The following is a 51252-nucleotide window of genomic DNA, read 5'->3' as shown; positions in this document are numbered from 1 at the left end:
CTTCGTCCCCGGCGTTAACCGGATCTTCCGTGAGGCAACTGTTCCAGCCTAAGTGGCTTCTCCCGCGGAGTCAAGTCCGCGTGATCACCCTAGACATCTTACTTGGTTGGCCAGGCGCTCCCCGTACTACCTCGTTTCCCGGTCCTTCCGCTCAGCGTTTCCGCTGGCTTCTCGGCTCCGGGTCGGTGTCCGTGTCGCTCTGACCTGGAATAAGTTACGCGGCGGATAACGCTACGTCAAATCCGCTGCTCACGCTCGCGTTTCCGCAGGTCAGAGCGTCACGATCGGGCCGCCGGACGGCTTGAATCACACGGATGTGACTCAAGCCACGGCGATCTTCATGCGCCTGCCCGCAGAACGCCGGCGAGGTTCTTCTTGCCGCGCCGCAGCACCAGCCAGCGTCCGTGCAGGTAGTCGCTGTCGGCGGGGGTCCATTCGAGGTCCGAGATCCGCTCGTTGTTCACCGAGGCGCCACCTTCGTTCACCGCGCGCCGGGCCGCGCCCCGGCTTTCGCTCAGTCCGGTGGCGACGAGCAGGTCCACGATCGTGCTCGGCTCCCCCGCCTGCAATTCGGCGACGGCGGCTTCGCGCAGCGCCGCACCGAGGGTCGGCTCGTCCAAGTCCCGGAGTTCGCCGCGGCCGAACAGCGCTTGGCTGGCCAGTTGCACAGCTCGGGTGTTCGCCTCGCCGTGCACCAGCGTGGTCATCTCGGCGGCCAGCCTGCGCTGCGCCTCCCGCGCGTGTGGACGTTCCGCCGTGGCCTGTTCCAGTTCGGCGAGTTCCTCGCGGGACAGGAAGGTGAACCAGCGCAGGTTCCGGATGACATCGGCGTCGGCCGTGTTCACGAAGTACTGGTACCAGGCGTACGGGCTGGTCATCTCCGGGTCCAGCCACAGGCTGCCGCCACCGGTCGACTTGCCGAACTTCTTGCCGTCGGCCGAAGTGACCAGCGGAACGGTGAGCGCATGTACCGAGGCGCCGTCCACCCGGCGGTTCAGTTCGACGCCCGCGATGATGTTGCCCCACTGGTCGGAGCCGCCGACCTGCAACGTGCAGTCGTAGTTGCGGCGCAGCTGCAGGTAGTCGTTGGCCTGCAGGAGCATGTAGCTGAACTCGGTGTAGGAGATGCCCTCACCGTCGAGGCGGCGCTTGATGGTGTCGCGCGCCAGCATGACGTTCACGGAGAAGTGTTTGCCGACATCCCGCAGGAAGTCGACCGCGGACAGCTGCCCGGTCCAGTCCATGTTGTTGACGACCACCGCACCGGTCGACGAATCGTCCAGGTCGACGAACCGTTCCAGTTGCGAACGGATCCGATCGGACCAGTCCCGCACGGTGTCGTTGGAGTTCATGGTGCGCTCACCGACATCGCGCGGGTCACCGATGAGGCCGGTGGCGCCGCCGGCCAGCACGATCGGGCGATTGCCCGCCCGTTGGAAGCGTTTCAGCGCCAGCAACGGGACAAGGTGCCCGGCGTGCAGGCTGGGCCCGGTCGGATCGAAGCCGGCATAGACGGTCAACCGGCCAGCGTCCAGGGAGGCGCGCAGCGCGTCCAGGTCGGTGGATTGCGCGATCAGTCCGCGCCAGGTCAGTTCGTCGATGATGTCGCCGCTCACGGTTGCCCATCTTTCCGCACGGGTTGTCGTGCCTCGAGTGGGCCTCAGTGTCTCGACATCGTCACCCGCAGGTCGAGCGAATTTCCGGGCTTCGACAGGGGCGCTGAAGGGCGTCCGGCAATCAGGACGCCGCGGCGCGCGGCGCGCGCGGACTGCGCCGATACACCGACACCGCGGCGGAACCCGGCAGCCAGAACCGCCACGGCAGGTCCGCCGCGACGCTGACACCGACGCGCGGTCCACTCGCGATGTCCTTCGCGGGCACCGCGTCGGCGAGCTCGAGCCGGATCGCCGAAGACGGCTCGAACAACGGAGTTCCGTAGTCGCTCAGCGTGATTCCCAAGGCACTACCGAGATTGCCCGGCCCCCTTGCCAAGTCGGCATCGGTGCGCGCGGCCGGACGGCGGGCGCGGGCCTCGTCCAAACCCGCGATCACCTCGCCCGACCTGATCAACGCCGCGCTGGCGGTGCCGTCCGGCCCGCTGGTCACGTTGACGCACATGTGCATGCCGTAGCTGAGGTAGACGTACAGCACCCCCGCCGGGCCGAACATCACCGCGTTGCGTTTGGTGCGCCCGCGCCCGGAATGCGACGCCGGATCGTGCCACGGCCCGGCTGGATCACCGCCGTACGCCTCGACCTCGACGATCCGCACACCGACCGGCCCGGACCACAGTGTCGAGCCCAACAGACGACGGGCGGCGGTGGGCGGTTCGACGGCTAGCTCATCGGCACACACACCCGCCATTGTCCAAGACGCCCACTCGGGCAGATTCACCAGCCACTCGTCCACGCCCTTGTGCCCCGAGCAGGTGCCGCTGCGGTGCTGGCTGAAGTTGTAAGTGCCGTCATGCGCCGCGGTATCGGTCGTGTGATCTACACGTAGGAGCTGTGCTGTCCCGAGCGCAGGGTGATCAGGTCGTCCGCGATCACCGCCAGATAACCGACGGCGACCAGCGCCGCCAGCTGTGCCCAGGCCACCCACACCACGCCGATCGGGATGGTCGCGGTGACCGCCGCCGCGGCGATCAGGCGCATCCAGGGCCGTGGCAGCCGCAACGCCGACCGGAAGAAGAACTGGGCGAGGAAATACAGCGCGACGCCACCGGACAGTGCGGCAGCGGTGGCCACGCCGACGGATTCGTTCCCGTGCCCGATGCTCATCTGGATACCGGCCGCGGTGAGGATCACGCCGATGAGCAGTGGATACAGCGCATAGCCGTAAGCGACCAGTGCCGGGCGGGAACGTTCCCGTTCGGGCACCGCGGCCAGCGCGTGTTCGCCGCGTTCGTCGTCGAAACCGAAGAACGCCCACCACAGGACGTAGGCGAGACACAGCGCGAGCGAGACCGTGACGATCAGCTGCGGCGTGATCTTCTCCCCGGCCAGTCCGGCGCCGATCGCCACGATGGACTCGCCGATCGCCACGATGATGACGAGCCCGTGCCGCTCGCAGAAGTGCGCCGCGCGGACCACGAAGTCACCGGTGTCGATCAGTTAGGGACTGACGATCTGCACGGCGAACGCGAGACCCCAGCAGAGGTACTGCGCCCAGCCGTGGACGAACCCGCCCGCCAGCACCAGGGCCGCGGCGGCCGCATTGAACGGCCCGATGTGCTTGATGGCGAGGGCAGCCGACGCTCCGCCCCCGGACGCGAACAGCGCGGTGTGCACGGCGGTCACCAGAACGTAGCCGACGCCGAACGCGATCCCGGTGCCGTGGAACGCGTCCGGGATGGCCAGCGAGAGCACGAAAAACGAGAACATGCCGATCAGCAGCCAGGTGCGCCGCGCCGAACTGTTCGGCGCCACCTCGTTGGTGAGCCAGACATATCCGCTGTACATCCACCAGATCAACCCGAAGACCAGGGCTACCTGGCCCAGCGCCGACCAGCCTGGGTGATGGGTGAAGACGTGCGTCAACTGCGTGATCGTGAAGACGAAGACGAGATCGAAGAACAGCTCCAGGGTCGAAGCCCGCACCTGTCCCCCGTCCGCGGACAGCTCTGTGCTGTGGTTGGTCACGGCAGGAGCCTAGAACGTCGGCCGCCCGCACTCCGTCATCCCAGTGAGTCGGGGTCCAGGTAGAGACCTTTCAATTTGGTCGGGTTCACCTGGAAACGCAGGTTCTGGATCCGGCCGTCGACGATGTCGTAGGTGAACGCACCCCCCGGATTTCCGTCCAGGCAGGTCAGCGCGCCGAGCTCACCGTTGACGTAGGCGGATTCCAGCTCGATGCCCGCGGAGACCGGTTTCGCCAGGACGCCGAGAATCCAGCGGGCCACGTGATCCGGGCCGTGCAACGGACGGCGCGCCGCCGTCACGATGCCGCCGCCGTCGGACCACAGGGTCACGTCCGGCGCGAGCAGATCCATCAGCGCGTTGAGGTCGCCACCGGCGCAGGCGGCCATGAATTGGGCGGTGATGTGGTCACGTTCGGCTTTGTCGGTATCGACGCGCGGCCGCCGCGATTGCACGTGCCCGCGGGCGCGATGCGCGATCTGGCGGATGGTCGCCTCGGGACGGTCCAGGGTGTCCGCGATTTCGGCGTGTGTGTAACCGAACACCTCCCGCAGCACGAACACGGCGCGTTCCACCGGTGTCAGGGTCTCCAGGATCACGAGCATCGCGGTGGAGACGGTGTCGGCCAATTCGGTCTCCTCGGCGGCATTCGGTGCGGTGAGCAGTGGTTCGGGCAGCCAGGGGCCCACGTAGTTCTCGCGGGTGGCCCGGGCGGAAGTGAGCCGGTTGAGCGACAGATTGGTGACGGTGCGCACCAGATAGGCCTTCGGGTGTCGCACCGTCGCCTGATCCGTCTCGTGCCATTTGAGCCAGGTGTCCTGCAGGACGTCTTCGGCATCCGTGACGGTGCCCAGCATCCGGTACGCGGTGGCGAACAGCAGCCGCCGGTGTTCCAGGAAGGGGTCTTGCTGAGGCACTACGTCGATCATGCGGTCATGCTCCCAAACGCGCCTGACACATCTGGAACGTGCGTCACGCGGCAGGTGCGTCGGCGCGGCGGCCGGCCCGCAACTTGACCGGCACGTTCATCCGGCGGCTGAACCGGACGATCGGGACCGGGCTGGCGCTGACCGACTCCTTGTAGGCCACCGCGGCCCGGCCGGTCAGGTAGAACCGGCCCGGTGTGTCGTCCGACTTGGTGAACTGGATGATCGCGTCCCGGCGGCCCAGGCTGACCGGCTGATGGAAGTAGCCGAACCGGAACGGCTTCGGCGCTTTCCCGCGCAGCTGGCGCGCGATGGCGTCGGCGGTGTACGCCGCCGTCGGTATGCCGCTCTGGCAGGTGCCGTGGATCTGCCCCCAGGGCATCCGGATCGCGGCCGCGTCACCCACCGCGTGGATGTTCGGATGCGAGACCGAGCGCAGAGTCTCGTCGACCACGATCAACCCGCGCTCGTCGGTCGCGATGCCCGCCGCAGCCGCCAGCGGCGCGACCCGCACGCCGGTGGTCCACAGCGTGAGATCCGCGGGAAGCACAGTGCCACCGGCCAATTCGACCGCGTCCGGCAGCACCTTGGTGACCGCCCGGCCGATCTCGCGGACAACGCCGAGGCGATCGAACGCGCGGTTCAGGTAGGCACGCGCCTTGTCACCCATCATGGCGCCGGGCTCACCGCTGCTGATCAGCGTGACCCGCAATCCCGGGTGGTTCTCGGCGATTTCGGCCGCCGCCTCGATGCCGGTCAGACCACCACCGCAGACCGCGACGGTACCGCCTTGCGCCGCAACCACATTCAAACGATCGGCGAAACGATGGGCCACCCGGGGATCGTTGAGCGTCCACGCGTGGTCAGCTGCGCCGGGCACGATATCGGTGTCGGTGCTGCTGCCCAGCGCGTAGATCAGTTCGTCGTAGGGCAGCGTCCGGGTGCCGTCGACCAGGACGTGACCCGAGGCCGGGTCGAGGGAAGTGGCCCAGCCCTGGACGAATTCGACGCCGGTGCCGGCCAGGATGTCGGCGATGCGATGGTCGGCCAGCTCCTGACCCGCGGCGATCTGATGCATCCGAAGCCGCTCGGTGAAGCGTGCCGACGGGTTCACCAGCGTGATCCGCACGTCCTGCTTGCGGGTGCGCCGAGCCAATCGCGCGGCCGCCACCATTCCGGTGTAGCCGCCGCCGAGGATGACGATGCGGTGTGCGGTGTCCATGGGGTTCTCCGATGCTCGGTTGCTTGATGACGACCATGGGACAAACGACCCCGCAGTAACGTGACATCTCAGTTCTGTGACCTAGGGCACATCACATATCTGCAGTTCAGGCGCTCTTTCAGGCGTACATCACCGAGAAACAACACCTGGGACCAGGGCCGTCTCGGAATGTGCGGCAGCCCGCCCGGACCCGAACGAGCGCAGCCGCTGCAACACGCCGAGCAGCAGCACCGGGGTCTTGCCGGGACAGACGCGCCGCGCTAAATTCATCACACAGTGAATTCAACGCTTGATGAATTGAGGCGGCCATGTCGCAAACCCTCTCCTCCGCGGCCGTAGAGGTCCGGAACCTCGCCGTGCGGCGCGGCGGACGCCAAGTCCTGCACGATGTCTCGCTGACCATTCCGCGCGGCTCGATCACCGGGCTGCTCGGGCCGTCGGGGTGCGGGAAGACCACGTTGATGCGCAGCATCGTCGGTACCCAGATCGTCGAATCCGGCAAGATCTCGGCGCTCGGCCTGGCCGCCGGATCGGCGGCGCTACGGCACCGCATCGGCTACGTCACGCAGGCGCCCAGCATCTACTCCGATATCAGCGTCCACGAGAACGTCGCCTACTTCGCGGCGCTGTACGGGCGCGGGCGGGCGGCCGTAGACGCGGCGATCCAGGCGGTCGGCCTCGGCGAACACGCCAAGCAGCGCGGCGACGAACTCTCCGGCGGGCAGAAGACCCGCGCGTCACTGGCCTGTGCCCTAGTTGCCCAGCCGGAATTGCTCGTGCTGGACGAGCCGACAGTCGGGCTGGACCCGGTGCTGCGCGTCGATCTGTGGAAACAGTTCAAGGAGCTGGCCGCGGCCGGCACCACGCTGGTCGTGTCCAGCCACGTGATGGACGAGGCCGAACACTGCGACCGGCTGCTGCTCATGCGCGAAGGTCGCTTACTGGCCCAGCTGAGCCCGGACGAACTGCGCGCCGAAACCGGCGAACAGAACCTCGAACGCGCCTTCCTCGCACTGATCACGCTGGGACGGGCGGCATGAGCACCGAACATCCCCGCGCCGGCACTGCCACTTCGACCCGAGGCCGCATCATGACCCGCAGCACCGAGTCCGCGACACGACGGACTCCCACCCTCCGCCCCTATCTCGCAACCACCACCCGCATCCTGCGCCAGCTACGCAACGACCATCGCACCGTGGCCATGATCGTGGTGGTGCCCGCGTTGCTGATGACGCTGCTCTACTTCATCTACAAGGACACCCCGCCGAGCCCGTTCAATCCGGTGTCGCTGTTCGACCGGGTCGGCATCAGCATGCTCGGCATCCTGCCGTTCATCGTGATGTTCCTGATCACGGCCATCGCCATGCAGCGCGAACGCACCTCGGGCACGTTGGAGCGGCTGCTCACCACGCCGCTGGCCAAGCTCGACCTGCTCGGCGGCTACGGCACCGCGTTCTCGTTGGCCGCCGCGGCCCAGGCGGGGGTGGCCTGTCTGGTGTCGTTCGGGCTGCTCGGGCTCGACTCCGCGGGCAACCCCGGCTGGGTGGTGCTGATCGCAGTGGTCGACGCCGTGTGCGGTGTCGCGCTCGGCCTGCTGGCAAGTGCATTCGCGCGCACCGAATTTCAAGCTGTGCAGTTCATGCCGGTGGTGGTCGCGCCGCAGATCTTCCTGTGCGGCTTGCTCGTTCCGCGTGGGGAGCTGCCCGGCTGGCTGGAGGCGATCAGTAACGTGTTGCCGATGAGCTATGCGGTCGATGCGCTGCAAGAGGTTTCGACACATCCGAACGCGACCGGCACGATGTGGCGTGATCTCGCGGTGGTCGCCGGATTCTCGGTGGTCGCGTTGTGCCTCGGCGCCGCGACACTTCGGCGGCGCACTCAGTGAACGGTTCCCGAGGTCGCCCCGCGCGTTCCGGACGTCGGCCAGGACAGTCCGGAGCGCGCGAGGCGATCCTGGACGCGGCCCGCGCCCGGTTCGCGGAGGCGGGTTTCGACAAGACCTCGATCCGTGCCGTCGCGTCGGACGCGGGCGTAGATCCGGCCCTGGTGCACCACTACTTCGGCACCAAACAGGAACTGTTCGGCGCCGTCGTGCAACTGCCGGTGAATCCCGAACACACGCTGGGTGCCGTCGACGCGGCCCCGATCGATCGGCTCGGCGAAACCATCCTGCGTGCGGTGCTCGCCGTTTGGGATTCGCCGGCCGGCGCCGGTGTCGTCGCGATGGTGCGCAGCATCATCGCGGGCGGCGACACCTCGCTGGCACGTTCCTTCATCCTCGAGGTCGTCCTGGAACGGGTCCGCCTGCGCATCGCCACACCGGACGACGACGGACGCCTACGGGTCGCATTGGTAGGTTCCCAAATGATCGGCATCCTGATGGCCCGCAAGATAGTCGGCATCGAACCCATGGCCTCCGCCCCCGCCGAAGACCTGATCACCGCCATCGCCCCAACCCTCCAGCGCTACCTGACCGGCGAAGTGACTACACCGTCCAAGTGACCGGCAGTTCATGGACGCCGTAGATGTTCATGTCGGTGCGCAGTTTGACGTCGGCAGCGGGGACTGCCAGTTCCAGGGTCGGGAAGCGGCGGAGGAGTCGCTCGAAACCGGCGCGCATCTCGATGCGGGCCAACTGCTGGCCGAGGCACTGGTGGACGCCGTGGCCGAAGGACAGATGGCCGCGGGCGGTGCGGTGCAGGTCGAGATCGTCGGGGCGGTCGAAGCGCAGCGGGTCGCGGTTGGCGGCCAGCAGTGAAACGACCACCGTCGATCCCGCGCGGATGGTTTCACCGCCGAGCTCGATGTCCTCGGTGGCGTAGCGATAGAAGATGTCGGCGACGGACAGATAGCGCATGAGTTCCTCGACGGCATCGGGCACCAGATCGAGGTTCGCGCGCAGTTCGGCCAGCTGCTCGGGATGTTCCAGGAGCGCGAAAGTGCCGAGGGCCAGCATGTTCGCGGTGGTCTCGTGCCCCGCGAGCAGCAGCAGGAACGCGATACCGGTCAGCTCCTCGATGGTCAGATCCTCTTGCCGGGCCAAGTCGGACAGGATGTCTTCGCCGGGGGCGGCCCGCTTCTGCGTGACCAGGCCGGTCAGGTAACCCAGCATCGCGCCGAACGCGGCCATCTTCTCGTCGAGCGTCTGTTCCTTGACCAGGAACTTGGCGGAATTGACCTGGAACGTCTCTCGATCTTCGTAGGGCACGCCGAGCAGTTCGCAGATCACCAGCGAAGGCACCGGCAGTGCGAACGCCTTGACCAGGTCGACCGGCGGCGTGAGCCGCGCCATCTCGTCCAACTGCCGCTCGGTGATCTCGATGATGTGTTCCTCGAGCATCTTCATCCGCCGGACGGTGAAGGCGCCGATCAGCTTGCGGCGCAACCGCGTGTGCTCCGGCGGGTCCATCGCGATGAACAAGCCCGGCATCGGTGGGGACGGCTCGGTCGCGGCGGGCATACCGGGGGTCTCGTACGGGACGTGCACGATGCCGATGTCCTGACGAGAGCTGAACCGGGTGTCTGCCATGAGCTGCCGGACGGCGTCATAGCCGGTGACGAGCCAGCCTTCGTGGCCGTCCGGGAAGATCAGGGGGCTGACCGGGCGAGCAGCGCGGAGCTGGGTGATCTCCCGGGGCGGGTCGAAGGGGCCTGCGTTGCGCTGCATGGGGAGGCCGTGTGGGACTGGAACGGTGGTATTCATCAGGTTTCCTTTTCGTTTGGTTCAGTCGGCGACGAGGGCGATCGCGCCCGAGGGGCACATTTCGACCGCTTCCCGGACGGCTTGCTCTTGATCGGGCGTCGGAGTGCGGCGCAGCGGTAACACCCGCCCGTCCGCGTCGGCTTGGTCGAACATTTCCGGGGCCGTCAGCACGCACATGCCCGCGCCGATGCAGCGTTCCCGGTCCACCCTGAGTTCCATCAGTGACCCCGCTCGCCGGTGACCTGCACTGCGGGGAAAATCAGGTCCCCGTATGCCTTTCGCGGCCCGGGAACTGCAATCGCTGAACTGTTCACGAGTAGAACTGTGGCCGGGCTCGCTGACACCGGCCTGATACCGGCCTGACACGGTTCGGCCCGCCGTATCCGCCATAGTCAGGCGTGCCAAGGCCGACCGGCCGCCCTGGAACCGTGCACGGCAGAATGGTCCGGTGCAGATCGGGATGCTTGGACCTTTGGAAATCCGATCAGACGACGGCGGATTGATCGAGGTACCAGGTGCTCGGTTGCGGGCGTTGCTGGTCGCGCTCGCGCTCGAACCCGGTCGCGTGGTGCCGAAAGCGACCTTGGTCGACTGGATTTGGGGTGAACAACCGCCCGCCGACGCCGCCAACTCGCTGCAGGCGCTCGTCTCCCGGCTGCGCCGAGTGCTGCCGGACGGGTCGCTCGACGGGCAGCCGGGTGGATACCGACTGACGGTACAGCCGCACGCTGTCGACGCCGTGCGCTTCGAACAGCTCCTCGATCAGGCTCGAGGCGGTGCCGACGCGGACCGGGCCGCCATGCTGCGCGAGGCCCTCGAGCTGTGGCGCGGAGCGCTGTTGCAGAACGTCGAGATCCAGGACAGCGAAGCGTTCGAGGCGATGATCACCCGGCTCGAAGGGCTGCGTCTTGCCGCCATGGAGGATCGCTACGAGACTGAGATCCGGCTCGGCCGAGGCCAGGATCTGGTGGCCGAACTGACCGATGTCGTGGCGCGAAACCCGGTACGGGAAAGGCTCGTCGGCGCATTGATGCGGGCGCTGGCGGCCGCGGGTCGCAGCAGCGAGGCGCTGGTCGTTTTCCAGCGGGCCCGCGACGCACTCGCCGACACGTTGGGTGTGGATCCCGCGCCCGAACTGTCGGACCTGCACGTCGCGCTGCTGCGGGGCGAAGTCGGCGCGCAGAAGGACGACCGGCACACCAACCTGCGCGCCGAATTGACCGGCTTCGTCGGCAAATACGCCGATGTCGCCGTTGTGCGTGAGCTCATCGCGCAACATCGGCTCACCACGTTGACCGGGCCCGGCGGCTCGGGCAAGACCCGGCTGGCGGTGGAGACCGCGCGAACATTGCTCGAGGACCTGCCCGACGGCGCCTGGCTGGTGGAGCTGGCGCCCCTCGGCGGCGGCGCCGACGTGGCCCAGTCGGCGCTCGCCGCGCTCGGGCTCCGCGACGCGCTGCTCGGCGGCCCGCCGGACGCCGAACCCATGGACCGGCTCATCGCGGCCATCCGCGAGCGCGAAACGCTACTGATCCTGGACAACTGCGAGCATGTGATCGAGTCCGCGGCGGCGTTCGCGCACCGCGTACTAGGCGAATGCCGCAAGCTGCGGATTCTCGCGACGAGCCGCGAACCGCTCGGTATCACAGGCGAGGCGCTGTGGCAGGTGCTGCCGCTCGCCCTGCCGACCGACGGTGCCGGGGCCGACGAAATCGAGGCTTCCCCCGCCGTTCAACTGCTGCGGGACCGGGCCGGTGCCGTGCGCAAGGACCTCCCGGACGACACCGAGGCGTTGGCGACCATGGCCCGCGTCTGCCGCGCGCTCGACGGGATACCGCTGGCCATCGAATTGGCGGCGGCCCGGTTGCGCACCATGTCCCTCGATCAGCTGGCCAATCGGCTCGACGATCGGTTCCGGCTGCTGACCGGCGGCAGCCGGACCGCGCTGCCGCAGCACCGGACCTTGCGATCGGTGGTCGACTGGAGCTGGGAATTGCTCAGCGACGCCGAACGGGTGCTGTTGCGCAGGCTCGCGGTATTCGCCGGCGGCGCGAGTTTGGCTGCGGCCGAACAGGTTTGCGTCGGCGGGGCGGTCGAGCAGTGGGAGGTGCTCGAACTGCTGACCACACTGACCGAAAAGTCGCTGTTGCTCATGGCGAGCGACAATGAGCCGCGCTACCGCATGCTCGAGACGATCAAGCAATACGCCGGGGACCGTCTCGTCGAAGCGGGAGAAGCGGATTCGACGCGGCGTGCGCATCTCACGTACTTCACCGAACTCGCCGCCACCGCCGAACCACGCCTGCGTCGCGCCGACCAACTGGACTGGCTCGCGACGCTCGAGACCGAGCACGACAACATCACCATCGCGATGCGTGGCGCGCTCGCCGCCGGCGATACGCCCGGCGCGATGCGGCTCGCGGCCGCCGCCGGCTGGTACTGGTGGCTCGGCGGGCACAAAGCCGAGGGTCTGGAGTTGGTGACCGCGGCCGCCGAACTGGCCGGCGACGTAGACGACTCGACCCGGGCAACTGTGTACGGGCTGGCGGTGCATTTCCTGAGTTCCGGACGCAATGACGAACGCCAAGTGGCGGAATGGATCCGCAAGTCGTATCAGTTCAGCCGCAACGCCCGACCCGACCATCCGACATTGGCGTTCGCCACCGCCCTGGAACGCATCCTGCGCGGACCCGACGAATACCTGCCCGCCTTCGAGGCATTGCTCGCCGACGACGACCCTTGGGTGCGCGCCCTGGCCCGGCTGCAAATGGGCAAGATGCGCATCGTGCTCGGCCACGATGGTTCGGACGCACTGCTCGAACAGGCGCTCACCGAATTCCGCGCGCTCGGCGAGCGCTGGGGAATCTCGTTCGCGCTGACCGAGCTGGCCGGCCGGCTCGCCATGCGCGGCGAATTCGCCGAAGCGTGTGAGCTTTTCGAGGAGGCGATCGCGGTGATCGTCGAAGTCGGCGCGATCGAAGACGTGGTCCGCATCCGCGCGCGCCAAGCCCAGCTGTACTGGCTGCTGGGCGACTCGGCGGCGAGCTCGATGGCCCTTCGCGAAGCCGAACGCTACGCCGACCGGGCCGCCTGGCCGAACGCGGTTGCCGAACTCGCGTTGGCGAAAGCGGAACTCACTCGCTGGCAAGGCGACGGTGAGCAGGCGTACCGCCAAATCGATATCGCGACACGCGCACTGGGCAACGATGCGCAGCAGTGGCACGTCCGCGCGGTGATCCACAACCTGCGCGGCTACCTCGCGGACGACCTCGACACCGCCCGAACCGAGCATGCCGCCGCCTTCCGCGCAGCAGCCGGATCGGGCTACGCACCGCTCGTCGCCCAAATACTGGTCGGTGTAGCGGATCTCGCGCTGCGCCTCGAACACGACGAGCTGGCCGCGCAGCTACTCGCCGTCCGCACCAGCGTGTGCGGACTCGCCGATCGCTCCCTGCCCGACGCGGGGCGAATCGAGGAGACCGTCCGGGTTCGCCTCGGTGCAGCGCGATTTGCGGAGGCGACAAATGAAGGGGCGCAGGCGAACTACGAGGAACTGGTCAACGCCGCGCTCGCCGAGTGAGCACTGGAGGTTTCCGGCGAGGATCTGGTCGCCGCACTCGCCGCGTGAGGACTGAGGGTTTCCCGGCGCGGAACTGGTCGCCACCGCACCCGCCGCGTGAGGACTGAAGATTTCCCGGCGCGGAACTGGTCGCCACCGCACCCGCCGGGTGAGCACTGGAGGTTTCCCGGCGCCGCATACGTGCGTCCTGGCCAGGCAGTGGGGCGCAGGCGCGCGTGCGCACCCGGTCGAATCCTCCTGAACAGCTGATCACCAGGTAATAGTGGCGGGCCCAACTCGGGCGATACCGCCACCATTACCTGGTGATCACGCGCCCACCTGTGGGCGCAGGCACACTTCGGACGGCGAAGGAGAACTCCGCGCACACTAGGCGGCGACGGCGTGCCGAACGATCACGTTGCCGAAGGTATTCCGCGCATACACCTGCACGGTGTCCTCGTCCGTCGCGGGCCCGTGCACCGCCCCCAGGTGGTTCTGCACAGTGCCCGACTTGGCGTCCACTTCCAGCCGCGCCGCACTACCCGGCCGGATACCGACCTCCAACTCCCCCATCGACGTCTCCAGCCGCAGCACACCCCGTACCGCATCACCGACGCGGACATCACCTTTGGCGACCTTCGCGGTCACCGTATCCCCCGGCCGCTCGACCGTGATATCGCCCGCCGCGACTTCCAGATCGGACTGCCGCAGCTCCCCGACCACCAGCAACCGGCCAACTGCCGCACTGGCTTTCAGCACCGAACCATTGGGCACCTCGACACGCACCACGATCGACGGATTCCCGCCGAACGCCGTGTACGTCCGCCACTGCTTCGGCGTCCGCACCGTCAAAACCCCGTCGACGAAAGCAACTTTGGTCTGCTCGGCCGCCAACACGTCTCCCTTCTTCGTCGCATCCGCAGGCCGAACCTCGACCACCGAGTCCACCCGACCCGAGGCGATCACCGTCACATCCCCACTGAGCACCTCAACAGTGAGCGCAACCGGCTTCGGCGTAGTGAAAGTAGGCATTGCAGTACTCCTCCATCTGTGATTCCAGCGCCGGGGCCTGTCCCCGTCCTCGCTGACATGAACCACCATCCCCACCCCACCTGACACCACCCTGACGCCGACCTGACACGTCCCCTGAGACGAAACCAGCCGACCCCATTGGCTTGTGTACTACATTGGAGTACATTATGCCCGTGACGTTCGAGGACGTGGACTGGTCGAAGCGAGGAGAGTACATCGCCAAACACGGCACTACGCCGGAGCAGGCAGCAGAAGCACTATGCGATCCTGCACGCCTGGTAATCGACCCCCGATCCTGCCAGCAAGTCTGGCGAGTCGGTTCGAATCATCGGCTGGTCGCAGTCCGCGAATCGGGTTCTCACAGTGATAGTTCTCGAGCACGACGGCATCGAGTACGGAGTGAATTGCTGGCCCGCCAACGACCGGGATCAGAGTCTGTATCACAGCATGGAGGATGAGCAGCGACCATGAATATCGACGAGCTGTTGCAGGCGGAGTCGGAAGCGATCGAGTCGAACCCCGATGCGCCGATCACCCCGAAAACCAAGGTGACAAGAGGGCACGATCGGGTCAAGAAGCTCCAGATCCGGTTGAACGAAGACGAATACGAGCGCATCGAGCAGTTGGCGGAGTCGCAAGGCATTCCCGCGTCGACGCTGGCACGATCCCTGCTGCTTGCAGCCATCGGAGCCGAGACGCCGTCAGCCACTGACCTCTCGACCGGCGACGGTATCGATGACGTCGTCGCCCGCATCGCTCGAATGTCGAAAGACATCGCTTTCGTTCAGGCGCGAGTGTTGACAGGCCTAGCCCAACTCAACGAAGACGATCGGCGCAAGCTCACGAAAAGCCAATCAGCACAATCACATCGGAAGCACTCCGCGTAGGAATGGACCTCCGATCAGTCGGCGGCGGAGGTGCACTCCCTACAGAAGGTGCTGGCTACGCTGCTGCCGAACCATCGAGGGCGGCTCGGGTGACCACAGCGGGCAAGGGTTCGCTCAGTACCGAATCGCTTGCGAGTTGTTGATCGGAGCCAACCGGTACCCTCCTTCGTGCGATCGCACGTAGCCGGCGGTCGGGTCCGGGAAATGCGTTCCCAGGAGCAAGGTTTCGGTGTCGGCCAGTTCGCTGAGCAGAGCGCGCCGCGTGGTCTCGGCTCGGCCGGGATCGATGTCGACGCAGCTGGAGATTTCGGGATGGGACAGCTGGACGGGGTGGTGCATGCAATCGCCGGTGATTACGGCTTCAGCTGAGCCGCTGCGCAATTCGACGGCGAGGTGCCCTGGCGTGTGTCCCGGCGTCGGGATGAGCCGAAGCCCCGGCGTGATCGCGAAACCACCCGTCGGCACGTCGACGAGGTCGAGTAACCCGGCGTCCTCGACCGGATGGACCGAGTCACGGAACATCTGGCTGCGCGCTTCATCCATGTCGTAGCCTGCCCAGAACTCACGTTCGGCTCGCGCCGTGACATAACGCGCATTGGGGAAGGTGGGCACCCAATCCCCCTGTCTGGCAACGGTGTTCCAGCCGACATGATCGGCATGCAAGTGGGTCAGCAGCACCAGATCCACCGCTTCCGGTGCGAACCCGATGTCTGCGAGGCGGGCCAGGTAATCGGTGTTCAGGTCGTGCCAGGCGGGATTCGCCCGGGTCTTTCCGTTGCCGATCCCGGTGTCGATCAGCACGCGCAGTCCGTCGACGAGCACCGCGAAACTGTGGCTGGCGAAACGCAGGACGCCCTGGTCGTCCGCGAAAGCCGGTTGCAGCCAAGGCTGCCCGGCGATCAGGTCCGGTGTGGCCGATGGCAGCAGCCACGCACCCGTTTCCGCCGCCAGGACGAGCTCGTCCACCCGATGGATCGTGAGGTCGCCCACCTGCCAAGCGGTCGACACGCCGGCGGTCCCTGTCGTCTGCATACCATCCTCCACAAAAGCAAAGTGTTTGCTTTAACGAACCGTATGCCCTAACGTCCATTAACGCAAACACTTAGCTTTTGTAGCTGCGACCCACTGGAAGGTGACCGATGACCGCCGAGCTCACCAGAGCCACCGAAGCCGCCGAATGGTCGGCGCGAGTGGGCTTTTCGTTGCCGGACGACCGCCGTGCGGAGGTATCGGCGACGCTCGACCACATCCTGTCCGTGGTCGGACTGTTGCGGGAGCTGGATTTCACGGACACCGCCCCGGCGACCGTCTTCCTCGCAGGTGGCCGCGATGCAACCGTATGAGCTGACGCTCGCCGACGCGTCCGCTGCGATGCACGCCGGCCGGCTCTCACCAGTCGAACTCGTGGATTCGATGCTGGACCGCATCGAACACGTCGAGCCCCTGCTGGGTGCGTACGTGACGGTGACAGCCGACCGAGCGCGGGCGGCGGCACGGCAGGCCGAGCGGGAAATCGCGCAGCGACGGACGCGCGGCGCATTGCACGGCATCCCGGTCGCGCTGAAAGACCTGATCGACGTCGCCGGGCTACCGACCACGGCGAGTTCGCGTGTCCGGACAGGCCACCGAGCCGAGGCCGACAGTGCCGTCACGGCCCGCTTGGCCGAAGCGGGCACCGCGTTGCTCGGCAAAACCCATACGCACGAGTTCGCATACGGCCTGACCACGCCCCAGACACGCAATGCATGGAACCCCGAGCGGGTAGCGGGCGGCTCGAGCGGCGGTTCCGCGGTCGCGGTCGCGGCGGGCGCGACGAGCTTCGCTCTCGGCACGGACACCGGCGGCTCCATCCGGGTGCCCGCCGCCCTCAACGGCGTGGTCGGACTGAAGCCGACCTACGGCCTGGTCTCCCGGCACGGCGTCACCGCGCTGTCCTGGTCCCTGGATCACGTCGGCCCGATCACCCGCACCGTCGCTGACGCGGCGCTCGCCCTCACAGCCCTCGCGGGACCAGACCCGCGCGACGCGGCCAGCCTGTCCCACACCGCTGACTATCGACTCGACGCCGGTATCGAACTGCGAGGTCTGCGCATCGGCGTGCCCGTGAACTACTACTTCGACCGCACCGAGACCGCCGTCGAGACCGCCGTTCGGACCGCCATCGACCACCTGTCCGGCCTGGGAGCCGAACTCGTCGAGATCGAGATCCCGATGGCCCGCTACATCAAAGCGATTCAATGGGGACTGATGGTGCCGGAAGCCAGTGCCGTGCACGAACATTCGTTGCGGAGCGCCCCCGACCTCTATGGACCGGATGTCCGGAACCTATTGGAGGCAGGCATGTTTGTCCCGGCGGCCGACTACCTGCGCGCTCAGCGCGCCCGAACCCTCCTGCGCGAAGCCGTCATCCGCCTCTTCGACGACGTCGACTTGATCGCCGCGCCGGCCGTCCCCGCAACCGCCGCCCGCGCCGGACAGGACGAATTCCATTGGCCCGATGGCACAGTCGAGACCGTCGCCGACGCCTACGTGCGACTCTCGGCACCGGCCAACATCACCGGAATCCCAGCCATGACCATCCCGGTCGGACACGACCCGGCCGGTCTGCCCATCGGCATGCAGCTCATGACCCGTCCCCTCGGTGAGCCGGTACTGCTGCGAGCCGGGCACGCCTACGAGCGCACCACCCCCGTTCGTCAACCGGCGCCGATGCTGTGAACGCACCCCTTTAAGGTGGAGCAGTGAGCCGCAGACCGATAGTTCGACCCGGCGGGCGCAGCGCCAGGGTCCAGCAGTCGGTCCACACCGCCGTCCGTGAACTCGACGCGGAGGTGGGCCGGGCCGCTCTCACCGTGCCGCGGATCGCCGCCCGCGCCGGCGTCACCCCCTCCACCATCTACCGCCGCTGGGGCGACCTGCAGGAACTGCTCTCCGACGTCGCCGTAGAACGCCTGCGCCCCGACAGCCCACCCGAAGACCACGGCGACCTCCGAGCCGACCTGCGCGCCTGGACCGAACAATTCATCGAAGAAATGGACTCCCCACCCGGCCGCGCCTACCTCCGCGACGCCCTCCTCGCCGACCCCGAAGGCGCCAACGCCGGCCAATGCTCCCAATTCGCCGCCGACCAAATCGCCACCATCCTCGACCGAGCCACCAGCCGCGGCGAATCCCCGCCCGCCCTAGAACCCGTGCTCGACCAACTGGTCGCCCCTATCATGTACCGAATCCTCCTGCGCCCCAGTGCCATCGATGTGGAGTACGCGCGCGAGCTGGTACGCAGGGTTGTCGACCAGTGCTGAGTGGCCTGGTCTAAACGTTCTCGGCCACAACGATTCCGGGCAGCTCGGTAAGGTCGCGGATCCGCCAATCGGACAGCCTCGCAACCTCAGGCTTGTCTCGATGGATCCATCCCCACGGGGCACGCTGGATATAGGCGGTGCGCATGCCCGCCGCCTTCGCGGGCGCGACGTCGTTATCGATCCGGTCTCCGACGTAGACGATCTCCTCGCCAGTACACGGCGCGACCTCGACCACTTTGGCGAAGAACTCCGGCGAGGGCTTCGCCACGCCCCAATCATCCGAAGTCGCAATGAAATCGGCAGGCAGGTCAAGGCTGCGCAGGATGCGCCCCGATCGAACGGTCTGGTTGCCGACAACCCCAACCCACACACCCAATTCGCGCAGTTTCGACAAGGCCGGACGCACGTCCGGATACAGGTCCTCCTCGCCGTAGGTCTCCGGCCTGCCCGCCTGAGCACGCGCTTCGCGCTCGCGGGCAAGATCGAAACCCGGCTGAAAAACCCCGAATACGTCGCGGTAATCGCGGCCCAGAGCGATCGTCGCGCCCAACACCGCCGCGAACGTATGTCGCGGCACACCAAGCCAATCCGCCCAAGTCCCGTACTCGCGGGTCTCGTCGACGAGAGTTTCACCGACATCGAACACGACCGCCCCGATCATGGGATCACGATACCGGGGCATTCCACGGACTCGTGTACGGCCGGCGTGGCCTTACAGCGCCGCAGCGGCGGCGATCATCAACTCGCGTGAACGATCCGGTGACTCCGCCTGAACCGAGAGGCGGTCCATGACCCCGCGGTAGAGGCGAACATCCTCCTTACGATCCAAATACAGCGCGGTGGTCAGCTGCTCCAAGTAGATGATGTCCGGCAAATCCTGTTCGGCGAAGCGCAGCATGGTGAACGAACTCCCCGCGGCCGCGCTGCCACCGGAGCGGTAGGACAGCACCTGGATCGTCACGTTGGGCTTGGTCGACATATGCACGAGATGCTCGATCTGTTCCCGCTGAACCGCCGCACCGCCGACCGGACGATGCAGCACCGCCTCATCGAGAACCGCCCACAAGACCGGGCCACCGGGGGCATTCAGGATTCGTTGCCGGTCACTACGCAACTCCACGCGCCGCGCAGCCTCGTCGGTCTTCTCACCCATCCCGACAACGGCGGCAGCGTAGTTCGCGGTCTGCAACAAACCTGGAACCAGTTGGCCCTCATAGGTTCTGATCAGCCGTGCCGCGCCCTCGAGACCGACGTAGGTCTCGAACCATTGCGGCAACAGGTCGTTGTACCGATGCCACCAACCCGGCTCATTCGCTTTGCGCGCCAGGTCGACGAACATCGCCCGCTGCTCGGAATCCGCCACTCCGTACAGATCCAGCAGATCCACGATGTCACGTTCTTTGAACCCGGTGCGCCCCAGCTCGAGCCGGCTGATCTTGGCATACGAGCCGCGAATGTGGTCACCCGCCTCTTGCGGTGTGATGCCACGATATTCACGCAGTTTGCGGAGCTGGCCACCGACCGCGATCCGCAGCGCCGTCGGGCCGCGCTCTGCGACTCCAGGATCGACAACGATCTGGGCAGGTTCTGCGGTCACGAGTTCTCCGATGTTGGAAGTCCACCAGCAGCAGCGCCGCCGCACCCGCACCCTCACACGAGTCGCACTGCGCCAGCGCAAATGATATCGCTTGGGTAACGCAACATCCAACGACCCGACCGAAGGCAGCGGAAGTTGGCCCACCCGCAGGGCACTTCATCGGTCATACGCTCGTCTGCCGGGCAGTGCCGATGCGTGCGCCTCATGATTCGAGCTACCGCCCGCAGGACCAGATCGCACCTGCTACATCAGTGTCATCGGCCTTCATGTGTCCATCACAGCAAACCACCGCCATGTGTCCACCGACGCCGCTCGGATTTCATCGCGGCCGGCCACCACATCCGCCAGCTCGCAACTCGGGCACGCCACTACCGACTGCGCGCAGGACCCCGCCACGGCCGTCGGCACCGCCGATACTGCGGGCCAGAATCCAGCGACGGTGTCCGGACCTCGCTCGCCCTCGCCCACGTCGAAACGCAACCGGTCACTTGCGACTGAGCCACGCCGCTATTCGTTGCCGGTTGATGGAGACGCAGAACGGGTGGTCAGTGGGCGGTCAGACCACCCTCAGGTTTCCACCGACTACTGACACCCGGGTGCACGGAGCGCATACCGCATCACGGCCCTTGAGGCGTTCAGCGTGACGATGTCTCGGTGAACGAGGTCAGTGGCAGCTGGACCGCCCGCACCCGATGCTCGTCCGAGTCCGCGATCTCCTCCTGCCACAGGCGACCCGTCACTGCACTCCCCATACACCAGCAATGCATTCGCCATGACCGCCTCCACGGCTTCCACTCGACGAGCCAAGCCGTCACCATGATTTCCTTTGCAGCACAGGACAATCAAACAACCCAGCGGGTGCCGAGCCAGCCGGGTTGTCTCGCAGCTTTCCGACATCACCCCCGAACACAGAACCCGCACCGGAACCCACAAAACGAAACGATTCCGCAGGCGCAGGTAGCGCGTCCGAAGCCAGGCTCGGCGAGCAACCAGGACGCGCTGAGCGTGCGTCAACGCAATCAACTGGGTCACACCCGAGACGGTCGCGCGCTCACCGCCGAGCAATCCCCTTCGAGCCGTAACTCAGCCACTCGGTCACGGTGAGGACACGGAAGGACGGGTTCCAACTTGTGGGGGACTTACTGGAGACCTTCATGATCTGGAGACGAACTCGGCCCCTGACCATATACGCTGATGCGCTGGTCAGGGGCCTGACTTGAGCTACGCTCGAAACGCCCCATGCACCCAGCAGGTTTCACCCAAGGAACCCCGACGATCGACTCGATTTTGGCCGTTGCTGTTCGACCTGGTTGCCGGTGACGTTCGGCTCTGCACGCGCAGCGGGCCGGTGCGGTCAGATGGAGGCGGCGCCGAGTCCGTTGTCTGTGGTGTGTGATCGAGAGGTGTTGGAGTCGATGGCCGTCATGAAGTTCCTCGCTGAGGCCCCGCGGTACTTGTTCTTCACAGGCAAGGGCGGCGTCGGCAAGACCTCGATCGCCTGTGCGGCGGCGGTGAAGTTGGCGCGCGCGGGCAAGCGGGTGCTGCTGGTTTCCACCGATCCGGCATCGAACGTGGGCCAGGTATTCGGACTGGCGATCGGAAACACCGTCACCGCAATCCCGGGACTGGACGGCCTGTGGGCTCTCGAGATAGACCCCGAGCAGGCCGTGCAAGCATACCGGGAACGGATCATCGCGCCGCTGCGCGGCACCGTCCCCGACACCGATATCGCGGCGATGGCCGAACAATTGTCGGGTTCGTGCACCACCGAGATCGCCTCGTTCAACGAGTTCACCATGCTGCTCACCGACGACACCGGCGGCTACGACCACATCCTGTTCGACACCGCACCCACCGGGCACACCATCCGCCTACTGCAACTGCCCGGGAACTGGAGCCAGTTCCTCACTGGCGGTGGGGATGCCACCTGTCTGGGGCCACTGTCGGGGCTGGACAAGCACAAGGCCGTCTACGCCGCAGCGGTCACCACGCTCGCCGACCCGGACCGTACCCGAGTCATCCTGGTCGCCCGGCCCGCCCGCTCGGCGCTGGCCGAAATCGCCCGCACCCGAACAGAACTCGCTGCCATCGGCATGAACAACCAGTACGTCGTCGTCAACGGCGTCCTGCCCGATACCGTCCGAACCACCGACCCGCTCGCCGCTGCCGTCCACCGCCGTGAACGCGCCGCGCTCGCAGCCATGCCCGACACCGTCGCGGTCCTCCCACGCGACCTGGTCGAACTCAAACCGGCCAACATCGTCGGCATCGACGCCCTCACCACCTTGTTCGACCCCACCCCGCCGTCACAAGCCACCACCACCGCATCGAACGCCCCCGTGCACGCAACGTTGGCGCAGCTGATCGACGACATCGAGGACGAGGGTCCGTGCCTGATCATGTGCATGGGCAAAGGCGGAGTCGGGAAGACGACCGTTGCCGCCGCGGTCGCGGTGGCCCTCGCACGCCGCGGTCACGATGTACACCTGTCGACCACCGACCCCGCCGCCAACCTCGCCGAGACGCTCGGCGGCAGCCTCGAGCACCTGCACCTGTCGCGCATCGACCCGGCCCAGGCGGTCGAGGACTATCGCGCCCGCGTGATGGCCACCAAGGGAGCCACCCTCGATGACGCCGGCCGCGCCGCGCTCGCCGAAGACCTGCTCTCCCCGTGCACCGACGAAGTCGCTGTCTTCCAAGCCTTCTCGCATGTGATCGCCGAATCCCGGCGGCGCTTCGTCGTCATCGACACCGCCCCGACCGGTCACACGCTGCTGCTGCTCGACGCCACCGGCTCCTACCACCGCGACATCGTGCGCCAACTCGCGCCAGGCATCCGTTTCACCACCCCGCTGATGCGACTGCAGAACCCCGCCGCGACCAAGGTCCTGCTGATCACCCTGCCCGAAACCACCCCGGTCCTCGAAGCCCTGGACCTGCAAACAGATCTCGAACGAGCCGGAATCCACCCGTGGGCCTGGATCATCAACAACAGCCTCACCGCCGCCGCACCCACCGACCCGCTGCTGCAACAACGCGCCAACGCCGAACTCGCCCCGATCAGCGATGTCACCCATCACACCCAGCGCTATGCCGTCATCCCCACCCTCGCCACCGAACCCGTCGGAATCCCCGCCCTCACCGCACTGACCGACTCGAGAGCAGCCCTCGGTGTTAGCGAAACTCATTGACCGTCAAATATTTTCGATGATGGCGGTAGTGCCGCCCCGGATACCGGTCGACGTCGGCGAGACCGAATTCCCGGTCGGGAGATCTCAGGCAAGCGAAGCTCGACCGCTTCCAAGACACACCATTGGACCGACAAAGCCGCACAACGATGTTCATCTGGTGAACGCCACTGCGTCGACTACGTAGCCAGCGACTTTCCCGCAAGGCGAGCGTTCGAGCTCCGCACACGTCAGGCGAGCGCGAGGAATAGCTTCTCCAACTCGTCCACCGTCATTGGATCCGCTCGGTCGGCAGATCCATCGATACACTCCCGCAATCCCGCGGCGACAATCTTGAAGCCGGCACGGTCCAGAGCTCGTGAGACGGCTGCGAGTTGTGTGACCACGTCCTTGCAGTCACGCCCTTGCTCGACCATGGCGATCACGCCTGCGAGCTGCCCGTGAGCGCGTCGCAACCGATTGAGCACCAGCGTGATGCTCTCTTCGTTGCCGATCATGGGAATCTCCTTACTTCCTTCTGCGGGTGAGCATACCCTAGGGGGTATGCTCACGTTAGATTCGGCCCAGGTTGGCTCAACGGCGGCCGAACAGCCTCCGGCGATCCGGCGGTGCCGTTACGCCGCATGAACAGCGTTGCGCGACAGGGACATTGCCCAGGACCTGTTCGACATGGTTGCCGCAGCCCTCATAGGTAGGTTTGCCACAGCGGCGGCAGGTGACTCGCTGACACATGGGTTTTCCTTTCTTCGATACTTCGGATTCAGTGGAGGAACAGAACTTTGGCGAGGACGAAGGCGGCCACCGCGAAGACGAGGTAGGCGAACCAGGTCCGCAGCCGATTCGTGTCGACCGTCGCGCCGAAACGACCCGCGGCCAGCGAGCCGATGATCGCGGCAGCGGTGAACGCGGCGGCCAGACGCCAGTCGAGACTGAGATTGCCGAGGTAGGCGAGCATCCCGGACGCGGAGTTCGCGACCACTATGACCAGCGACGTGCCGATCGCCGTGACCATGTCCAGACCGAGCATCAGCACCAGCGCCGGAATGATCAGGAACCCGCCGCCGACTCCGAACAGGCCGGTCAGGAAACCGACGCCGAGGCCGATCGGCACCGCGCGTGAGATACAGCGCCGCCAGTCGACGGTGTTCGCGTCGGTGCGGCATGCGACACCGGCGCCTTGCGATTTCGACAACATCCGCACCCCGGAAACGACCATCAGTACCGCGAAGCCACCGAGGGTGACCGCCGGCGGCAGCAGTCGATTGATCGCACTGCCGGCGAACGCGGCCGGGAGACCGGTGGCCGCGAACACCGCCGCGACCTGCCATTGCACCTGACCGTTTCGTATCCGGCCTATGCTGCCGAACAGTGCGGCGATGCCGACGACCAGCAGCGACATCGGCACCGCGTGCGCGAGCGGGATCCGTAACCCGTAGACCAATCCTGGAACCGCCAGGATCGAACCCCCGCCGCCGAGCAGACCGAGGAGAACACCGATGGCTGCGCCCAGCGCGAGTGTCGCCAGCATCGTCATGGTCTCCTCCTCCGGCCGCTTTCTCGCATCGGCCCGGCCGTGCACCGGGCGGGCGATCGCGGACGCCTCGTCACCGCAGCGTTCGCCGTTGCGCCCACTCGTTGAAGCCCCCACGTAGGTCGCTGACCCGCTCGAAACCCGCGGCCCGCAGCATCGACGCGGCGACACTCGAACGCCAGCCACCCGCGCAGTGCACCACGATCGGACGCTCGACCGGCAGTTCGCCCAGCCGAGACCGCAACTGCGCCAGGGGAATCGAGATCGCCTCCGGGATGACGCCGAATTCTCGTTCGGCGGGGTTGCGGATGTCGATCAGGGTGACGGCGTCGGCGGCGACGAGCCGGTCGAGCTCGGCGACGTCGGTGCGGGGTGCGGCCTGCACCAGGTCCGACAGCTCGGCGGGGAAGCCGCCGGTGGCGTCGACGGTGAAGTAGCCGATCACCGCGTCCGAGCCGATGCGCGAAAGCCGCAGGGCGGCAGCCTGTTCGTCGCCGGGATTGGCGATTAGGGCGACACGGTCGCCGATGTCGGCGACGATGCCGCCGGTCTCGGCGAAACGCCCCTCGAACCCGACATTGACCGAACCGCGCAGATGTGCGACGGCGAAGTCATCGGGTGAGCGGGCATCGATCACGCGAGTCGCCGAGGCGAGTTCGGCGCGCAATCGCGCCGCGGTCAACTCGGGGATACGCCGGTTCGGGTCCAGCACCGGATGCAGCGACTTGTTCAGTGCCGCATCGACATAGAAGTATTCCGGCGCCGCCGGCTGGTCGGTGGTGATCAGGGCGACGAACTCGTCCTCACTCATCGGCTGCACCGACGGGTTGGTGCGCCGCTGTTCACCGATGGTGGAGGTCAGCTCCGCCGACAGGTTCTTGCCGCACGACGACCCCGCGCCATGCGCGGGCAACACCGTCACCGCATCCGGCAAGGTGAGCAGGACCCGGTGGATCGAGTGATACATCGCGCGCGCCAACTCGACGCTGCTGCCGTCACCGAGGTTCACCAGGTCGGGCCGGCCGACATCGCCGATGAACAGCGAATCACCGGTCAGCACCGCCACCGGTTCGGCGTCGGCGCGCTCGCGCACCAGCAGGCTGATCGACTCCCAGGTGTGACCCGGCGTGGCCAGCACCTCGATGTCGACATCGCCCAGGCTCACTCGCTCACCGTGCGCGAGCCTGCGGATCGGGTAGTCGGTTTCGGCGTCGACGCCGAAACCGATCCACGCACCGGTCGCATCGACCAGTTCGAGGTGGCCGGAGACGAAATCGGCGTGGAAGTGGGTGTTGATGACGCCCTCGATGGTCAGCCCGAAACGCTCGACATCGGCGAGGTAGTCGGTGATGTCACGGCGCGGATCCACCACGACGGCGCGGCCGCTGCGCGGGTCGCCGATCAAGTACGAGGCGTGGGAAAGGCATTCGATGTAGTACTGCTCGAGAATCACTGCTTTGTCCTTCGATGGCAGGCCCTTTCACCTGCGATGCCTCCAGAGTGCCATATACCCCCTGGGGTATACAAATACCCTATGGGGTATAGAGAGTGATGCTCCCCACTGCCGCCGATCCGGTTCGATGGCGGCAGCAAAAGACCCCTGCAACCCCTCGGTCTTGCGGTCGAGCGCACCGGGCTCGAAGGCCGCCTTGCTGAGTTCACCGAATCCCTTGTACACGTTGGGGATCGCGTGACGCAGCTCGCGATGCAGAGGAGACAGCTCGCGCAGCATCTGGCAGGCACGCAGCAGCAGGTGAGGAGGCAGCCCCGCACCGAGCGCTGCGTAGGTGACCTGCCACTGAACGTACCGACACCGCCAGCCCGTGCAACCATCACAACGCAAAGTCGCCTTCGATCACTAGCCTTCCAGCAAGAAGATGCTGGTCGGTACGATTCCCATCCTTATCGTGCCCCGCTGAGGGCGCAGCGAACATGGGAACGCCAGCGGCACTGGGTGTGTGGTGCCGTTGGCGTTCTGCGTGATGGCGGTTTTGGCGGTGCGCTGCGCGGCGGCCAGTGTCAGGCCCGAGAATGATGCGGAGGTCGCCCGGTGCTGAAGCTTGTTGTAGCGGATTTCGAGTCGTAGGGCTTCGAACAAGGTCCGGGCGAGTTGTTCTGGCATCTGCTCGACACGCACGGAGCCGGTGGGCAGTGATTCGATCAGTTCCGAGTTGGGCACGAGTTGTTGTTCGTCTTCCAGCCCTTTGAGCCGTTCACGTAGCTGTGATTGCTGTTCACGCAGTTCGCGACGGCGGTCGTTGATGTCGCGGAGCATCTCCTGGTCGGGTTCATCGACGAGTTCCAGACTACCGACGAGTCGTTTGCCTTTGTGGTCGATGTCGGCGATGTCGCGGCGCACAGCGGCGATCTTTTCTTCATGGTCGCGGGCGGCGGCGATGCCGAGATTACGGCAGTCCTCATCCGCGAGGGCATCGACGAGCTGTTGGAACTCGTCGTCATCGATGGGCTCGAAGCGGGCAGCGAAATGTTGTTCTAAGCGGGTCAGATTAGTTGCGTAGTGCACAGGTCGGACAGCCCATGTTCTCCCAACTCTGGGGCGAAGGAGAGCAGTCCATCGCTGAGTGTCTTACGGCCCTTGACGTCACCTCGGATGTACGGTGGAATGCTATGCCAGCTATTGTCAGCGAGCTCGGTGCGATCCCGCCCGGGAAGAGGTCGCTCGCCAAAATCTGGCGTACGTCACAGTATGCGCGACTGACATGGCCTCTATGCACCGAATGGTGTCCCGCAGGCACGCGAGCTACCGCATAGTCGACTCCATGGCCCGAATGCCGACCCCGATCCTACGGCGGCAGCTCGTCGGCCGACTGCCTCGGAAGTTGGTTCCCGCGCAGACGGTGGACGTGTCAGCAATCTCTAGGCGCGGTCTCGCCGGAGTCTCGGAATCCTGTTACGGAGTAATGGCTCGCCCCCGCTCCACCGCACGGCCGCGGCAGCTTCCCAGAAGTACCATTCGTGGTAGGGCGATTCTTCTGGCGACTCTTAGCGGTATGCGTATTCCCGTAGCAGAGAGGTCACTGGCATTCCCTTGATGAAAAGGCGAGAACTGTCATGAATTTCATCTATACTCCGAGCTCTCGATCTGATCACGGCGAGCATAATTCTCGTTTAAGGCTGTGGTGTCCGATCCCATGCGAGAACAGCCCTTTCGCCGACCTGATCGAAGAGCGAACAACAGCGTGGATCTACCACCAAGGTCTAGGAAACGATGCGGAACACCGGGACCAACTGGCACAGCGGAGCTCGATCGGGCAGTGCGCCTCCAGATGGTACCCCGATTCCGAGGTAGACCTAGCTCAGATCGGTGCCGATTTTCTCGCATTGACATTTGCTCTGGATGACTTCATCGATCTGCCGCATAAAAGCGGAGACAACGTGAGCCGCATCGTCCGCCTAGCCAGGTTTACCCGCCCAGCTGAAGCACCCGAGTCGCCGCCTTTGGACGACTCACCGCTCGGAATGGCGTTAGCAGACATTTTTGGTCGGCTATCCCAATACGCAACGTCTGTTCAACTAGCCCGGTTCGGTGAAGCGTGCAGGAAGATGTTCGTCGGCCTGGTATGGCAGGATTCCCTGCTGGCCGATGATCTCAGTCACGACTTGAACGAATACGCAGCGATGCGGATGGCCACTGTATTTGGACCGTGCTACACCGCTCTAGCTGAAATCCTGCATGGCTATCAGCTCGATTGTGATGAGCTGACCACACCGACTGTCAGGGCGCTGTCGGAGATGAGCTGGTGGCTTACCGGTTGGCACAATGATATCTATGCCTGGGCGAAGGAGGCGGCTAGTGGTGCGCCAGACATCAACGCAGTCGCTGTCATAGCGAGCCACAACGGTGGATACGTAGAACACGCCATGGCCGAAACGGTAGCTCTAGCAAATCAGGTCATGGCATTGTTTCTGACGCTTCGCGCGCAGACGCAACGACAAGCCTCGGATCCATTGCGGCTGTACTTGCAAGACCTCGGTCGATATATCTCTGGATGTTTGGAATACTATAAAACAAGTTCACGCTATCGTGAAGGTATAGAAACCAGAGACGCCGCACTATTGGAAAATATCTGGCTAGACAACAGCGAAGTACAAGTCGATCCGGACGCTCCACCCTCCATTCCGACTATCGCGTGGTGGTGGAAGTTGTGCTCGCCCATGCATCTCGCCATCGACGCAACTCCGTCCAAGGGCAGGACATCTCGAAACGACGCGGAAGACTATTGAAATGATGATCCGCGCCTCCCTGTGTCGAACAGCCAGCGAGTGCTTGGATTCAGCTGTGATGGCCGTTCTCGATGCGCAGGAAGATTCGGGTGGCTGGGCTGCGCCCGGAATGCCTCGCATATTCGACAATGCCGTGGTTACTTTCGCGCTTTCAAATACACCGGCTGCAAGAAATGCATGCATGCGTGCGCGGTCATGGTTGAAGCACGCACACCCGCAATCACACGACAAGTTCAGTAAATCTTCCGAGCAGTGGCTCCAGCTACTGGCTCTGAATCCAACGTCAACTCCGCCACCGTTTCCTGAATTCTCGCACAGTGACTCTTTCCCCTATGAACGCCGCACCCACTTTCTACACGGATTGGCTGTCTCGGCTGGATCGGCTAATTCCGATGCTATGACCCTGCTCGAGGACTCCAGGAAGATGCTCGGAGTCGAACGTGGTCGATCCCTCAAGGAATGGCAGCGAGCCATGCTCCTGGCCACTGAGACCATCGCCCTATCAGCCCTGGGGCAGGCCATTCCCAACGAGGCGGTGCAGGCGATGCGGGCAGAACAGAAAAGTAATGGTTCGATCGCCGATCCGATGCCTATCGTAACCGCGCTATGCTTCATCGCGCTCGAGACCGTGGCTCCAGACCACAGCTCCACCCACCGAGCGCTGTCTGCCCTGCTGCGCGATCAGCAGGCAGATGGCACGTGGCGGTTCTCCGCCGCCTTCGATGTGTGGGACACCGCCGTGATGGTCCGCTGTCTTCGTGCTCACCCATTGTTCCGCCGGCACGCGCTTCCGGGCGCACTCTGCTTCCTGGAAGCTACGCAGCAATCCGACGGTGGCTGGGGCACGATCTCGGCACATCCCACGGGCTTGCCAACCGCCTCCGACGCTGACACCACCGGCTGCGTTCTGCTAGCCCTGAACGGCGCTCCCCACGGACAGCGAGTCTGGCCTGCCGCAGCGGGATTCGCCCGCGCCTGGCGTACCAGCGACGGGTTGTGGGCAACATGGAAGAGCGCCGACGACACACCGGCATATGACCCCACTGCACACATGGTCGCTGGAGTGCGAGTTCATGATTCAAACGCAGTGGATACGCTTCCGGCTGTCGCGTGGCTCGGCGCAGAGTACGAACGCCACGGCGAATGGGCGTCGACCTGGTATTCCTTCCCATCCTATGCAGTCCGAGAGGTTGCCCAGGCGATCGGCTGGCAATCCCCACACAGCCAGCGTGCGCTACATCGGCTCGTCGGCACCCAGCAAGCCGACGGTGGCTGGCCTACCAGCAAAGGTGCGGACTGTTCCAGCCCCGCCGCCACAGGGTTAGCACTGTCCGCGCTGGTCAACGGCGCACCCCGCCACCCGAACCTCGGTATTGCCATCGAGCGGGGCATCGCCTACCTCGTCGACACCCAGAACCCCGACGGGACCTGGACCGTGAAGGATCCTTTTATGCTCGGCCCCCGGCCCTATCGGAACGTTCAGCCAATGCAGTCTCACGCCTGGGCAGCCCTCGGACTTTGCGATGCGTTGCTCCTGAACGAAGGAGAAGGAACATGAATACCCCTACGAACGTAAAACTTCTCCGCCTTGTCGACGGCTCCAGATTCCCTCTGAACAACCGATCCCCGACGGGGATATCCGATCGGTTGAAGACAACTGCGATACCAGGCCGCCGGGCCATACAGGTCCAACCACCACCATCCCCGACTAGAGGGGCTCGTATCCGGAATGAGCGCGACAACAATGAGCACTGGCTGATTCGCGCCGATCTCGAGCGACATTTCGTCTATCCGTATCAGAAAATTGTTCTCCGCCGCCACACCGTGGGATACCGACGGGGACTACCCAAGCTGTTATCTGACGCATGAAAGAGGAGTCCTAGCATGTCATCAGCATCACCAGTGCCAATCGTGACAGCACCGCAAGGGCTACCAGGGCTGGGACATCTCGTCCCACTCCTGCGTGACCCACTCGATTTCTTATCATCACTCCCTCGCTATGGCGACTTGGTCCGTATAGGTATCGGGCCATTCACCGCAGTAGTGGTCTGTGATCCTGAATTATTACGTCATATGCTAAGGCATGATCGGATATTCGATAAAGGCGGACCATTCATTGAACGCACCAGGGAAGTAGTCGGCGATGGACTGGGCACTTGCCCGTACTCCCAGCACCGCCGCCTGCGGCGGCTGCTACAGCCAGCGTTCCATCCGACCCGGATCGCTGGGTATGCATCAGTGATGACCCCACGGATCGCACAGTTGGTCGAATCCTGGCAAGACGGGCAGACCGTTGACTTTATCCGACAGTTGCACGCGCTCACATCCGGGATAACAGCTGCAACTCTACTCACCGAGTCGGTACCGAAGCCGACCCTTGATCAGATGATCAAGGATGCGGATGTCATCTTCGACTGCATGGTTCGGCGCGCATTTATGCCGTCTCCACTATTGCGGTTGCCGATTGTTGGTAACCGCGCCTACCTGCATGCGATCACGAACCTACGAGGCACTCTGGCTCAGCTCATCGACGCGCGCCGCGACGCGGGCGTCGATAAGGGTGACCTACTGTCGGCGTTGATCACCTCCCGCGACGACAGGGGTGGCAAACTCAGCGATATTGAAATAATTGATCAAGTTATCACCTTTTTCCTTGGAGGCACCCAAACCACCGCTAACACAGTGGGGTGGGCGTTGTCCATGCTCAACCAACATCCTGACGTCGCTGAACGTTTCCATACCGAAGTCGACTCTATTCTGAAAGGACGGCCCGCCAGCTATGAGGACCTGCCCCGCCTGCCGGTTACCACCAGAATTGTTATAGAGACCTTGCGCCTGTGGCCAACGCTCTGGTTTCTCACACGCACCATTACTACAGACACCGAACTTGGCGAATACGTGCTCCCCGCGGGCACCAACATCTTTTACAGTGCCTATATAATTCACCACCGAGCCGACCTCTATCCTGATCCTGATCGTTTCGACCCGGACCGATGGGATCCGGCAATCACGAACACGCCTCCACATAGAGTATTCTTCTCCTTTGGCGATGGTGCCCGCAAATGCATCGCTGACACGTTCGCACTTACTATGGCGACAATGATTCTGGCCACCATTGGCGCACGCTGGCAAGTGCACCCGATCTCCGGCAATGACAACCGCCCTGCCCTGTCGTCGGTTCTGCGACCCCGGAAATTGTGTATGCGTGTTACCGCACGCACGCCATCTGCACGGAGGTCGGGACATTACGAGTTTGATTTCTACAGCTGACACGTACAATTCCTCCAGGAGAAATTGTGCCTACTGGTGATGATGGGCGTCCGGGCCGAAAGTCGCAAGGCTGCGAAATCGGCGCAGACCGGCGCGAAGACGGCGTTGAAGTACAACTTACCTGGCCGAGTATATCGGCGAGGCGCAGCTGGCGGTGAAAGCGTTCGACACTGACTACGGCGCAAAGTATCCCAAAGCCGTAGCGAAGATCACCGGTGGTCTCGACATGCTGCTCGAGTTCTACAACTGTCCTGCCGAGAACTGGATCCACCTGCGCAGCACAACTCGATCGAGTCGACCTTCGCCTCGGTGTGGCTGCGTACGAAGGCCATGAAGGGACCCAGCCTCCCGCGCCGCCGGAATCGCCATGGCCTGCAAGCAGATCGAAGCCGCCTAATCCCAATGCGGCGCAGTTGGGGCCTGCCAGCAGATCGGCGACCACGTCCGGCGATACCCGATGCGCAACCCGGGCCACCACCCGGCCCCGCCCCGCCCAGCATCCCGCCGCCAACACCAGCCGACGCTGCCGCTCATCCAGGTGCGGCAGCAACTCCGCGAACTTCACCGCCAATCGTCCTCGTTCACCACGAAATCGCCCATACCGCAACATCGCTCGGAAACAGACCGACGGTCCGTGTTGATTATCGACAGTCGCTAACTAACCGACATCGGAGCTAGTCGGCCACATGATGCGAAAGGCTCGACGCGATTCGACGACAGGAGACCTCGGCCGCCTCGCTCAACGAGTTGGAGTGGTACTGGTCCAAGAAGAAGGGTCGGGCTGTTCCCCTCGTCGCGGGGAGCCTCGGGCTGTGGCTGGTTTGAGCGGTAGGTGCCGTCCGTCCATAAAGCCAGAGTTAGCCCGATGGCACCGATGGAGACGATCCTTCACCGGCCCAGACCCGCCCTACTGCTGATAATCGGTTTGAATCACCAACCGTCCACCCGAAACCCGCAGGTCGTCCCCGTTCCATGTTCGAAACGCCCTGCCGAGGGCGCGCACCTGCGACGAGTGAGACACCTACAAGACGCGTCTTCACCTGAACAGCAGCAGTTCATTACCGGATTTGTCTGCATGCACTGATCTTCTGACCTGTGCGCGCTACCTGCGATCTCCCCGGAGTGTGATCGCCGCACGCGTGGTTAGCCAGAGGCACGGACTGCCAGTTCGCTTCGGCGACTTCGAGCAGCTATGCGCCGGATATCCAAACTGTGACCGCCTCCGAGGTGGATTTTCGGATGCTTTGCGGCCAGTACAGGGTGCCCAGACTGAAGAACCATCCCGTGCACGAGGTGCTTGACCCAACGAACGCACCGGAGGGGTCACGCTCGGAGCTCACCGTGCGCGCGTTCTCTATAGACGAATGGCTGCCTGCGATCAAGATGGCCGTCGACGCCACCACCTGCGACAACTGGCAGGCATTCGTCCACGCCTACGTCGTACCCCGCCTCGACGCCGGCGATCTGCACAAACTGACCGCACCGATGCTGGTCAAGTTCTACACTCAACTACTCACCGACGGACGCATCAAGCCCGACAACATTCGCATGCACGAGTACTGACTCGAGGCGACCGACCGCGGCCAGCAGCCCACACCCCCGCAAGATCGAGCAAGCATGCGGAGTGACCATCCACGCCGCCCGAGCCGCCGTGCGCCGCTTCAAATCCGGGCGGATCCCAAACCGAAACCAGCTGGGCTGGAACCGAAAGCCGTCCGCAACATCCACCTCGCCATCCACCCGCCCTCGTCGACGCCGTCGCCTGGAAGCACCTCGTCGACAACCCCGCCGACAACGCGAAACCACCCCGCGTCGCTCGAACACGACGTCCGGTGTGGACGCCCGAGCAGGCCACCCGGTTCATGGACAGCATCTGCTTCGACCGCTTCTACGCACCGGTCCGGCCGGAATGGACAACCGGGCTACGACGCGCGGAAATCTGCGGAATCCGCTGGCTCTCACTGGATCTCGACGACGGAGTCCTGTCGGTGCACCAGGGCCGGGTCGTCGTCGCCGGACGCACCCAGGACGCCGAGGCCAAATCCGAGAACTCAGTCCACCTGATCGCTCTCGACACCGAAACCGTGTACGAACTGCGCAGCTGGAAAGCCGTCCAGGATCCGAACGCGCGCTCTACGGTGACGACTTCCGCGACACCGAGCTGGTCTTCACCTACGAAGACTGCCGCCCCGTACACCCCGATTCAATCCGGGAACGATTCAAGCGCCTCGCAGCCCGCGCCGGGCTACCAGAAATCCGCCTCTACGATCTCCGGCACACCTACACCACCGCGTCACTGATGGCCGGGGTCAGCCCGAAGGTGGTCAGCCAGCGCGCCAGGCACGCCGACGTCGCCTTCACCATGAAGACCTACCAGCACGCCCTGCCCGGCGTGGACGAGGACGCCGCCGCCCGCGCCGCCAACTACATGCTGAGACGCCGCGAAACCCCTGCGACGGCACCGCACCCATGAAACTGAGTTTGGCTAATGATGCCGACGCATGAAATACGTCAGGCCCCTGACCATTTTACCTGGCCAGGGGCCCGACTTGTGCTCCCCCATCTGGACTCGAACCAGAAACCTGCCGATTAACAGTCGGCTGCTCTGCCAATTGAGCTATAGGGGACTACCCTGGCTCGCCTTGCTGGGCGGGCCGAGGAGAAACTTTAGCGTATGGGCGGGCGGGGGCCCAAATCGCGTCGCTACCTGCTGTGTTGTGGGGATTGGGTGGGGGTGAGGGTGGCGGTGGTGGCTCGGTGGTCGCCGGCGGTGGGTGGGAGGACGGCGGCGGCGCGGGTGGTGAAGCCGCGGGTGAGGATGTGGTCGGGGCGGGTGAGGGGGAAGGGGGACGGCCAGGTGAAGCCGAAGCCGCTGCGGGCGTCGTGCAGGGTGTCGGTGAGGGTGCTCAGGTGGGGGTCGGTGGAGGCGGTGTTGAGGTCGCCGAGGATCAGGAGGCGGTCGGCGGGGTCTTGGTGGACGAGGTCGCTGAGGGTGCGCAGGGTGCGGTTGCGGGAGTCGGTGTCGCCGAAGCGGACGCTGCCGAGGTGGACGGCGTAGACGGTGACTTCGCCTGTGGGCGTGTGCATTCTGGTGCGGAGGGCGCGGGCCCAGCCTTGGCCGAGGTCGAGGCGCTGGATGTCGGTGAGGGGGTAGCGGCTCCACAGGCCGACGGTGCCCACGGTGGCGGCGTAGGGGTGTGCGGGGTCCAAAGTTGTTGTGACCGCGGGCCGGTTGCGGTCGGTGAGTTCCTGGACCGCGACGACGGGTACGTCGGCCAGGGCGGGGGCCGGGCCGCCGGTGCCGAGATTCTGTGTGGCGACGCGGAATTCGCCGGTGTCGGTTTCGCTGCCGGGGCCGGCGACGAGCTGGGGTACGAAAAGCACGGCCCACGTGGCGATGGGCAGCGCAACGGCCAGCAGGCCTACCCGGGATCCGGTTGCGAGCGCAACGGCCGCCACGAGGAGCGTGGGGGCCAGCAGCCACGGCAGGAAACTCTGCACCGGCTGGGCGATGAGTTCGGGTAGCCAGCGGCGGGCGACGAGCAGCGCGCCCAGCGTCAGAGCAGACGAGGCGAGCGCGACGTCACGCGCGAGGTGCCCTTGCGAAGCGGTCTCATGCAGCATGCGGGCCACGGTGCCCGCGGCCGATGAGAGATTGATGAAATCCGCCGAATGCCACATCTACCGGTAACAAGCGGTAACAGTATGGCCACCATCAGGGGAGACTATGGGAACTACAGGGCTGAGCGCGGCACTGAGCGGGAACTCCTCAGCGACCCGCTGAGCAACGGAACGAGGAGGCCGACATGAGCGAATTCGCCTGCGGCGATTGCTGGCGCCGAGAGAACCTCACCTTCGCGCAACGACTGGACCCGGCGCACATCCGCCGCAGCAGCCGTTACTACCTGTGCGACGAGCATCGGGCCAAGCGAGAAGAGCTCGCCGCCTGACACTGGTTCGCCTCGAACCGGGTCATCGCCCGACGATGACCGATCGCGGATCCGCCGTGTGCCCGAATCCAGTCGCCGGTCGCTGTGCCGTGGACGGCCCAACGCCTATACGGCTCCACCACGAAACATGGTGTGGGTCTTTCCCATTCGGTGGCGCACCGGTGGAAGAACGGGGCGTCGGCGGTCTTGCCACGCTCCGGTCCGGCGATGGATATCAGCCAGGCGCCACCCAAGTGCGCCTATCCGGATCGACAGGTCTGTCGGGCGTCGGGCAGGATAGAGCGGCGAACAGGCAACTGGGAGGAGCACATCGAGATGCTGCGGTTGATCATCGGCGTGGCAGCCGGGTATGTACTCGGCAGCAAGGCCGGGCGAGCTCGCTACGAGCAGATCAGCGCGGCGACCCGGGCGCTGACCGAGAGCCCGGTGACCCGCAAGCTCGTGCTGGTGGGCAGGCAGCGCCTGTCGGACAAGCTGAGCACCCGCCCGAAGCTGGAACCGATGGAGCCGCTGGACGAACGCACCACGGTGCTCGTCCCGCAGGATCAGCTGCGCCGCTGACCGCGCGCCACCGGTGCGCTAGGCGCCGGTGGCGAAATCGTCGTGGTTGCCCATCGCCTGGGTGAGCAGGCTCTTGCGGTACTGCTCCAAGGCCACGAGGTCACCGAACAGGGCCATGTACGCGTCGGGCTGCTCGGTGGACGACACCCGCTGCAGCTTCGACTTCAGCTCGGCGATCTGCCGGCCGACCCACGCCTCCTGGGTGCGTGCCAGCACGCCGGCGACGAAGCGCGGGATCCCGGCCGCGTTCTTCACCGGTAACGGCTCGCTGGCCAGTTCGGAGAGCAGAGCGCGCATGGTGAGGTCGTCGGTGCGGTCCGCGACCGCGTTGAGCCATTCCGCGCCGCCGAGTCCGGCCGCGGTGCCGCCCGCCTCGGTGATCAACTGGCGGATCGCCGCGTAGGCGGGGTGGGTGAACGCGTCGGCTTCCAGCGCGTCGAACGACGCTCCGGCCATGGCGGGGTATTGCAGCGCTGCCGCCAGTACCTGACGTTGCGGCAGCAGGGTCGGATCGTTCGGCTTCGGCCGAGCCGCAGGATGTTCGGCGACCACCTCGGGCTGCGGGGCAGGCTGCCGGGCGCCATTGGCGGGGCGGGCGCCGCCCATGCGATTCCGTTTGGCTTCGTCGCCGACCCGGCGCACCACGGTCTGGATATCGTCCCAGCCGACCCAGCCGGCCAGCTTCGTCGCGTAGGCCTTGCGCAGTGCGTTGTCCTTGATCTGGGCGACCACCGGAATGGCCCGGCGCAGCGCCTCGACCTGCCCCTCGGCGGTGTCCAGATTGTGGTCGGCGAGCAGGCCGCGAACGACGAACTCGTACAACGGGGTTCGGCGGGCCACCAGGTCGCGCACCGCACCGTCGCCGGAGTGCTGGCGCAGCTCGCACGGGTCCTGGCCGTCGGGCGCGACCGCGATGTAGGTCTGGCCGGCCAGCTTCTGGTCGCCCGCAAAGGCTTTCAGCGCCGCAGCCTGGCCCGCCGCGTCACCGTCGAAGGTGTAGATGATCTCGCCGCGCCAGAAGTTGTCGTCGAGCAGCAGCCTGCGCAGCAGTGCGAGATGCTCGTCACCGAAGGCGGTGCCGCAGGACGCGACGGCGGTTTTCACCCCGGCCAGGTGCATGGCCATCACATCGGTGTAGCCCTCGACGACCACGGCCTGGTGTCCCTTGGCGATATCGCGCTTGGCCAGGTCGAGGCCGAACAGCACCTGAGACTTCTTGTACAGGATGGTTTCCGGGGTGTTGATGTATTTGCCCGGCATGGTGTCGTCGTCGAACAGCTTGCGCGCGCCGAATCCGATGACGTCGCCGCCGAGGTTGCGGATCGGCCAGAGCAGCCTGCGGTGGAATCGGTCGATCGGGCCGCGCTGGCCCTGCCGGGACAGCCCGGCCGCCTCCAGCTCCTTGAACTCGAAACCCTTGCGTAGCAGATGCTTTGTGAGCGTGTCCCAGCCCGCGGGGGCGTAACCGCAGCCGAACTGCTGCGCGGCGGCGGCATCGAAATTGCGATCGGTGAGGAACTTGCGCGCCGTCTCGGCCTCCGGCTCGCGCAGCTGCGCCATGTAGTACTCGTGCGCGGCGGCGTTGGCCGCGACCAGCCGGGAGCGGGTGCCGCGGTCGCGCTGCACCGAGGTGCCGCCGCCCTCGTAGTTGATCTGGTAGCCGATCCGATCGGCCAGCTGCTCGACCGCCTCGACGAAGCCGACGTGTTCCATCTTCTGCAGGAACGCGAAGACGTCGCCGCCCTCGCCGCAGCCGAAGCAGTGGAACAGGCCGTGGTTCGGCCGGACGTGGAACGACGGCGACTTCTCGTCGTGGAAGGGACACAACCCCTTCATGGAGTCCGCGCCGGCGCGTTTCAACGCGACGTACTCGCCCACGATGTCTTCGATCCGGACACGGTCACGTATCGCCGCGATATCGCGATCTGGAAGTCGTCCGGCCACGGCAGTGAGCGTACCCGGCGCGGCCCGCGTTCTTCACCTGTGGCTGTTCACACGCTCAGACGCCGAGCAGCGCGGCCACCCGTTCGAGCCTGCTCTCGGTGTAGGACGCGATCTGATCGACGATGACGCGCACCCGCGCGGTGTCGTCGGCCGCGGCGTGCCACCAGGGCAGCAGCAGTGGGTCGAGTCCGTTCGGCGCGGTCGCGAGCAGCCGGGTGGCGACCGCCTGGATCTGGTCGCGCTGCCCGGCCTGGCGCAGTTTGTGATCCCGATCGGACATGACGTAGTGCAGCGCGACGGTCTTGAGCACCGCGACTTCGGCAGCCGCGATGAGCGGCACCTCGAGATCCGCGCCGTACCGCAACAGCGGTCCGGTGCCCGCGATCTCGCGCGTCGCGGTGATCGCGGCGGTGGCGAACCGGCCGACGAGTTCGCTGGTGAGTCGTTTGAGCGCGACCGAACTGGCCAGGGTGCCGTCGTAGGCGGAAACCGCGGCGACGACCGGCAGCTCGGAGAGGCGTTGCGCCGCGGCGACGAGTTCTTCCGCGGACAGCGGGTAGTGCTTGTGCCTGCCCAGGCTGGCCAGCGCCTCCTGCTCCCACGGGTCGGCCAGCGCCCGCAGATCGATACGTCCCGCGATGACGCCGTCCTCGACGTCGTGCACCGAGTACGCGACATCGTCGGCCCAGTCCATGATCTGGCATTCCAGGCTGCGGCGACGTTCGGGCGCGCCCTTGCGAATCCAGGCGAGCCGTTCGGCGTCGATGTCGTAGGCGCCGAACTTGGTGCCGGGACCGGTTCTGCCCCAGGGATACTTGAGTGCCGCGTCGAGCGAGGCGCGGGTGAGATTCAGGCCCGCGCTGACTCCGGCGGGGTCGAGCACCTTGGGTTCGAGGCGGGTGAGGATCCGCAGGTTCTGCGCGTTGCCTTCGAAACCGCCGTGCGCGTCGGCGAAATGGTCGAGCGCCTTCTCGCCGTTGTGCCCGTACGGCGGGTGACCGATGTCGTGCGCCAAGCCGGCGAGGTCCACCAGATCGGGATCGCAGCCGAGGCCTTCGCCGATGCTGCGGCCGATCTGGGCCACCTCGAGCGAATGGGTGAGCCGGGTGCGCGGGGTGTCTCCGTCGCGGGGACCCATCACCTGCGTCTTGTCGGCGAGCCGGCGCAGCGCCGCCGAATGCAGCACCCGGGCCCGGTCGCGGGCGAATTCGGTGCGGTGCCCGACCTCGAATTCGCTGCCCGGCGCACCGAGGCCCGCGGTCTTCGGCCGCTCGACGACCAAGCGTTCGTAGTCCGGCTCACTGTAGTTCTGCACTACTCCACCTCGCTCACGCACGGCGCTTTCGGGCCCAAAGCCCTGCCGCGCCTTCGGTTCTCGCTCACTGTCCGGCCGTATATCGGAAGTCCGCCGCGAAATGGGTGAGCTGATACCAGAGCAGAGCGCCTGTCTCCCTGGCGATTCCGTGGGCCTGCGACTCGCGGGTGTAGACGGCGGGACCGGTCCGGGTCGGCGCGGTCCACGCGTCGAGCCCCTCGTCGCGGGCCATGGTGCGGGTGCGCAGCGAATGCCACGGATCGCTGACCAGCACGGCGGCCGACATATCGCGGGCCTGCATGGCGGTGGCGACCGCCTCGACGCTGCGCAGCGTGTCCGAGCCGGTTTCCACCGCGAGGATCCGGTCGCTCGGGATGCCGCGCGATTGCAGATAGTTCTTGCCGGACGCCGCCTCGGTATAGAGGTCACCCTCCTGTTTGCCGCCGACGGTGATCACCCGCGGCGCCACGCCGAGCCGGAACAGCTTGTAGGCCTGGTCGAGTCGCGCCTCGAACACCGAGGACGGCGTTCCGGAGTACTGCGCGGCGCCGAGCACCACGATCGCGTCGGCGGGGGTGTAGTCGTCGATCCGCGCGACCTGCCAGACCCGGAAGGCGGTCCCGCCGACCAGCACCAAACCCATCAGCACCGAGCCGACGACCAACCGGCGCGTCCAGCGCAGCAACCCGGCGGCGAAGCCGCGCGCGGGCGCCGTGGCCTGGGCAGGGTCGGGCGCCGCACCGGCTCGAGCGCGCATCGATGGCAAATCCACTCCCCAAGTCTGCCAGTAGGTGTCTCGCGCGCGGGTTGTTCGGCCCAGCGCGACGGGGGTGAGGCTACCGGCCCGCGCTACCAGCCGCGTTCGCGCCATTCACCGAGATGGGGACGCTCGGCGCCGAGCGTGGTGTCGTCGCCGTGGCCAGGATAGACGACGGTGTCGTCGGGGTAGCGGGCGAAGATCTTGGTCGTCACGTCCTGGTAGAGCGAGTCGAAGGCGGCCGGGTCGGTGGTGCGGCCGACGCCGCCGGGGAACAGCGAGTCGCCGGTGAACAGGTGCACCAGACCGTCGCCGTCGGTGCAGGCGAGGGCGACCGAGCCGGGCGTGTGGCCGCTGAGATGGATGACCTCGAACGAGAGGTTGCCGACACCGAGGTGCTCGCCGTCGGCGAGCAGCCGATCGGGACGCACCGGCAACGGATCGGCGTCGAGCGGGTGGGCCGCGGTCGGCGCGCCCGTCGCGGCGGCCGTCTCCTTCAGTGCGAACCAGTGGTCCGGATGCTGATGGGTGGTGACGATCAAAGCGATCTGACCGGGCGCCACATGATCGACGAGGGCTTCGATGCGCGCCGGCTCGTTCGCGGCGTCGATGAGCAGCGTGGCGCCGGTACCCGTGCATTGCACCAGGTAGCAGTTGTTGTCCATGCCGCCGACGGACATCTTGACTATGCGCGCGCCCGCGACATCGCGCTGCTGCGGATTCGAATCCGCCGAAACATGGCCGGTGTACGGGCGATCGATGGTGATCACGTTTCCGATGCTAGCCATCCGGCGCCGGCCGCGACCACTCGCGGCGGCACCCACCGCCCCGACCTGCCGCGCGCTAGATTCGTCGCATGTCGCTACCGAGTCGTGTCGTCCGCTGGACCGCCGCGGTGGCGGCCTGTCTCGCCGTCACCCTGACCGGTGCGCCGTTGGCGCACGCGGAACCGCCGGCCCGCCTGGACACCTACGTGGTCGATCCGGCGAAAGTCCTCGACCAGGGTCAGCTCGATCAGGTGCGCTCGGCGGTGAACCAGCTGTACGCAGACCACCAGGTGCGGTTGTGGGTGGTCTATGTGCGCGATTTCGACGGTCTCGGGTCGCAGCAGTGGGCCGATCAGACCGCGGCGAAATCGGATCTCGGCACGCGCGATCTGTTGCTCGCGATCGCGACCCGGGATCGCGCCTACCGGCTGGCGGGCAACGCGCCGAGCGGTGTCAGCGATGCCGAGCTGGACAGCCTGCTCAGCCGGGAGGTGGAGCCCGCGCTGCGCGACGGCCGTTGGGCGGACGCCGGCATCGCCACCGCGGACGGCCTGAACTCGGCGATGCGCGGCGGCACCGACATTCGGGTGCTGTTACTTCTGGGCGGCGTAGTGGTGCTCGTCATCGTGGGGCTGGTGCTGTACTCCCGCAAACGAACTCGCACACGAGCACGCGCCGAACTCGCGGCGGCCCGGCAGATCGATCCGGACAACACCACGGCACTGGCGGCCTTGCCGGTCGAGGCGTTGGACACGCGCTCGCGCGAGGCGCTCGTCGAGATCGACAACGCGATCCGGACCAGCGGTGAGGAGCTGGAGCTGGCCACCGGCGAGTTCGGCGCGACCGCCACCCTCCCCTTCACCACCGCGCTCGACCACGCGAAAACCGCTGCCGCCAAGGCCTTCTCGATCCGCCAACGACTGGACGACGATATTCCGGAGACCCCGGACGAGCAGCGCACGCTGCTGGTCGACCTGATCGGCACGGTGGGCCGCGCCGACCGTGAACTCGACGCCCAGGTGGCCGAATTCGACGCGATGCGCAACCTGCTGATCAACGCCGCCGACCGATTGGCCGGTCTCACCAGGGATCTGGTCGAGCTGAAGAGCCGGGTCCCCGCTGCCGAAGCGGAGATGTCCCGGCTCACCGCCGCACATCCGGCGAGCGTGCTGGCCCCGATCCACGACAACGTGACCATGGCGGGGGAACGAATCACGTTCGCGGAGCAGAACATCGACGCGGGCCGCAGTGCCCTCACCCAGCCCGTGGGCAAGCAGGGCGGCGCGGTGGCCGCGATCCGCGCGGCCGAAGCCGCGGTCGGGCAGGCCCGCACACTGCTCGACGCCGTCGAGAACGCCGCGACCGATATCCAGCAGGCCCGCGACGGACTGCCCGCCGTGCTGGACGAGCTGCGCCGCGATATCGCCTCCGCCACCGAGCTTTCCGAGTACGGCGGCCCGGAACTGGCCGCCGCGACCGCTGCGGCGCAAACGGCGCTGACCAAGGCCGCGGCGGCTGCGGAGGCCGACCCGTTGGACGCCTTCCATGATGCCGTGGCCGCCGACACCGACCTGGATCGTGCCATCGCCGCGGCCACCGACCGCAAACTCGCCGCCGAGGATCTGCGCCGGCGGCTCGACCGCGCACTCACCGACGCGGGCACCCGGGTGCGCGCGGCGGCCGACTACATCACCACCCGGCGCGGCGGAATCGACGCCGAGGCGCGCACCCGGTTGTCCGAGGCGCAGCGCAATCTCGCGGCGGCGCAGCAGCTGAGTCCCACCGATCCGGTACAGGCGCTGTCCAACGCCCAGGCCGCCGCCGAACTCGGCGGACGCGCGCTGCAGGCTGCGCAGGCCAGCGTGCGGGCCTGGGAGGCGAGTCGACCACCGTCGGGCACCGCGCAGGCGGGCGCGGTACTCGGCGGCATCCTGATCGACGGACTGCTGCGCGGCGCCGCGAGCGGCGGCCGCCGTTCCGGATCGGGCGGCTGGGGCGCTGGCTCCTACGGCGGCTCGTCCGGGTCGCGGCGCATCAGCCGCGGCGGCCGCTTCTGATCGAATGCCGGGCGCCGCTTGACCCTGACACCGTGTGAGGCCATAGACCGGGAGTCGTTATGTTCACCATCGGAGACTTCGCCAGACACGGACGGGTGTCGGTGCGCATGCTGCGCCACTACGATGCCATCGGACTGTTGCGCCCGGATCGGGTCGATGCGTCCAGCGGCTACCGCTACTACTCGGGCGGGCAGCTGGCCCGGCTGAATCGCGTTGTCGCACTCAAGGAGCTCGGCTTCACGCTGGACCAGGTCGGCCGCATCCTGGACGACAAGGTCACGGCCGCGGAACTGCGCGGCATGCTCACGCTGCGCCGCGGCGAGCTGGAGCAGCGCATCGCGAGCGACAACGCCCGGCTCGCCCAGGTCGAATCGAGGCTCCGCATCATCGAGAAGGAAGGCGCCATGCCCGTCCATGATGTGATCGTCAAACCCCTGCCCGCCGTTCGGGTGGCCGTACTGTCCGATACCGCAGGCGATTTCGAGCCCGGCTCGATCGGCCCGGTGATCGGGCCGCTGTTCGAGGACATCTGCCGCAGGCTGGAGGTTGCGGGCGTACCGACCGTCGGGTGCGGCATCGCGTATTACGAACAGCGCGAAGACGGTTCGGTGCTCGCGCACGCCGCCATGCCGGTCGATGTCGAACCCAGCGCGGCCTACGATTTCGAGATCGTCGACCTGCCGGCCGTCGCGAAGGCGGCCACGGTGGTGCACAAGGGCAGCATGAACGAGGTGCTGGAACCGTGGCAGGCGCTCGGTCGCTGGATCGACGAAAACGGTTATCGCACCACCGGTCCCAGCCGCGAGGTCACCCTCGTCTACACCGAGGACCAGAGCGGCTGGGTGACCGAACTCCAGGAGCCCATCGTCGCCAAGTGACCGCGCTCAGGGGGAACTGGTGGCGGCATCGCCCGAGAGCCGCCCGCCACCAGTTCCCCCTGATCTTGGTCAGGCCTGGACGGTGACCGTGTGGAAGCCCGACGGGCCCGTCGGGAAGGGCGCGCGATGCTTGCCTTCCTGGACGTCACCGGCACGGCTGATGGCGCGGGCCTGCACGACGTGTTCGCCCGGCGGGAGGTCTACGGTGGTGCGCCAGCGCCGCCACGCGGCCGGGGCGAGTTCGGTACCGAGCTCGGCGGGGAACCAATCACCTTGACCGATACGAACTTCCACACCTGATACGCCGTGCGGTGGCGCCCAGGCGACACCCGCGACGGTGGTGGTGCCGGCGGCCGTCCGGCCCGGCGCGGTGACGTCGATGCGGGCCTGCGGAGACACCCACAGCGGCCCGGCGGGCCAGCCCCGCTTCCACCAGTAGTCGACGTGGCTGTCGTCGGCGAGCTCCAGCTCCCCCAGCCATTTCGCGCCGGTGTACTGGCCGTACAGACCCGGTACGAAAACGCGGGCGGGGAAACCGTGGGCGGGCGTGAGCGGTTCACCGTTCATGCCGATCACCACGTAGCCCGGCCATTCGCCGGAACGCAGCGGCTCGACCGGCAGCGAGATCGTGTAGCCGTCAACGGCTTTGGTGACCAGCCTGGTCGCGCCGGTCTCCGGGATCGCGTGCTTCAGCAGATCGGCCAGCGGAACGCCGAACCAGCGCCCGTTCGCCGCCCGTCCCTCGCCGGGACGGTTGTGCACGCACACCATGACGGCGTCGAATTCCACCGCGTCCTCGGCCAATTCGGCCAACGACAGGCGCAACGGGTGGGCGACCTTGCCGGTGACCGACAGTCGCCAGTGGATCGGATCGATCCGGGGCGGACGCAGGTTCACGTCGGCGACGTACATCCGCCGGGCCGCGGTGACCAAGGGCGAGAGGCCGGGCTCGCCCTCCAGGCCGTCCTCGGGTACGACGCCGAGCGCTCCCATCGGCCCGACCCGACGAATATCGTTGTCCTGCTTGCGATCCAGATCGTGATGCAGGGTGTGCGCGGCCGCGAACATCCCGCCGCCCGCCGCCGCCCAGGCGAGCGTGCGCAGCAGTCCACGCGGCCGCCGGGGCAGTCCGGTGGCCAGCACCCCGGCCGCGGCGACCGCGCCCGCGACAGTGGACGTGGAGCGGGTGGACAGCCGGGTCGCCAGCGCCGCGGCACCGGCCCCGAACGCGACCGCGGCGGGGGTGCGCAATCGCTGCGGCAGCGCACCGAGTCCGACGGTCGCCGCCACCGCGCCCGCGCCGACGCCCAGCCGGGTGGCCGCCTTGTCGTGCCGGCCCGACATTGCGACGGTGGCTTCCACCACCGGCACCGGCGTGACGTCGATCATGGCCCGCCCGAGGGTGTCGATCAGCGAACCGCCTCTGGTCGCGGCGATCGCCTCGCCGACGCCGAGCGCCGCTATCCCGACCGCGGCCGCGCCCAGCCTTCCGTCTCCGTTCGTCAGCATCGCTGGCACCCGCTTCCAACCCGATCGTCCGCTGTCACCCAGCATTCTGCCCGACCGGTCCCATTGGCCCCCTCGTTTCATCCCGCCGTCCCGAGTGCGGGACCGCTGCCCGGGCACAGGACCGCCACCCGGGCCGGTCGCCGACCGGCCGGACAGGATGCCGACAGCAACGCCGACCAGCGGCGGCGCGCTGTGCACACGATCGGGTCGCCCGCGCCGCGCAGAGATTGGCGTCCCGCGCACTGATTCGCCGACAATTTCGTGCGCAGCGCAACGAAACGTGCGCCGCACCGTCGTTGCCTGCCTAGCCCCGCCCACCCAGTCTTTACCCGGGCAGTCGTCGCCCGCGTAGCCGCGCCGACCTGGACGGCCGCGCCGCGCATAGATTCGCGTCCCGCGCACTGATTCGCCGACGATTTCGTGCGCGGCGTAACGAAACGTGCGCCGCACCGTCGTTGCCTGCCTAGCCCCGCCCACGCAGTCGTTGCCCGGGCAGTCGTCACCCGCGCCGTCGTTACCCGCGCCGTCGTTACCCGCGTAGCCGCGCCGACCTGGACGGCCGTGCCGCGCATAGATTCGCGTCCCGCGCACTGTTTCGCCGACGATTTCGTGCGCGGCGCAACGAAACGTGCGCCGCGCCGTCGTTGCCGGTGCCGTTGTTGCCCGCGCAGCCGTTGCCCAACGCAGCCGCGCCCACGCAGCCGCGCCGACCTGGACGGCCGCGCAGGTGCCGCGCCGTTCGGGGCTGCGGCCGAACCGTGTCGGCTACCGGTCCTCGCTGACGATCGTCTCGCTGGACAGCGCGAGCAGTTCCTGACGCACCGCATCGAGCAGTCGATTCGCCTCAGGGCCGCCGCCCAGCAGGCCGATCGTCAGTGTGCCGTGGAAGGTGTAGACGAGGAAGGTCACGGCGGCCGAGGCTCCGGTGGACGGGCGCGGATGGGCCGAGAGGTAGACGATCTCGTAATCGGTGAGTTCCAGGCCGGCCGGGGTCCGGAACGGCGGGACCGCGCCGGTGTTCGTCACCGCGACGTGACCGGCCAGGGAGTGGATCCGCTTGTCCCCGAAGAAATCCGGGAAATGCAGCACCGACTGTTGCACGATGCCCGCGGCCAGGTCGGCCCGCAACTGCTGCGCGATCCGCCCGCCCAGGTCGAGGACGCTCGCCGACAGGTCGATCTCGGCGGCGAACGACGCGAGCCCCGCCATGTTGGTGCCGTCCCCGGGCGCTACCTTCGGCACCAGCCTGGCACGCATATCCACCGGATACAGACAGCCGAGCGGCACCGGACCGGTTGCGGCATCGGTGATTCCGGACGCGAACGCGCGCAACAGCGCCGCGGTGACCAACCCGTTCACGCTCACCCCGCGATGCCGCCCGAGTGCCACGATCCGCGCCGTGACCGCCGCGTCGAGGCGGGTCCGCAAGGGGCGGGCAAGGGAGCTGGGCACCGCGCCCGCGGATCCGGACGGCCGGATGGTCACCGCTCCGGCGCCGCAGGCGTCCGCAGGACCCGCGGCCTCGATGGCGGCGGGCAGCGGCAGCGGCCGCGTGACGGCCTCGAAACCGGACACCGCCCCCGCCACGATCCCCCGTTGCGCCACATGCCATTCCAACGGCCGCGGATAGTCATGCGGCGCACCGGCCACCGGTGTTCCTTCGACGAGGCCGGTGTAGTAGTCCCAGAATCGGGCGAGCAGTTCGACACAGTGCCCGGCGTCCGCGACGCTGTGATGCGCGAACAGCGTGAGCCGCCAACGGTCTTCGCCGGACACCACCACATCGAGGTAAGCGAGCTGAGTTCCGGGGTCGAGCGGCGTCACGGGCAACCCGATCGTCTCGACGTCCCCGTCGGACACCGTCGCCCCGACCGGCGAATCTCCCGGTCGCAGTAGGTATCCGGTCCCCTCTTCGTCTTCGCCGATCCGGCAGGTGATCACCGGATACCTGGCCTGCAGCGCGGCGAACGCCCCTTGCACCGCCGCGCTGTCCACCGCTCCCGCCACCGACACCGAGCGCCCCGTGTACGTGCCGTGCCGTACGAATCGCTGTTCCGACGGCGCCAGCACCCGCACCACCGCATCCTCATCCCGCAACACCTCGCAAGCGTGCGGCAACACCCGCGCGGGTGCAAACCGCGGAGTACGCAAGACTGGTCGGCATGAGTCTTGCCGCGCATCTGGAAGAACTCGGCCGCCCGCTGGTCGAGCATCAGCTCACGCATCCCACCGTGGCCGGGATCGCCAAGGGCGATCTGCCCGAGCCGATCTTCCGATCCTGGCTCGAGCAGGACTACCTCTTCCTGCTCGACTACGTCCGGGTGTTCAGCCGCCTGGCCTGGCAGGCGCCGTCGGCCCACCTCGCCGACCTGGTGGATCTGGCGCACGCCACCTACCACGACGAACTGGCGCTGCACCGCTCGCTGGCCGCGGAGTTCGGCGCCGACCTCGACGGCGCCACCAAAGGCGTTGCCTGCACGGCATATACGTCATTCCTGCTGGAGTCCGCGGCCGACTACGCCGAGGGTTTGGCCGCCCTCTACCCGTGCATGTGGGGCTATTCGAACCTGGGCGCGCGGCTCGCCGAGAACCCGCCCGCCGAACCGCGCTACCGCCGCTGGGTCGACACCTACGCCGACCCCGGCTTCGCCGATCTCACCCGCCGCATCGCCCAGATGATCGACGAGGCGGGTGCGGACCCGACCCGGGCCGAGGCCCTGTTCCTGGAGGGTATGCGGCACGAGCTCGCGTTCTGGGACGTCCCCCGCTGACCACACCAGACCAAGTGGTGCACAGTCGGCGCGCCACGTCTTACGCTGACTGTCGTGGGAGTGGAGCACGTGCGGGCCTCTGACGCGGACCGCGAGAAGATCGTCGAACAACTGCGTCTGGCGATGAACGAGGGCAGGTTGAGCCTGCACGAATTCGACGACCGGGTGCAGCAGGTGTACGCCGCGAAGACCTACGGCGAGCTGACGCCGGTGCTGGCCGACCTGCCGACGCAACGCAATACGCGCGCGGCCGTGTCGAACCGGGTGCCGCAGTGGGTGGTCATAATGTGGACCCCGTGGGTATTCGTGAACATGCTCTGCCTGTTGATCTGGGCGGCCACCGGTTTGGGGTACTTCTGGCCGTTCTGGGTGGCGGTGCCGTGGGGTTGCGCCCTGCTCATCCCGACGGCGATCGGAATCACGGTGCGCGGCAACGGGTCCGAATCGGAGCGGCCGCCGCTGCCGCCGACTCCGCCGACCCCGCCGTTGCCGCCGAGTCACTGAACGACGAACGACCCGCGCCGGCTGATCGGCACGGGTCGTTCGTCGTGTCGCGAAAGGCTCAGGAGCCCAGCAGATGCTGGGCCAGGTAGCCCTCGACCTTGTCCAGCGCGATCCGCTCCTGGGTCATCGAATCCCGTTCCCGGATGGTCACCGCCTGATCCTCGAGCGTGTCGAAATCGACGGTGATGCAGAACGGGGTGCCGATTTCGTCCTGACGGCGGTAGCGCCGGCCGATCGCGCCCGCGTCGTCGAACTCCACGTTCCAATTCCGCCGCAGCTGTGCCGCAAGGTCTTTCGCCTTCGGCGTCAGGTCCGCGTTGCGCGACAGCGGCAGCACGGCAGCCTTGACCGGAGACAGCCTGCGGTCCAGCCGCAGCACGGTGCGGGTGTCCACGCCGCCCTTGGCATTCGGCGCCTCGTCCTCGGCGTAGGCGTCGACCAGGAAGGCCATCAGCGAGCGAGTCAGGCCGGCCGCGGGCTCGATCACGTACGGGATGTAGCGCTCGTTGGTGGTCTGGTCGAAGAAACTGAGCTCGGTGCCCGAGTGCTCGGAGTGCGTCTTCAGGTCGTAGTCGGTGCGGTTGGCGATGCCTTCCAGCTCACCCCACTCGTTGCCCTGGAAGCCGAAGCGGTACTCGATATCGGTGGTGCCTGCCGAGTAATGCGACAGCTTTTCCTTCGGGTGCTCGTAGAGCCGCAGGTTGTCCGGGTTGATGCCCAGATCGGTGTACCAGGAGAAACGGGTCTCGATCCAGTACTTGTGCCATTCGGCGTCTTCGCCGGGCTTGACGAAGAACTCCATCTCCATCTGCTCGAACTCGCGGGTGCGGAAGATGAAGTTGCCGGGGGTGATCTCGTTGCGGAAGCTCTTGCCGATCTGCGCGATGCCGAACGGCGGCTTCTTGCGCGCGGTGGTCATCACGTTCGCGAAGTTGACGAAGATGCCCTGCGCGGTTTCCGGGCGCAGGTAGTGCAGGCCTTCCTCGGACTCGATCGGGCCGAGGTAGGTCTTCAACATCATGTTGAAGTCGCGCGGCTCGGTCCACTTGCCGACGGTGCCGCAGTTCGGGCACGCGAGCAACTCCATCGACACCGTGTCCGGGTCGTCGATCTTGTTCTTGAGCGCGTAGGCCTCCTGCAGGTGGTCCTGCCGGAAGCGGTGGTGGCAGTTGAGGCATTCGACCAGCGGGTCGTTGAACACGCCGACGTGGCCGGAAGCCACCCACACCTGGCGCGGCAGGATCACCGACGAGTCGAGACCGACGATGTCCTCGCGGCTGGTGACCATCGAACGCCACCATTGCCGTTTGATGTTCTCCTTGAGCTCGACACCCAGGGGACCGTAGTCCCATGCCGATTTGGTGCCTCCGTAGATCTCACCGCTCGGGTACACCAGACCCCGGCGCTTGGCGAGGTTGGCAACGGTGTCCACCTTCGACTTGGGTGCCACTCGAGAATTCTCCATCCACTACGAGTCGGATTCAGTCGGGTCCGATCAGACCTCGCCCACAGCCTATCGGCCCTGCCCAACAGAGTTTCCACCGCACGGGCATCGCCGCGGCACCAGCACCGTTCGGCGCGCCCGTTTGACATGCGCAACTGTGCATATCAAAATGGGATCGCTTTCCAATAAGGAGTTGGTGACATGACCACCGAGACTGCCGCGGCGCATCCGCACAACCCGTACCGCTCGCCCGCGCCGGCACCGGTACCGGCGCGCAACGTCCTGGAGGACGCGGGCGAACTGCTGCGCGCCCTCGCCGCACCCGTCCGCATCGCCATTGTGCTGCAACTGCGCGAGTCGCCGCGCTGTGTGCACGAACTGGTCGATGCGCTCGGTGTCACCCAGCCGCTGGTGAGCCAGCATCTGCGCATCCTCAAGTCCGCGGGCGTCGTCCACGGCGAGCGGTCCGGTCGCGAGGTGCTCTACGAACTCGTCGACGACCACCTCGCGCATATTGTCGTCGACGCCGTCGCGCACGCCGAGGAAGGGTGATTCGTGCCAGACAACACGGTCGTACCGCAGAAGCCGGTCGGCATCCGCAGTACCCGGCAGCGCAGCGCGATCGCGGCGCTGCTGGGTGATATCGAGGAGTTCCGTTCCGCCCAGGAATTGCACGACGAGTTGCGCAAACGCGG

At 66.4% G+C, this 51252-nt stretch carries 45 protein-coding genes, 1 tRNA gene and 3 pseudogenes (1 of these 49 cut by a window edge); 24 read left to right on the top strand and 25 right to left on the bottom strand.

Annotation, left to right across the window (positions count from 1 at the left end):
• Window positions 1–338 precede the first annotated feature (338 nt).
• The 6 genes and pseudogenes from tyrS to NBRGI_RS02915 all read right to left on the bottom strand — a co-directional run bounded on the left by tyrS (window position 339) and on the right by NBRGI_RS02915 (window position 5786).
• Window positions 339–1616: a tyrosine--tRNA ligase gene (gene tyrS, locus NBRGI_RS02935; protein WP_029892690.1), complete on the bottom strand. Its 1278-nt coding sequence runs from the start codon at window positions 1614–1616 to the stop codon at window positions 339–341.
• 121 nt (window positions 1617–1737) lie between these two features.
• Window positions 1738–2364: a DNA-3-methyladenine glycosylase gene (locus NBRGI_RS02930; RefSeq protein ID WP_029892689.1), complete on the bottom strand. Its 627-nt coding sequence runs from the start codon at window positions 2362–2364 to the stop codon at window positions 1738–1740.
• A 45-nt stretch (window positions 2365–2409) separates the two neighbouring features.
• Window positions 2410–2601 (bottom strand): annotated as a pseudogene (locus tag NBRGI_RS49820) (DUF3761 domain-containing protein); the annotation flags it as partial.
• A pseudogene (locus NBRGI_RS43345) lies at window positions 2565–3599 on the bottom strand (low temperature requirement protein A); the annotation flags it as partial. The pseudogenes NBRGI_RS43345 and NBRGI_RS49820, both read right to left, overlap by 37 nt.
• A gap of 77 nt (window positions 3600–3676) precedes the next feature.
• Entirely contained in the window at window positions 3677–4567 is an 891-nt protein-coding gene (locus tag NBRGI_RS02920; protein ID WP_029892688.1) for an RNA polymerase sigma-70 factor, read from the bottom strand.
• 43 nt (window positions 4568–4610) lie between these two features.
• Complete coding sequence (locus NBRGI_RS02915; RefSeq protein ID WP_029892687.1) at window positions 4611–5786, bottom strand: NAD(P)/FAD-dependent oxidoreductase; 1176 nt, start codon at window positions 5784–5786, stop codon at window positions 4611–4613.
• 308 nt (window positions 5787–6094) lie between these two features.
• Here NBRGI_RS02915 and NBRGI_RS02910 point away from each other — a divergent pair, with 308 nt between their 5' ends.
• Genes NBRGI_RS02910 through NBRGI_RS02900 form a run of 3 tightly spaced genes read left to right on the top strand, consistent with a single transcriptional unit; the run spans window position 6095 to window position 8288 of the window.
• Window positions 6095–6826: an ABC transporter ATP-binding protein gene (locus NBRGI_RS02910; protein ID WP_029892686.1), complete on the top strand. Its 732-nt coding sequence runs from the start codon at window positions 6095–6097 to the stop codon at window positions 6824–6826.
• A 50-nt stretch (window positions 6827–6876) separates the two neighbouring features.
• Window positions 6877–7671, top strand: a complete 795-nt coding sequence (locus NBRGI_RS02905) for an ABC transporter permease (protein ID WP_029892685.1) — start codon at window positions 6877–6879, stop codon at window positions 7669–7671.
• The gene (locus NBRGI_RS02900) at window positions 7668–8288 is read left to right on the top strand and encodes a TetR/AcrR family transcriptional regulator (RefSeq protein ID WP_029892684.1); all 621 of its coding nucleotides are present in this window, start codon (window positions 7668–7670) and stop codon (window positions 8286–8288) included. The genes NBRGI_RS02905 and NBRGI_RS02900 overlap by 4 nt, the downstream gene beginning before the upstream one ends.
• Here the strand turns inward: NBRGI_RS02900 and NBRGI_RS02895 are convergent.
• Window positions 8272–9489 carry a cytochrome P450 gene (locus NBRGI_RS02895; RefSeq protein WP_029892683.1) on the bottom strand — a complete coding sequence of 406 codons (1218 nt, stop codon included), beginning with the start codon at window positions 9487–9489 and terminating at the stop codon, window positions 8272–8274. The two genes, NBRGI_RS02900 and NBRGI_RS02895, sit on opposite strands and share 17 nt — an antisense overlap.
• Window positions 9490–9510: 21 nt before the next feature.
• Window positions 9511–9708, bottom strand: a complete 198-nt coding sequence (locus NBRGI_RS02890; protein WP_029892682.1) for a ferredoxin — start codon at window positions 9706–9708, stop codon at window positions 9511–9513.
• Window positions 9709–9961: 253 nt separating this feature from the next.
• Here NBRGI_RS02890 and NBRGI_RS02885 point away from each other — a divergent pair, with 253 nt between their 5' ends.
• On the top strand, window positions 9962–13069 hold the full coding sequence (locus tag NBRGI_RS02885; protein WP_235210834.1) for a BTAD domain-containing putative transcriptional regulator: 3108 nt from the start codon (window positions 9962–9964) through the stop codon (window positions 13067–13069).
• A 366-nt stretch (window positions 13070–13435) separates the two neighbouring features.
• Here NBRGI_RS02885 and NBRGI_RS02880 read toward each other — a convergent pair whose 3' ends face one another.
• Complete coding sequence (locus tag NBRGI_RS02880) at window positions 13436–14080, bottom strand: hypothetical protein (RefSeq protein WP_029892680.1); 645 nt, start codon at window positions 14078–14080, stop codon at window positions 13436–13438.
• A gap of 467 nt (window positions 14081–14547) precedes the next feature.
• On the opposite strand from NBRGI_RS02880, the gene NBRGI_RS44900 reads away from it, so the two are divergent.
• Window positions 14548–14967: a hypothetical protein gene (locus NBRGI_RS44900; RefSeq protein WP_051727455.1), complete on the top strand. Its 420-nt coding sequence runs from the start codon at window positions 14548–14550 to the stop codon at window positions 14965–14967.
• Between the two features lie 114 nt (window positions 14968–15081).
• On the opposite strand, the gene NBRGI_RS02870 is transcribed toward NBRGI_RS44900, so the two are convergent.
• Window positions 15082–15999, bottom strand: coding sequence for an MBL fold metallo-hydrolase (locus tag NBRGI_RS02870; protein WP_029892678.1), 918 nt, complete (start codon window positions 15997–15999; stop codon window positions 15082–15084).
• 107 nt (window positions 16000–16106) lie between these two features.
• Here NBRGI_RS02870 and NBRGI_RS02865 point away from each other — a divergent pair, with 107 nt between their 5' ends.
• Genes NBRGI_RS02865 through NBRGI_RS02855 form a run of 3 tightly spaced genes read left to right on the top strand, consistent with a single transcriptional unit; the run spans window position 16107 to window position 18269 of the window.
• Window positions 16107–16310, top strand: a complete 204-nt coding sequence (locus tag NBRGI_RS02865) for a hypothetical protein (protein WP_029892677.1) — start codon at window positions 16107–16109, stop codon at window positions 16308–16310.
• On the top strand, window positions 16297–17685 hold the full coding sequence (locus NBRGI_RS02860) for an Asp-tRNA(Asn)/Glu-tRNA(Gln) amidotransferase GatCAB subunit A (protein WP_029892676.1): 1389 nt from the start codon (window positions 16297–16299) through the stop codon (window positions 17683–17685). Before NBRGI_RS02865 ends, NBRGI_RS02860 begins: the two co-directional genes overlap by 14 nt.
• A gap of 23 nt (window positions 17686–17708) precedes the next feature.
• A complete protein-coding gene (locus tag NBRGI_RS02855) occupies window positions 17709–18269 on the top strand; it encodes a TetR/AcrR family transcriptional regulator (protein ID WP_051727454.1) in 561 nt (186 codons plus the stop codon).
• 10 nt (window positions 18270–18279) lie between these two features.
• Here NBRGI_RS02855 and NBRGI_RS02850 read toward each other — a convergent pair whose 3' ends face one another.
• Together NBRGI_RS02850 and NBRGI_RS02845 are read right to left on the bottom strand one after the other, a co-directional pair.
• Window positions 18280–18930, bottom strand: coding sequence for an HAD family hydrolase (locus NBRGI_RS02850; RefSeq protein ID WP_036557167.1), 651 nt, complete (start codon window positions 18928–18930; stop codon window positions 18280–18282).
• A 51-nt stretch (window positions 18931–18981) separates the two neighbouring features.
• Entirely contained in the window at window positions 18982–19866 is an 885-nt protein-coding gene (locus NBRGI_RS02845; protein WP_029892673.1) for a helix-turn-helix domain-containing protein, read from the bottom strand.
• A gap of 1415 nt (window positions 19867–21281) precedes the next feature.
• Here NBRGI_RS02845 and arsA point away from each other — a divergent pair.
• Window positions 21282–23057, top strand: coding sequence for an arsenical pump-driving ATPase (gene arsA, locus NBRGI_RS02835; protein ID WP_029892672.1), 1776 nt, complete (start codon window positions 21282–21284; stop codon window positions 23055–23057).
• Between the two features lie 227 nt (window positions 23058–23284).
• Here arsA and NBRGI_RS02830 read toward each other — a convergent pair whose 3' ends face one another.
• From NBRGI_RS02830 to NBRGI_RS47165, 4 genes are all read right to left on the bottom strand, one after another.
• A complete protein-coding gene (locus tag NBRGI_RS02830) occupies window positions 23285–23551 on the bottom strand; it encodes a metal-sensitive transcriptional regulator (RefSeq protein WP_029892671.1) in 267 nt (88 codons plus the stop codon).
• A gap of 263 nt (window positions 23552–23814) precedes the next feature.
• Window positions 23815–24588, bottom strand: coding sequence for a sulfite exporter TauE/SafE family protein (locus NBRGI_RS02825; RefSeq protein WP_029892670.1), 774 nt, complete (start codon window positions 24586–24588; stop codon window positions 23815–23817).
• Window positions 24589–24658: 70 nt separating this feature from the next.
• Window positions 24659–26038, bottom strand: a complete 1380-nt coding sequence (locus NBRGI_RS02820; RefSeq protein ID WP_029892669.1) for an MBL fold metallo-hydrolase — start codon at window positions 26036–26038, stop codon at window positions 24659–24661.
• A gap of 405 nt (window positions 26039–26443) precedes the next feature.
• Window positions 26444–27109, bottom strand: coding sequence for a hypothetical protein (locus tag NBRGI_RS47165; protein ID WP_148310655.1), 666 nt, complete (start codon window positions 27107–27109; stop codon window positions 26444–26446).
• A gap of 548 nt (window positions 27110–27657) precedes the next feature.
• Between NBRGI_RS47165 and NBRGI_RS47160 the strand changes: the two genes are divergently transcribed.
• The 7 genes and pseudogenes from NBRGI_RS47160 (at window position 27658) to NBRGI_RS49810 (ending at window position 34573) form a co-directional block, all read left to right on the top strand.
• A complete protein-coding gene (locus tag NBRGI_RS47160) occupies window positions 27658–28830 on the top strand; it encodes a terpene synthase family protein (RefSeq protein ID WP_148310654.1) in 1173 nt (390 codons plus the stop codon).
• A gap of 1 nt (window position 28831) precedes the next feature.
• Complete coding sequence (locus NBRGI_RS02805; protein ID WP_081877895.1) at window positions 28832–30388, top strand: prenyltransferase/squalene oxidase repeat-containing protein; 1557 nt, start codon at window positions 28832–28834, stop codon at window positions 30386–30388.
• Window positions 30389–30714: 326 nt separating this feature from the next.
• Window positions 30715–32100, top strand: coding sequence for a cytochrome P450 (locus NBRGI_RS02800; RefSeq protein WP_029892666.1), 1386 nt, complete (start codon window positions 30715–30717; stop codon window positions 32098–32100).
• Between the two features lie 75 nt (window positions 32101–32175).
• Window positions 32176–32494, top strand: a pseudogene (locus NBRGI_RS48455) (transposase); the annotation flags it as partial.
• 818 nt (window positions 32495–33312) lie between these two features.
• Window positions 33313–33663, top strand: a complete 351-nt coding sequence (locus NBRGI_RS02795; protein WP_029892665.1) for a hypothetical protein — start codon at window positions 33313–33315, stop codon at window positions 33661–33663.
• 269 nt (window positions 33664–33932) lie between these two features.
• On the top strand, window positions 33933–34400 hold the full coding sequence (locus NBRGI_RS49815) for a tyrosine-type recombinase/integrase (protein ID WP_051727453.1): 468 nt from the start codon (window positions 33933–33935) through the stop codon (window positions 34398–34400).
• Window positions 34307–34573: a tyrosine-type recombinase/integrase gene (locus tag NBRGI_RS49810; protein ID WP_370627680.1), complete on the top strand. Its 267-nt coding sequence runs from the start codon at window positions 34307–34309 to the stop codon at window positions 34571–34573. The genes NBRGI_RS49815 and NBRGI_RS49810 overlap by 94 nt, the downstream gene beginning before the upstream one ends.
• Before the next feature lie 81 nt (window positions 34574–34654).
• On the opposite strand, the gene NBRGI_RS02785 is transcribed toward NBRGI_RS49810, so the two are convergent.
• Both NBRGI_RS02785 and NBRGI_RS02780 read right to left on the bottom strand, forming a co-directional pair.
• Window positions 34655–34727: transfer RNA gene (locus tag NBRGI_RS02785), tRNA-Asn, on the bottom strand.
• 76 nt (window positions 34728–34803) lie between these two features.
• The gene (locus tag NBRGI_RS02780; RefSeq protein WP_158439755.1) at window positions 34804–35724 is read right to left on the bottom strand and encodes an endonuclease/exonuclease/phosphatase family protein; all 921 of its coding nucleotides are present in this window, start codon (window positions 35722–35724) and stop codon (window positions 34804–34806) included.
• Between the two features lie 182 nt (window positions 35725–35906).
• Between NBRGI_RS02780 and NBRGI_RS47950 the strand changes: the two genes are divergently transcribed.
• Window positions 35907–36050: a hypothetical protein gene (locus NBRGI_RS47950; protein ID WP_156055026.1), complete on the top strand. Its 144-nt coding sequence runs from the start codon at window positions 35907–35909 to the stop codon at window positions 36048–36050.
• Window positions 36051–36365: 315 nt separating this feature from the next.
• Window positions 36366–36611 (top strand): hypothetical protein, encoded by a 246-nt coding sequence (locus tag NBRGI_RS02770; protein ID WP_014982787.1) that lies wholly within the window; start codon window positions 36366–36368, stop codon window positions 36609–36611.
• Window positions 36612–36629: 18 nt separating this feature from the next.
• On the opposite strand, the gene dnaG is transcribed toward NBRGI_RS02770, so the two are convergent.
• From dnaG to NBRGI_RS02750, 4 genes are all read right to left on the bottom strand, one after another.
• Window positions 36630–38555 carry a DNA primase gene (gene dnaG, locus NBRGI_RS02765; protein ID WP_029892663.1) on the bottom strand — a complete coding sequence of 642 codons (1926 nt, stop codon included), beginning with the start codon at window positions 38553–38555 and terminating at the stop codon, window positions 36630–36632.
• A 55-nt stretch (window positions 38556–38610) separates the two neighbouring features.
• A complete protein-coding gene (locus NBRGI_RS02760; RefSeq protein ID WP_029892662.1) occupies window positions 38611–39870 on the bottom strand; it encodes a deoxyguanosinetriphosphate triphosphohydrolase in 1260 nt (419 codons plus the stop codon).
• Between the two features lie 64 nt (window positions 39871–39934).
• Complete coding sequence (locus NBRGI_RS02755) at window positions 39935–40627, bottom strand: YdcF family protein (RefSeq protein ID WP_029892661.1); 693 nt, start codon at window positions 40625–40627, stop codon at window positions 39935–39937.
• Between the two features lie 92 nt (window positions 40628–40719).
• Window positions 40720–41415, bottom strand: coding sequence for an MBL fold metallo-hydrolase (locus NBRGI_RS02750; protein ID WP_029892660.1), 696 nt, complete (start codon window positions 41413–41415; stop codon window positions 40720–40722).
• Between the two features lie 68 nt (window positions 41416–41483).
• Here NBRGI_RS02750 and NBRGI_RS02745 point away from each other — a divergent pair, with 68 nt between their 5' ends.
• Both NBRGI_RS02745 and NBRGI_RS02740 read left to right on the top strand, forming a co-directional pair.
• Entirely contained in the window at window positions 41484–43451 is a 1968-nt protein-coding gene (locus NBRGI_RS02745) for a TPM domain-containing protein (protein WP_029892659.1), read from the top strand.
• Between the two features lie 59 nt (window positions 43452–43510).
• Window positions 43511–44329, top strand: a complete 819-nt coding sequence (locus NBRGI_RS02740) for a MerR family transcriptional regulator (RefSeq protein WP_029892658.1) — start codon at window positions 43511–43513, stop codon at window positions 44327–44329.
• 69 nt (window positions 44330–44398) lie between these two features.
• Here the strand turns inward: NBRGI_RS02740 and NBRGI_RS44895 are convergent, their stop codons facing one another.
• Together NBRGI_RS44895 and NBRGI_RS02730 are read right to left on the bottom strand one after the other, a co-directional pair.
• Window positions 44399–45838 (bottom strand): molybdopterin-dependent oxidoreductase, encoded by a 1440-nt coding sequence (locus tag NBRGI_RS44895; RefSeq protein ID WP_051727451.1) that lies wholly within the window; start codon window positions 45836–45838, stop codon window positions 44399–44401.
• Between the two features lie 765 nt (window positions 45839–46603).
• Entirely contained in the window at window positions 46604–47938 is a 1335-nt protein-coding gene (locus tag NBRGI_RS02730; RefSeq protein WP_235210833.1) for a phthiocerol/phthiodiolone dimycocerosyl transferase family protein, read from the bottom strand.
• 62 nt (window positions 47939–48000) lie between these two features.
• On the opposite strand from NBRGI_RS02730, the gene NBRGI_RS02725 reads away from it, so the two are divergent.
• Together NBRGI_RS02725 and NBRGI_RS43330 are read left to right on the top strand one after the other, a co-directional pair.
• Complete coding sequence (locus tag NBRGI_RS02725) at window positions 48001–48609, top strand: TenA family protein (RefSeq protein ID WP_029892655.1); 609 nt, start codon at window positions 48001–48003, stop codon at window positions 48607–48609.
• 54 nt (window positions 48610–48663) lie between these two features.
• Window positions 48664–49113: a DUF1707 SHOCT-like domain-containing protein gene (locus NBRGI_RS43330; RefSeq protein ID WP_235210832.1), complete on the top strand. Its 450-nt coding sequence runs from the start codon at window positions 48664–48666 to the stop codon at window positions 49111–49113.
• Between the two features lie 58 nt (window positions 49114–49171).
• Here NBRGI_RS43330 and NBRGI_RS02715 read toward each other — a convergent pair whose 3' ends face one another.
• Window positions 49172–50563: a glycine--tRNA ligase gene (locus tag NBRGI_RS02715; RefSeq protein WP_029892654.1), complete on the bottom strand. Its 1392-nt coding sequence runs from the start codon at window positions 50561–50563 to the stop codon at window positions 49172–49174.
• Window positions 50564–50758: 195 nt separating this feature from the next.
• On the opposite strand from NBRGI_RS02715, the gene NBRGI_RS02710 reads away from it, so the two are divergent.
• Both NBRGI_RS02710 and NBRGI_RS02705 read left to right on the top strand, forming a co-directional pair.
• Window positions 50759–51109: an ArsR/SmtB family transcription factor gene (locus NBRGI_RS02710; protein ID WP_029892653.1), complete on the top strand. Its 351-nt coding sequence runs from the start codon at window positions 50759–50761 to the stop codon at window positions 51107–51109.
• A 3-nt stretch (window positions 51110–51112) separates the two neighbouring features.
• Window positions 51113–51252: the beginning of a Fur family transcriptional regulator gene (locus tag NBRGI_RS02705; protein WP_029892652.1), read on the top strand. The gene runs 307 nt beyond the window's last position; 140 of the gene's 447 nt are visible here — the first part of the coding sequence; it begins with the start codon at window positions 51113–51115; the stop codon falls past the right edge of the window.

It is taken from the genome of Nocardia brasiliensis IFM 10847, assembly GCF_000710915.1.
In the GTDB taxonomy this organism is placed as follows: Bacteria; Actinomycetota; Actinomycetes; order Mycobacteriales; family Mycobacteriaceae; genus Nocardia; species Nocardia brasiliensis_A.
The sequence above is the reverse complement of the archived record's forward strand: the minus strand, read 5'-3'. Positions and strand labels throughout refer to the sequence as shown.

What these genes read in the sequence shown, in the direction of transcription:
- NBRGI_RS44900 (WP_051727455.1), top strand. Translation starts at nt 14,548, where the DNA reads ATGAATATCGACGAGCTGTTGCAGGCGGAGTCGGAAGCGATCGAGTCG.
- NBRGI_RS02865 (WP_029892677.1), top strand. Translation starts at nt 16,107, where the DNA reads ATGACCGCCGAGCTCACCAGAGCCACCGAAGCCGCCGAATGGTCGGCG.
- NBRGI_RS44895 (WP_051727451.1), bottom strand. Translation starts at nt 45,838, where the DNA reads ATGCTGACGAACGGAGACGGAAGGCTGGGCGCGGCCGCGGTCGGGATA.
- NBRGI_RS02905 (WP_029892685.1), top strand. Translation starts at nt 6,877, where the DNA reads ATGACCCGCAGCACCGAGTCCGCGACACGACGGACTCCCACCCTCCGC.
- NBRGI_RS02915 (WP_029892687.1), bottom strand. Translation starts at nt 5,786, where the DNA reads ATGGACACCGCACACCGCATCGTCATCCTCGGCGGCGGCTACACCGGA.
- NBRGI_RS02770 (WP_014982787.1), top strand. Translation starts at nt 36,366, where the DNA reads ATGCTGCGGTTGATCATCGGCGTGGCAGCCGGGTATGTACTCGGCAGC.
- NBRGI_RS02870 (WP_029892678.1), bottom strand. Translation starts at nt 15,999, where the DNA reads ATGCAGACGACAGGGACCGCCGGCGTGTCGACCGCTTGGCAGGTGGGC.
- NBRGI_RS02825 (WP_029892670.1), bottom strand. Translation starts at nt 24,588, where the DNA reads ATGACGATGCTGGCGACACTCGCGCTGGGCGCAGCCATCGGTGTTCTC.
- NBRGI_RS02710 (WP_029892653.1), top strand. Translation starts at nt 50,759, where the DNA reads ATGACCACCGAGACTGCCGCGGCGCATCCGCACAACCCGTACCGCTCG.
- NBRGI_RS02850 (WP_036557167.1), bottom strand. Translation starts at nt 18,930, where the DNA reads ATGATCGGGGCGGTCGTGTTCGATGTCGGTGAAACTCTCGTCGACGAG.
- NBRGI_RS47950 (WP_156055026.1), top strand. Translation starts at nt 35,907, where the DNA reads ATGAGCGAATTCGCCTGCGGCGATTGCTGGCGCCGAGAGAACCTCACC.
- NBRGI_RS02920 (WP_029892688.1), bottom strand. Translation starts at nt 4,567, where the DNA reads ATGATCGACGTAGTGCCTCAGCAAGACCCCTTCCTGGAACACCGGCGG.
- NBRGI_RS02755 (WP_029892661.1), bottom strand. Translation starts at nt 40,627, where the DNA reads ATGCGCGCTCGAGCCGGTGCGGCGCCCGACCCTGCCCAGGCCACGGCG.
- NBRGI_RS02880 (WP_029892680.1), bottom strand. Translation starts at nt 14,080, where the DNA reads ATGCCTACTTTCACTACGCCGAAGCCGGTTGCGCTCACTGTTGAGGTG.
- NBRGI_RS02800 (WP_029892666.1), top strand. Translation starts at nt 30,715, where the DNA reads ATGTCATCAGCATCACCAGTGCCAATCGTGACAGCACCGCAAGGGCTA.
- NBRGI_RS02740 (WP_029892658.1), top strand. Translation starts at nt 43,511, where the DNA reads ATGTTCACCATCGGAGACTTCGCCAGACACGGACGGGTGTCGGTGCGC.
- NBRGI_RS02780 (WP_158439755.1), bottom strand. Translation starts at nt 35,724, where the DNA reads ATGCTGCATGAGACCGCTTCGCAAGGGCACCTCGCGCGTGACGTCGCG.
- arsA (WP_029892672.1), top strand. Translation starts at nt 21,282, where the DNA reads ATGGCCGTCATGAAGTTCCTCGCTGAGGCCCCGCGGTACTTGTTCTTC.
- NBRGI_RS02805 (WP_081877895.1), top strand. Translation starts at nt 28,832, where the DNA reads ATGATGATCCGCGCCTCCCTGTGTCGAACAGCCAGCGAGTGCTTGGAT.
- NBRGI_RS02830 (WP_029892671.1), bottom strand. Translation starts at nt 23,551, where the DNA reads ATGATCGGCAACGAAGAGAGCATCACGCTGGTGCTCAATCGGTTGCGA.
- NBRGI_RS02745 (WP_029892659.1), top strand. Translation starts at nt 41,484, where the DNA reads ATGTCGCTACCGAGTCGTGTCGTCCGCTGGACCGCCGCGGTGGCGGCC.
- NBRGI_RS02750 (WP_029892660.1), bottom strand. Translation starts at nt 41,415, where the DNA reads ATGGCTAGCATCGGAAACGTGATCACCATCGATCGCCCGTACACCGGC.
- NBRGI_RS02895 (WP_029892683.1), bottom strand. Translation starts at nt 9,489, where the DNA reads ATGAATACCACCGTTCCAGTCCCACACGGCCTCCCCATGCAGCGCAAC.
- NBRGI_RS02725 (WP_029892655.1), top strand. Translation starts at nt 48,001, where the DNA reads ATGAGTCTTGCCGCGCATCTGGAAGAACTCGGCCGCCCGCTGGTCGAG.
- NBRGI_RS02910 (WP_029892686.1), top strand. Translation starts at nt 6,095, where the DNA reads ATGTCGCAAACCCTCTCCTCCGCGGCCGTAGAGGTCCGGAACCTCGCC.
- NBRGI_RS47160 (WP_148310654.1), top strand. Translation starts at nt 27,658, where the DNA reads ATGAATTTCATCTATACTCCGAGCTCTCGATCTGATCACGGCGAGCAT.
- NBRGI_RS02930 (WP_029892689.1), bottom strand. Translation starts at nt 2,364, where the DNA reads ATGGCGGGTGTGTGTGCCGATGAGCTAGCCGTCGAACCGCCCACCGCC.
- NBRGI_RS02890 (WP_029892682.1), bottom strand. Translation starts at nt 9,708, where the DNA reads ATGGAACTCAGGGTGGACCGGGAACGCTGCATCGGCGCGGGCATGTGC.
- NBRGI_RS02860 (WP_029892676.1), top strand. Translation starts at nt 16,297, where the DNA reads ATGCAACCGTATGAGCTGACGCTCGCCGACGCGTCCGCTGCGATGCAC.